Consider the following 56,021-nt stretch of genomic DNA (forward strand, 5'->3'; position numbering starts at 1 on the left):
GGGCCGGAGGCAGGAGCGCGGGCGCGGCCAGAGCCGGGAGCGCGCCCGGCGGAGCGGAGCGCAGCCGGGGGCCTTGATGAGGTAGAGAAACCTGTAACAGCTCTCGGTACCAATCAAGCAGAGGGTGCTTCGGTCGCCAGGAGACGGCTGGTGAATCCGGCTCGGCAAAGTCGCTGGTAGGCCTTGGCCACGTCGGCGGGTACGGGCTGGCGGATCATGAATCCCTGGTCCGGGTAAACCATCAGCCGCTGCAATGCGCCCGTGAGCATGTCGATCACCAGACGTGCGTCACCGATGGAGTCCACGTACTCGTCTAGAGTCATTGGCGTTGAAGCGCTGACGAACTCCACCTCAGACCACAGCTTGCGGGCGGTGGCGTACGCCCGTCGCTCCTCGTACGGCTTGCTGATCAGCAAGACAGAGGCCACCTCGACGCCGGCCCCCTCCAACACTTCCCGCGAGAAGCGGATGTTCTCCCCCGTGTTGCGCGCCCTCGGCTCCACAAGAACGGCCGAGCTGGGGACACCCAATTCGACTGCCCGCTCTCGGTAGTGGACGGCTTCACCGCGGGGCATTCGCTCCCGGGTCGTGGGGCTCGTGGCTCCTGTGAACAGCACTAGAGGCACGTACCCGCGTTGGTACAGGTCTGCGGACGTGTCGGCCACTCCAAGGTCATGACTACCGAGCCCAATGGCAACGGAGCAGCGTTTGAGGCTGTGGCCCATCTGGTGGTAGTCCCAAATGAGCTGGGCATCGGCCCAATCCTGCGTCGAGATCACTTCGAGCCTTCCACGTCCGCTGCCGAGTCAGGCACCTGGAACTCGTATTCCCAGGCGAAACGCGATGCCGCGTGCACCCCAATGGCGAACTCCACTACGGTCCCGTCGGCTGTGTACGTCGTCCGGTGCAGTTCAACTACGGGCTCGCCTGGCGGCAGCTGGAGAAGCTTCAACTCGTCTGCCGTGGCAGCCCGAGCGAAGATTCGCTCTTTCATGTGGTCGATCTCGTACCCGGCGTCGAAGAGCACCCGGAAGCCTCCGCCTCTGCCGGCGGGTCCGGGGGTCGGGTCAACGATGCGGGTTCCCTCGACGTGTTCGGGTCGGTAGTAGCTCGTCAGGGTGTGAGTTGGCTGCTCGCCTTCCTTGACGAGCCGAGCACGCGCGTACACGTCAGCTCCCGCAGGCAAGCCGTGCGCTTCCGAGACGGCGGGGGGAGCCTCTACGCGACTGACGGTCTGCGTCTGCTCATTCCGGCGGTAGGCGCGCCCACTTGCCACACGGTCTGCAATGAAAGCCACTTCGTCGCCATCGCGCCACTTTGCCTTGTCGTACCGAGAGATGCCGAGTCGTTTGAGAGGAACCTGTTCGCGTACGACCGTGCCGTGACCGCGGGATGAAGTGACCAGGCCTTCGGCTTCGAGAGCCTTGAAGGCGGCATGCACGGTGGACTTGGAGCCCCTGCCCTCCTCCACCAGCTTCCGGATGTGCGGAAGTCGCTCCCCGGGGGTGTAGTCACCACGCCTGATCTGTTCGGCCAGCTCGTCTGCCAGCTCTCGCCACTTGGGCGCCATCCCGAACTCCTCTCGTCGGAACCAAGTCAAACACAGTCCCAGGACTGTTGACAGTCCCAGGACTACGAGCCATCATCTTGCTTAGCGGTTCGCAGTCCTAGGACAGCGAGTCGCCGGAGGGGCTCGTTGGGCTGCTCCACGTCAATCTAGGGAGTTTCAGATGCCGTCGTTCAAGATCGATGTTTCGACCGCTGTCGTGTTCGTGGCGACGCCCCCGACGCCGAAGCTCGTGAGCAAGCAGACCGGTGAGATCGCGATGGACCGGGAGACCGGTGCCCCGCTCGCGACGGTGGGCCTGCTGATCTCGGACGAGGGGGAGGGCAACCTGTATCAGGTGACGGTGCCGAGCACGGGGGTCCCGGAGAACCTGATCCCGGGCACGATGGTCACGGTCATCGGCCTCAAGGCCCGGGACTGGGAGAACACGTTCAACGGCCAGACCCGTCACGGCATCAGCTTCCGCGCGGTCGCCATCACGGCGGGTGTCTGATCATGGCGGACGTGTCCACGGTGATCGAAGCGGCCGGAGCTTTATCCGCCGCCGGCGGTCTCGGCTACGCGAAGGTCCGCGCTCCGCGCGTGTATTGGTCGCTGGTCGGTCTGCCGGTCGCCCGGGTCCGGTTCGCCGCCACGTACCACTCGACGATGGACGTGTGCGGGCTGACGGTGCAGCCGTCCCGCCTGCGGGCGTTCATGGTCCGCAACGTGGCCCGCCGCCCTGATGTGCAGCCGGTCCCGCCGAAGGTGCGCAAGGTCCGCGCCTCGTCCACCGGTATGCGCGCCACCCTCCGCCTGCCCGCCGGACTGGAACCCGCCGACGTCGCCGCCGCCTCGGAGCGGCTGCGCCACGCCTGGGGCGTTCACTCCGTGCACGTGGTGGAGACCAAGCCGGGGTTCGTGGAACTGCGGATGACCGGGTACGACGTGCTGTGGCGGGTGAAGATGCCCCGCCGGCTCCCCCGCACGCTGTCGGGTCCACTGGTCGTGCCGGTCGCGGTCCGGGAGGACGGAACCCCGTTCGTCCGCGACTACAAGAAGGTCCCGCACTCCCTGACGTTGGGCGCGAACCAGTCGGGCAAATCGATGTTCCAGCGCAACCTGATAGCCGGTCTCGCCAAACTCCCCGTGGGCCTGGTCGGAATCGACTGCAAGCGCGGCGTCGAACAGCGCGGCTACGCACCCCGCCTCTCCGCCCTCGCGGTCACGCCGGACGAAGCAGCCGAACTCCTGGAAGCCCTGGTCCGGGAGATGGAAGCGCGCTTCGACACCCTGAGCGCGCACGGTGTCTCCGACCTGTGGGACCTGCCCGTCAAGGTCCGGCCAGTGCCGCTGGTCGTCCTCGTGGACGAGGTCGCCGAACTCTTCCTCACCGCGGCAAAGAAGGACGAAGAGCGCCGGGACCGGATGGTCATGCACCTGGTGCGGCTCGCGCAGATGGCCCGTGCGGTCGGCATCTACCTGGAAATCTGCGGGCAGCGCTTTGGCTCCGAGCTCGGCAAGGGCGCCACGATGCTCCGCGCCCAGCTCACCGGCCGCGTGGTCCACCGGGTCAACGACAAGCAGACCGCCGACATGGGCCTTGGCGACATCGCCCCGGACGCGGTGGCCGCGGTGACGATGATCCCGCCGGACCGTCCCGGTGTGGCCGTGGCCGGCGATGCCTCCGGCGGCTGGTCCCGCATCCGCACCCCCGCCATGACCCCCGCCGAAGCGGTTGCCACCTGCCGCGAGTACGCACACCTCACCCCGCTCATCCCCGCGCTCGCCGCGTTCCGCCCGGTCGTCCCCACCGCCCCCGGCGTCCCGGCTCCGCTGGTCGCCCCGGTGCCGGTCACCGAGTAGCACCCCCTCCTCCTGCTTCGCCGGTTGGCGTGACCGTCTTCGCGCCGGGTCCCTACCCCTCCCATGCCTGAACCCGAAAGGCCCCTCGTCATGGCCAAACGGACCACCACCCCGCCGAAGACCACTCCCGCCCCGTGTCAGCCCTGCGGCGGCACCGGAAACGTGCCGATCACGGTGCGCGTCGGCCGCAAGCGCCGCACGGTCGGCCAGCAGGACGGCCTCTGCCTCAACTGCTTCGGCACCGGCACCGACCCCAACGCCTGACCCCCTCGCGCTCCGGGTGCCGGGCGGTGACCACCACATCCCGCCCGGCCCCGGCCCAACCTCCCGAAAGGAGGTGACCCGATGCCCCGCAAACTCCGCCCCGACGCTGTTCTGATCCAGGCGTTCATCGCCGGCGCCTTGTCCTTCTCCCACCTGCACGACCTCGCCTCCGCGGCCGGCCAGGACGGCTGGAAAGCCTGGGCCTACCCGATCAGCGTGGATCTGCTTCTCGTTGCCGCCTGGCGCCGCATGCGGACCACCAGCGACAACCGGCCGGCGTGGGTCTGGTTCGTCATCGCCCTCGCGGCGTCCCTCGGCGCGAACATCGCCACCGCCGGCCTCCTCGACCTCGGCAACGTTCCGGCCTGGCTCCGCATCCTCGTTGCCGGCTGGCCCGCCCTCGCCTTCCTCGGCGGAACCCTCCTCGCCCACACCCCCACCACCCCCGAACCGGCACCCCCGGCCGCTGTACCTCTGGACGCCCCAGAGCCCGCGCCGGTCCCGGACACCCACGAGGTGACGGTGGAACGGGTCCCGGAACCTGCCCCGGAACTTCCCCCGGCCCCCGACCCGCCCCTGTCGCGGCTCCGGTTCCGGTCGCGGTTTCGGTGCCTGCGGTGTCGGTTCCGCCGGCACTGCTCGACCACGCCAAGAAGGTCGCCGACAGCCACCGCGCCTCGACCGGCGACCGCATCGACCTGGCCACGCTCCGCCTGCGCCTCGGCGTCCCCGCACCGCTCGCTGACGCCATCAACGCCCAACTCGCCTGATCAGAAGGGACAAAGCCCATGGCCCTGCTCAACTTCAACCGCCCGGCGGACTACCTCGACGCCGCCCGCGAGATGGCCGACTCCGGCCGTCCCACCCTCGCCCGGCTTCTCGCCGAGGAGGCTGCCGACCGCACCACCGACCCGACCGAAGCCGCCCGCATCCGCGCCGAGTTCACCGGCGACAGCCTCCGCCGGGAGGGCTGACCTATGCCGCGTCCGAACCGCTTCACCGACGTGATCCGCATCGGCCCCGTCCGGGTCGGCACGCACTACGACGGCCGGGGCCGCACCAAGCACACCGCCGCCTGCACCGCCCCCGCCTGCAACTTCTCCGCCGACTACACCAGCCGGCCCGCCGCCGAACTCGCCGCCCGCACCCACCGCTGCACCATCTGAGAGGAGAGAACGACATGTTCACCCCCAAGTACCCGACCCCCGACACCGCACCGACCCCGGACACCACCCTCGTCCGCCCGCTCACCGGCCTCGTCCACCCCCCGGCCCCGGTCTGCGACTGCCACCACACCCCCGCCACCCCGGCCCCGACCTCCACCCCGGCGCCGGCCCCGGTCGGCCGCCCCAGCGTGCAGCTCACCCCCGGCGCCCTCGTCGTCGCCGTTGCCGGCGGCACGGCCGCGGTCCTCGTCGTCGGCGCAGTCCTCGTCTCGATGCTCCTCGCGGTCGCCATCACCGCCGGCTCCCTCGCGCTCCTCGCGGTCGTCCTGCGCCTCATGCTCAACGATTCCCGCAAGGGCCAGTGATTGACATGGACCTGATCAATATGGCGGCGGCGTTACCCGCCTTCGGCTGGGCCTTCCACAGCAGCGTCCTGACCCGCCGACTGTCCGCCGCCCGCCGCGACCCGCTCACCGGACTCCACACCCGGGCCGGCTTCACCGCCCGCGCCGAACGCATCGTCGCCCGCGCACCCCACGCCATGGCCTTCCTGGTGGACCTGAACGACTTCAAGGCCATCAACGACACCCACGGCCACCTCGCCGGCGACGCAGTCATCGCCGCCACCGCCGAACGCCTCGCCCACTGGGCGGCCGACAACGCCCTCACGGCCCGGCTCGGAGGCGACGAATTCGCCGCCCTCGTCCCGGACTCCACCAACCACCCCGGCACCGCCGCACTGGACCACGCGCTCCGACAGCCGGTCATCTACCGCGGCCAAGTCATTCCCGTGTCCGCGTCGGTCGGCTTCTGCTCCGTCGCCGATCTGCCCGTACGGACCTTGACCGACGCTCTCGCCGCCGCCGACACCGCGATGTACGCGGCCAAGGGCCACGGCCGGCGCAACAACACCCCGCGCACTCGCTCTTAACGGCCCCCGGGGCGGCCTCAACCGCCAAGTTTCCGCCGCCCCGGGAGCCCCACCCATCCCTGATCCAAAGGACCCGAAAGGGAAGACCCATCATGCCCGAGAACACCCGGCCCCGGCCCATCTGCGCCCACTGCGACGGCTTCCCCACCGTCGCGGTCACCACCGGCCAGACCACCCCGGACGGCGAGCGCCGCACCATCACCGCCGACTGCCCCGCCTGCCACGGCACCGGCCACACCACCCCCGCCCGCGCCTACACCCGCGTCGGGGCGTGAGCCCCATGGCCCTCCTCGACTGGTCCGACAAGAAGCACTTCGACGCCTCCGGCGACAAGCCCTGCGTGCTGTGCGACAAGCCCACCCCGCTCCGCTCCGACCGCGGCAAGCCCGTCCACAAGGTGTGCGCCGAGGAGTGGATCGACAACCACCCGCCCAAGGAGAACCGGTGACCAACCCCGCCACCGCGGCGGGCCTGGACCCGACCACCCTCGCCGACGTGCTGAGGGTGGCCGGGTCCCCCGGCTTCGACCGCCTCACCGAACAACTCCGCCGCACCGGAGGATGCGCCCAACCCATCCACCTCACCGGCGCCACCAAGACCATCGACCGCACCACCGGCACCCTGCTCCACCACTACACGACCGACAACGAACCCGGCGGGCGGCTCCGGATCGCCTGCGGCAACCGCCGCGCCTCCCGCTGCCCCGCCTGCGCCTGGACCTACGCCGGCGACACCTACCACCTCATCCGCGCCGGCCTCACCGGCGACCCCACCAAGGGCACCCCCCACACGGTCCGCGAACACCCCCGCGTCTTCGCCACCCTCACCGCCCCGTCGTTCGGCCCGGTCCACAACCGCCCCGGGAACCGGCCCTGCCGCTGCGGCACCCGCCACACCGACGACGCCGAGGAGCTCGGGACCCCGCTCGACCGGACCACGTACGACTACGCCGGCGCGGTGCTGTGGAACAACCACGCCTCCGACCTGTGGCGCTACTTCACGATCTACCTCCGCCGCGAAATCGCCCGCCGCGCCGGCCTCACCCAGAAAGCCGCCCGGGAACAGTCCCGGCTCTCCTTCGGGAAGGTCGCCGAGTACCAGAAGCGCGGAGCGGTCCACTTCCACGCCGTGATCCGCTTCGACGGACCCGACGGCCCGGACACACCCCCACCTGCCTGGGCCACCCACACCCTCCTGGACGACGCGATCCGCGCCGCCGCCAACCGGGTCGAACTCACCGTCCCCTCCCACGAGGAAGCCGGCTTCCCCGGCTGGGTCCTGCGCTGGGGCACCCAACTCGACGTCCAGCCCATCGCCGCCTTCGGCAACGGCGAAGACCTCACCGAACAAGCCGTCGCCTCCTACGTCGCCAAGTACGCCACCAAAGCAGCAGAGACGACCGGGACCGTCGACCACCGCATCGGAAACAAGGAAGCCCTCGTCCTCCTCGACGTCCCCGAGCACCCGCGCCGGCTAATCGAAGCGTGCCTTGACCTCCATCACGCCTACCCGGACCGCAAGCTCCGCGACTGGGCCCACATGCTCGGCTTCCGCGGCCACTTCTCCACCAAATCCCGCGCGTACTCCACCACCCTCGGAGCCCTCCGACAGGTCCGCGCCGACTACCGCACCGCCCAACAACGCGAAGCCCTCGGCCTCCCGAACCTGGACGACCACCCGGAAGCCACCACGCTCACCCTCGCCCACTGGGCCTACGCCGGCCACGGCCACACCCCCGGCGAATCCTGGCTCGCCGCCAACATCCACCGCGACATCCAGCACAACCGCGACACCGTCCGCGAACACCGCGCAGAACTCGAAGCGTCCACCGAAGAGGAGTGGTGACCATGGCAGAACGACTGCTGACTGTGGAACAAGTTGCCGATCGGCTGGGGACGACCGTGCGTTTCCCTCGGCGGCTGGTGGCGGAACGGCGCATCGAGTACGTGAAGGTGGGCCGACATGTTCGGATCGCCGAGGGCGTCGTTGAAGCGTTCATCGCCGCGCACACCGTGACGCCTACTCGACGTCTTCGGAGTGTTGTCTGATGGCGGCCAAGAAGCGGCAATTTGGCCGTGTCCGCAGGCTTCCCTCTGGCCGCTATCAGGCTCGGTACCTGGGACCTGACGGCATTGACCGCCCTGCACCTCAGACGTTCCGCACGAAGAGGGATGCGGACGATTGGTTGGCTGAACGGCAGAGCGAAGTCCGGTCCGGATGCTGGCGAGATCCGGATGCTGGCGCGGTGAACTTCGGGGACTTCGCGCTCCGGTGGGTGGAAGAGCGAGGTTTGGCCGCAACCACGGATGAGTTGTACCGGCGGCTGCTCCGGCTCCACATCCTTCCTTCCTTCGGAGGCAGCGACCTCGACGCGATCAGCCCGCCCGCCGTACGGACCTGGCGCAGTGAGCGACTGAAGGCGACGGAAGCCCCCACCACCGTTGCGAAGTCGTACAGGCTGCTCAAGGCCATCATGGAGACGGCCGTTGATGATGAGCTGATCCGCAGGAATCCGTGCCGAATCAAGGGGGCGGGTAAGGAGTCGGCCGAGGAACGGCCCACCGCGAGCGTTGCGCAGGTCGATGCTCTCGCAGACGCGATGGGACCGCGGTGGCGGCTCATGATCTACATCGCCGCGTATGGTCCCGCCCGCCCCGAGGAGCAAGCGGCGATGCGCCGGCCGGATGTGGATCTGGAGAACGTCGGCGTCTGGATTCGCACGGCAGAGCCTGAACTGACCACCGGCCGCCGCGCGCCCGGCGACACCAAGTCGGCAGCCGGCCGCCGCTTCCTAGTTCTGCCGCCCTTCATGGAAAAAGACTTGAGGCGCCACCTCGATTGGTATGCCGAGAAGGGCGCGGACGGTCTGTTGTTCGTGGGGGAGCGGGGCAAGCCGTTCCGCCGATCTACCTTCGGACGGAAGTGGCGACAGGCGCGCTCGTCGGTGGGGCTGCCCGACAATTTCCGCTTCTACGATCTTCGCCACACCGGTCACACGCTCTCAACCCGCTCGGGGGCGACTCTCCGAGACACGATGGTTCGAGCCGGCCAGTCCTCGGAGAAGGCGGCCATGATGTACCAGCACTCCGACACCGAGCGCCAGAAGGAAGTGGCGAGCGGCATTGACGCCCACGTTCAGGCAGAGCGGCTGAAGGCGCGGGCTGAGCCGGCCCAACCGCCATCGGGCACGTAACGGGCACGAGAGCTATTAAGTGGTCTAGACAACAAGGAAGCCCCGGGCTGTTGGCCTGGGGCTTTCTAGTGGAGCGGGTGACGAGAATCGAACTCGCGCTCTGAGCTTGGGAAGCTCATGTTCTACCATTAAACTACACCCGCGTAGCGCGCCGATGATCGGCTGTGCATGCTCGCACACTGTACCTCATGGCAGGGCCCCGGCGAATTCGTCGCGGGCCCTTTCGGTGTTTCGGGGGGCTTGTCGGGGTGTGGGGTGGGTGGTTCCGGGGGTGGGGGTGACGGGGGTGCGGGGGGCGGGAGTTGGGGGCGTAGGTTGGAGCGGAGCCGCGTGTGGAACCGCGGGGAACCGTGTGTGGGCCGCCGTGTGGAGCGGCGGGTGGAGTGGGTCCTGTTCATCCCCTAATGTGTGGGTTTCTCGTTCGAGGCCGGCTGGTTGGGGAAGGGACTTGATGGAGTCGTTGAAGGCAGTGGAGTCACCGGTGCAGGCGGAGCTGTCGCTCAGGGCGGTGGAGTCGGTGGAGGGCACCGTCGTCCGTTGTGCGGAGGGGCATGTGTTCGCCACCTCGTCGTTCCCGATGCAGCAGCTCGGGACGGACCGGATCGGGCCCGGGCGGCTGATCCGGTGCCCGCGGTGTGCGCGGCTGAGGAGCTCGGTGCCGGTAGCGGCGTCGAGACGGTAGCCGGAAGAGGTACCGGTATCCGAAAGGCTTAGCGGAGGGCGGCGGAGGGCGGCGGAGGTCGTCACCGGTGGCCGTCACCGGAGGTGAGGGCAGGCGCGCGGGTGCGGTCCGGTTGGGGCGGGCTCGCGCGTTCTGCGTATCCTCGGATCGTGCTTCTCTCTGACAAAGACCTCCGGAACGAGATCGACAGCGGTCGGGTCCGTATCGACCCGTTCGATCCGTCGATGGTTCAGCCTTCGAGCATCGATGTGCGGCTGGACCGCTACTTCCGGGTGTTCGAGAACCACCGCTACCCCCACATCGACCCCGCCGTCGAGCAGCCCGACCTGACCCGCACGGTCGAGCCGGAGGGGGACGAGCCGTTCATCCTGCACCCCGGTGAGTTCGTGCTCGCGTCGACGTACGAGGTCATCACGCTGCCCGACGACCTGGCCTCGCGGCTGGAGGGCAAGAGCTCGCTCGGGCGGCTCGGGCTGGTGACGCACTCCACCGCCGGGTTCATCGACCCCGGGTTCTCGGGGCACGTGACGCTGGAGCTGTCGAATCTGGCGACGCTCCCGATAAAGCTGTGGCCGGGGATGAAGATCGGGCAGCTGTGCATGTTCCGGCTGACCTCGCCGTCGGAGTTCCCCTACGGTTCGGAGCGGTACGGCTCCCGTTACCAGGGGCAGCGCGGCCCGACGGCTTCGCGTTCGTACCTGAACTTCCACCGGACCCAGGTCTGACACGCACGAAGGACGCCGAGGTGACGGGCATGGCAGCTGCCGAGGACCGGGAGAACCTGACCTACGAGGGGTTCGGGCTCGCCGTGCGCGAGCTCGCTCAGGCGGTCGCCGACGACGGGTTCGAGCCCGACGTGGTGCTGAGCATCGCGCGGGGCGGTGTGTTCGTGGCCGGCGGTCTGGCGTACGCGCTGGACTGCAAGAACATCCACCTGGTGAACGTGGAGTTCTACACCGGCGTGGGCACCACCCTGGAGATGCCGGTCATGCTGGCGCCCGTCCCGAACGTCGTGGACTTCACGCGCAAGAAGGTCCTGATCGCCGACGACGTCGCCGACACCGGGAAGACGCTGAAGCTGGTCCGCGACTTCTGCCTGGACCACGTCGCCGAGGTGCGCAGCGCGGTCATCTACGAGAAGCCGCAGTCGCTCGTGAAGTGCGAGTACGTGTGGAAGAAGACCGACCGGTGGATCAACTTCCCGTGGAGCGTCGAGAAGCCCGTGGTACGGCGTACGGGGCAGGTCCTCGACTCCTGAGGGAGTCGCCACTCCTGAGGAGTCGCCACGCATGACGAAGGGCCCGGACCGCTGAGCAGCGGTCCGGGCCCTTCGTCGTACGCGTGACGCGGCTCAGATGGTGCCGAGCTTGAGGATGGAGAGCAGGCCGATCAGCTGGATCGCCGAGGCGCCCAGGGCCTTGGGCCACGGCAGGTCGTGGGACTTGCTCACCATCGAGGTGAAGAGCGCTCCGGCGGCCAGCAGGGTGATCCAGCCGACGATCTGGACGAACGAGTTCTCGCCGCCCAGGAAGAGGGCGAAGAGCAGCCGCGGGGCGTCGGTGATCGACATGATCAGCATGGAGAGGCCCACGGTGGGCTGCCAGGCTCCGTCGCCGCCCAGCTGGCGGGCCAGGGTGTGGGTCACCGCGCCGAGGACCAGGCCACCGATGACGAAGCCGACGCCGGTGAAGAGGACGTACGGCACGGCGGTGGAGATGGTGGCGTTGATGGCCTCTTCGCGGGCCTGGTCGAAGCCGAACAGCGCCAGCAGCCCGTAGACGAAGGTGACGATCAGGGCAGGGCCCCAGACGGGGTAGTCCCGCATCTGCCAGAACGTCGCGCCGGGCCGCAGCACGATCCCGGAGAGCAGGTCCTTCCATCCCAGGCGGGGGCCGGCCGGCTGGGCCGGGGCGTTGCCCGCCTGGTAGGTGCCGCCGTCGGTGTACGGGTCGTCGCCGACGCTGAACGCCTGCGTGTGCCCGGGGTTGTTGGCGTACGGGTCGTGGCGCGGGGGCTCCTGGTACGGGTCGCCGAAGTACTCCGGCTCACCGTGCCCGCCCGGCTGCTGCCCGCGTCCGTCGTTGCCGCGGGGCGCGGAGGTGTACCCGCCGCTGCCGTTGCCGTACGGGGTCGCGCGTGGCGCGCCGTACTGCGGCGGGGCGGGGTTGCCGCCCGCCTGCGGCCACTGCTGACCGCCGTACGGGGGCTGTGGTGCCTGCCCTCCGTACGACTGCCGCTGCTGCGGGTTTCGCGCTTGCTGCGGTTGTTGCGGGGTGCGGTTGTCCCGGCCGCGTCCGATCCTGAATCCAGCCACGTGATCGAACGTACCTGGTCCGCGGGGCGCCCAGTGAGGGGGCGGGGGGACCGGGACGGCTTTGCGGCTGAGCTGTGACATCCCGTACGGGTTTCCGTATGCCTCCCCGTACGGGTGAAAGTGGATACCGGCACGGGTGAAGCCGGGCACTGGTACGGGTGAAATCGGATGCCCGTACGGGTGGAATCGCGGGGTGGTACGCGAGAAGCGGCCGGTCCTGCCCCCGAGGCAGGTCCGACCGCTTCTCGCCGTGCGGGTGGTGCGGGTGGCGCGTTCCCCTGTGCTGGGTGCCCCCGTGCTGAGTCCCCTGTGCTGAGTCCCCTGTGGCTGAGTCCCCCGTGCTGGGTGCTCCCTGTGCGGGGTGGTTACGCGGCCGGTTCCGGCTCGGGTTCCGGCTGGGGCTCCGGCTCCGGCTCGACGGGCTTCTTCACGGACTCCAGGAGGAGCTGCGAGACGTCGACGACCTGGATCGACTCCTTGGCCTTGCCGTCGTTCTTCTTGCCGTTGACCGAGTCGGTCAGCATGACGAGGCAGAACGGGCAGGCCGTCGAGACGATGTCCGGGTTGAGGGAGAGGGCTTCGTCGACGCGCTCGTTGTTGATGCGCTTGCCGATCCGCTCCTCCATCCACATCCGCGCGCCGCCGGCGCCGCAGCAGAAGCCGCGCTCCTTGTGACGGTGCATCTCCTCGTTCCGCAGGCCCGGAACGCTCTTGATGATCTCGCGCGGCGGTGTGTAGACCTTGTTGTGCCGGCCCAGGTAGCAGGGGTCGTGGTAGGTGATCAGGCCCTCGACCGGGGTCACCGGGACGAGCTTGCCCTCGTCCACCAGGTGCTGGAGCAGCTGGGTGTGGTGGATGACCTCGTACTCGCCGCCGAGCTGCGGGTACTCGTTGGCGATGGTGTTGAAGCAGTGCGGACAGGTGGCGACGATCTTCTTCGTCGCCTTCGCCTTCTTGGTCGAGTCGTCGTCGTCGTCCTCGCCGAACGCCATGTTCAGCATCGCGACGTTCTCCTGGCCGAGCTGCTGGAAGAGCGGCTCGTTGCCGAGGCGGCGGGCGGAGTCACCGGTGCACTTCTCGTCGCCGCCCATGATCGCGAACTTCACGCCCGCGATGTGGAGCAGCTCGGCGAAGGCCTTGGTGGTCTTCTTCGCCCGGTCCTCCAGGGCGCCGGCGCAGCCGACCCAGTAGAGGTAGTCGACCTCGGTGAGGTCCTCGACGTCCTTGCCGACGATCGGGACCTCGAAGTCGACCTCCTTGGTCCACTCGACGCGCTGCTTCTTGGCGAGCCCCCAGGGGTTGCCCTTCTTCTCCAGGTTCTTGAGCATCGTGCCCGCCTCGGACGGGAACGCGGACTCGATCATCACCTGGTAGCGGCGCATGTCGACGATGTGGTCGATGTGCTCGATGTCGACCGGGCACTGCTCGACGCAGGCACCGCAGGTGGTGCAGGACCAGAGGACGTCCGGGTCGATGACGCCGTTCTCCTCGGCGGTGCCGATCAGCGGGCGCTCGGCCTCGGCGAGAGCCGCCGCCGGGACGTCCTTGAGCTGCTCCTCGGTGGCCTTCTCGTTGCCCTCCATGTCCTTGCCGCCGCCGGCCAGCAGGTACGGCGCCTTGGCGTGCGCGTGGTCGCGCAGGGACATGATGAGGAGCTTCGGGGAGAGCGGCTTGCCGGTGTTCCAGGCGGGGCACTGCGACTGGCAGCGGCCGCACTCGGTGCAGGTGGAGAAGTCGAGGATGCCCTTCCAGGAGAACTGCTCGACCTGGGAGACGCCGAAGACGTCGTCCTCGCCCGGGTCCTCGAAGTCGATCTCCTTGCCGCCGCTGGTCATCGGCTTGAGCTCGCCGAGCGCGACGGCTCCGTCCGCGTTCCGCTTGAACCAGATGTTCGGGAAGGCGAGGAAGCGGTGCCAGGCGACACCCATGTTGGTGTTGAGTCCGACGGTGATCGCCCAGCCCATGGTGACGCCGAGCTTGATCATCGCGGTGAGGTAGACGAGGTTCTGCAGCGTGGAGAGGCTCAGCCCCTTGAAGGCGGCGACCAGGGGGTACGAGGCGAAGTACGCGGCCTCGTAGCCGTCCACGTGGTGCAGGGCGCCCTCGAGTCCGCGCAGGGTCATGATCGCGAGGCCGATGACGAGGATGACCGCCTCGACGAAGTACGCCTGGCCCATCTTGGATCCCGCGAAGCGGGACTTGCGGCCCGGACGGCTCGGCAGGTTGAGCTGGCGGATCGCGATGAGGACGAGGATGCCCACCGTGGTCGCGAGCGCGATGAACTCCGTGTACGCCTCGTACGGCAGCCAGCCGCCGAGGACCGGGAGCACCCAGTCGGCCTTGAACAGCTGTCCGTAGGCCGTGACGATGGTCAGACCAAGGGTCAGGAAGCCGACGGCGACGAACCAGTGCGCGACGCCGACGATGCCCCACCGGTTCATCCGGGTGTGGCCGACGAACTCCTTGGCCAGGGTGATCGTGCGGTTCTTGGGGTTGTCGGTGCGGCTGCCCGCGGGGACCGGCTGTCCGAGGCGGACGAACCGGTAGATCTGCGCGACGGCTCGGGAAATGAGCGCAACGCCGACCACGGTCAGCACCAGCGACACGATGATCGCGGCGAGTTGCATGTAGGGGCTCCTCGGGCCTGCGAGGGTGGGATTTTGACACTACTAAGCAGTAACTTAATCAGTCTGTGCTGACCCTATCCACTTATTCCAGTGGGCTGTAGCCGGGCAAGCGGTGATCTGTGTCGCTCAGGCCACCCTTGGCCCGCCGGGTCGTTCCGCGGAGGGTCGCGCGCACAGGAGTGTGCACGGATTCCGCCAGGATTGCCAGGTCGAGCCCGATTCGCTGGATTTCGGTACGGCTCCGGGCCAGGGTCTGGGCGTAGTGCAGGTCGAGCAGGGCCGTCTCGTCCCAGGGCATCCCGGACCGGGCGCGCACCTGCGCGAGCCCGGTCAGCCCGGGGCGCAGCTCCAGCCGCCAGCGGCGCGGCCCGCCGTCCAGGAGCCGGGGGTCGTCCGGCGCGAGCGGCGCCGGACCGACGAGCGACAGCTCTCCGCGTACGACGTGCACCAGCCGGGAGACCGCGTCGAGCCGCAGCCGCCGGGTGCGCAGCGAACGCAGGACGAACGGCCGCCCGCCGAGCCCGGCCCGGGTGCGCCCGTCGACCACCTGGTGCGGGCCGTGCCGTACGGCGAGGGCGAGGGCGGCGGCCAGCAGGACGGGGGCCGCGAGGAGCAGCAGGGCCGAGCCGAGGGTCACGTCCAGGAGTCGTTTGGCCCCTCCGGCGGGGGGCAGGGTCGGGTCCGGCGGTCGTCCCGTGCCGCTCGCCGGGGTGGCTGCGGGCCTCCGCCGCCACGGTGCCGGCCGCCTCGGGGGCCGGACCGGCTGGAGTGACTGCCACCATGCGCCGCCGCTCTGTCTGTAGCGCCGCTGCCTCGCGTTCCGCATCGCGCCCGCCCGGGGTTTCGGAGTTCGGTGGGGTGGTCCGGGGCCGGTGCGTTTTGACCGGCTCACGGCATTTTGTGACAGAACAATCCCACGGTGCGATGGTGGGACGGGGGGAGTGGCGCGCACCGCGTTCTGCGTGTCTCGCCCGGGTCGTGTCCGATGCGGTCGAGGGGCGGGGCCGTGGTGGTGACGAGGGGCGGAGCCGTGCGGCGGCCGGGGCGTGTGGGGTGTTCGCCCGGAGCGCCGGAGGGGTACGTACCCGCGTTGAGCTGCGCATTTACCGTATGGCGTGGGGCATCGGCACTTAAGTTGAGTCTGCATGACTCAGGTCTGTTGACTCTTTGGCGGGTGTCATGCATCCTTGAGTCAGATCCGCTCAAGTAGTTCTTCAGGAGGAATCGAAATGGCACGTGCGGTCGGCATCGACCTGGGCACGACTAACTCCGTCGTCAGCGTTCTCGAAGGCGGCGAGCCCACCGTCATCACCAACGCCGAAGGCGCCAGGACCACGCCGTCCGTCGTCGCCTTCGCGAAGAACGGCGAGGTGCTCGTCGGCGAGGTGGCCAAGCGTCAGGCCGTCACCAACGTCGACAGGACCATCCGCTCGGTCAAGCGCCACATGGGCACTGACTGGAAGATCGACCTCGACGGCAAGTCCTTCAACCCGCAGCAGATGAGCGCCTTCATCCTGCAGAAGCTGAAGCGCGACGCCGAGGCGTACCTGGGCGAGAAGGTGACCGACGCGGTCATCACCGTCCCGGCGTACTTCAACGACTCCGAGCGCCAGGCGACGAAGGAGGCCGGTGAGATCGCGGGCCTCAACGTCCTGCGCATCGTCAACGAGCCGACCGCCGCCGCGCTGGCGTACGGCCTGGACAAGGACGACCAGACGATCCTCGTCTTCGACCTCGGTGGCGGCACCTTCGACGTGTCGCTCCTGGAGATCGGTGACGGCGTCGTCGAGGTGAAGGCCACCAACGGTGACAACCACCTCGGTGGTGACGACTGGGACCAGCGCGTCGTCGACCACCTGGTGAAGCAGTTCGCCAACGGCCACGGCGTGGACCTGTCCAAGGACAAGATGGCTCTCCAGCGTCTCCGCGAAGCCGCGGAGAAGGCGAAGATCGAGCTCTCGTCCTCGACCGAGACCACGATCAACCTGCCCTACATCACGGCGTCCGCCGAGGGTCCGCTGCACCTGGACGAGAAGCTCACGCGCTCGCAGTTCCAGCAGCTGACCGCCGACCTGCTGGACCGGTGCAAGAGCCCGTTCCACAACGTCATCAAGGACGCGGGCATCGCGCTCTCCGAGATCGACCACGTCGTTCTCGTCGGAGGCTCGACCCGTATGCCGGCCGTCGCCGAGCTCGTCAAGGAGCTGACCGGTGGCCAGGACGCCAACAAGGGCGTGAACCCGGACGAGGTCGTCGCCATCGGCGCCTCGCTCCAGGCCGGTGTCCTGAAGGGTGAGGTCAAGGACGTCCTGCTCCTCGACGTCACCCCGCTGTCCCTCGGTATCGAGACCAAGGGCGGCATCATGACCAAGCTCATCGAGCGGAACACGACGATCCCGACCAAGCGGTCCGAGATCTTCACCACCGCCGAGGACAACCAGCCCTCCGTGCAGATCCAGGTCTACCAGGGCGAGCGCGAGATCGCGGCGTACAACAAGAAGCTCGGGATGTTCGAGCTGACGGGCCTGCCGCCGGCCCCGCGCGGGGTGCCGCAGATCGAGGTCACCTTCGACATCGACGCCAACGGCATCATGCACGTCGGAGCCAAGGACCTCGGCACCGGCAAGGAGCAGAAGATGACCGTCACCGGTGGCTCCTCGCTGCCGAAGGACGAGGTCAACCGGATGCGCGAAGAGGCCGAGCAGTACGCCGACGAGGACCACCGTCGCCGTGAGGCCGCCGAGTCGCGCAACCAGGGCGAGCAGCTCGTCTACCAGACGGAGAAGTTCCTCAAGGACAACGAGGACAAGGTCCCCGGCGACGTCAAGACGGAGGTGGAGACCGCGATCGGCGAGCTGAAGGAGAAGCTCAAGGGCGAGGACACCGCCGAGATCCGTACGGCCACCGAGAAGGTCGCCGCCGTCTCCCAGAAGCTGGGCCAGGCGATGTACGCCAACACCCAGGCCGATGGTGCGGCCGCCGGTGAGCCCGGTGCCGAGCAGGCCCGTCCGGCCGACGACGACGTCGTCGACGCCGAGATCGTGGACGACGAGAAGGACAGCAAGGGCGGTGCGGTGTGACGGAGGAGACCCCGGGTTTCGAGGAGAAGCCCGACGTCCCCTCCGGCGCCACCGACGACGACGCCGAGCCGAAGGCCGCCTCCGAGGAGGCGGCCCCGGCCGGGGACGCTGACCAGACCGCAGGTCTGACCGCGCAGCTGGACCAGGTACGCACGGCGCTCGCCGAGCGCACCGCGGACCTCCAGCGCCTTCAGGCCGAGTACCAGAACTACCGTCGCCGCGTCGAGCGGGACCGGGTCACGGTGAAGGAGATCGCCTCGGCGAACCTCCTGACCGAGCTCCTCCCCGTCCTCGACGACGTCGGCCGGGCCCGCGAGCACGGTGAGCTCGTCGGAGGCTTCAAGTCGGTGGCCGACTCCCTGGAGTCGATCGTCACCAAGCTGGGTCTCCAGCAGTTCGGCGAGGAGGGCGAGCCCTTCGACCCGACGATCCACGAAGCCCTGATGCACAGCTACGCGCCGGACGTCACGGAGACGACCTGCGTGGCGATCCTGCAGCCGGGGTACCGCTTCGGGGAGCGCACCATCCGCCCCGCGCGGGTGGCCGTCGCGGAGCCGCAGCCGGGCGCCACGCCCGCCGCGGCGAAGGAAGAGAAGGCAGACGACGAGGAGAGCGGTGGACCTACGGAGGTCTGACACCACGTCGGATCACCCGGTCGCACACCGACCGGCCGGGCGGCCGGCCCCAGGGCCGGCCGCCAGGGCCGTTCACAGGAACCGGCGTGGACCGGGGAGCGACCGCGCTCCCCGTGAGCCGGACCTGTCGTACGCGAGAGGCCCACGGCCGATCGTCCGGAAGGAGGGACGTCGATGAGCACGAAGGACTTCGTCGAGAAGGACTACTACAAGGTCCTCGGCGTCCCGAAGGACGCCACCGACGCCGAGATCAAGAAGGCGTACCGGAAGCTCGCCCGCGAGTTCCACCCGGACGCCAACAAGAGCGACGCCAAGGCCGAGGAGCGCTTCAAGGAGATCTCCGAGGCGAACGACGTCCTCGGGGACGCCAAGCGGCGCAAGGAGTACGACGAGGCGCGCGCCCTCTTCGGCAACGGCGGGTTCCGGCCCGGTCCCGGTGCCGGGGGCGGTTTCCCCGGCGGCTTCGACCTGGGCGACCTCTTCGGAGGTGCCCAGGGCGGTGCGGGCCAGGGCGGCGGCGGCTTCGGCGGCGGGGGCGGCCTCGGCGACGTGTTCGGCGGGCTGTTCAACCGCGGCGGCGGTGGCGCCGGTACCCGGGTGCAGCCGCGCCGGGGCCAGGACATCGAGACCGAGGTGACGCTCAGCTTCACCGAGGCCGTCGACGGGGCCACGGTCCCGCTGCGGATGTCCAGCCAGGCACCCTGCAAGGCGTGCTCCGGCACCGGTGACAAGAACGGCACCCCGCGGGTCTGCCCGACCTGCGTCGGTACGGGACAGGTCTCGCGCGGCAGCGGTGGCGGGTTCTCGCTCACCGACCCGTGCGTGGACTGCAAGGGCCGCGGCCTGATCGCCGAGAACCCCTGCGAGGTCTGCAAGGGCAGCGGACGCGCCAAGTCCGCCCGCACCATGCAGGTCCGCATCCCGGCGGGCGTCTCCGACGGGCAGCGCATCCGGCTGCGCGGCAAGGGCGGCCAGGGCGAGCGCGGCGGTCCGGCCGGCGACCTCTACGTCGCCGTCCACGTCGACGCGCACCCGGTCTTCGGCCGCAAGGGCGACAACCTCACGGTCACCGTGCCCGTCACCTTCCCCGAGGCGGCGCTCGGCGGCGAGGTGAAGGTGCCCACGCTCGGTGGCCCTCCGGTCACCCTCAAGATCCCCGCCGGTACCCCGAACGGGCGTACGATGCGCGCCCGTGGCAAGGGCGCCGTGCGCAAGGACGGCACCCGGGGCGACCTGCTCGTCACCGTGGAGGTCGCGGTCCCCACCGAGCTGGGCGACGAAGCCAGAGAAGCGCTGGAGGCCTACCGCAAGGCGACCGCGGCCCAGGACCCGCGGGCCGACCTGTTCCAGGCCGCGAAGGGAGCTTGAGATGGACGGCCGCCGACGTAATCCGTACGAACTGACCGATGAGACCCCGGTGTACGTGATCTCGATCGCGGCCCAGCTCTCGGGCCTGCACCCGCAGACGCTCCGTCAGTACGACCGCCTCGGCCTGGTCTCCCCGGACCGCACGGCCGGGCGCGGGCGGCGTTACTCGGCCCGTGACATCGAACTGCTGCGCAACGTCCAGCAGTTGTCCCAGGACGAGGGCATCAACCTGGCCGGCATCAAGCGCATCATCGAGCTGGAGAACCAGGTCGCCGCGCTCCAGCAGCGCGTCGTCGAGCTGTCCGACGCGGTGGACGGGGCGGCGGTCGCCATGCGGCAGGCCGAGGCCCAGGTGCACGCCTCGTACCGGCGCGACCTCGTGCCGTACCAGGACGTGCAGCAGACCAGTGCGCTGGTCGTCTGGCGGCCCAAGCGGCCGAAGGACTGACGCCGGACGGGCGCGTGCCGCCCGTCCCGCGCGTGGGGCCCGCCTTCCGGTGATCGCCGGGAGCGGGCCCTTCCTTCGTGCGGGGTGTGCCGTGCGGAGCCGGCCGTCAGTCGTCCTCGTTGAGGATGCCCGACTGGGCGATCAGGAAGCCGAGTTGGGCGCGGCTGCTGCTGCCGAGGGTGGCGGCGAGCTTGGCGATGTGCGCGCGGCAGGTGCGTACGTTCATCCCGAGCCGGCGCGCGATCGAGTCGTCCACGTGCCCCTCGACGAGGAGGTGGGCGATGGAGCGCTGGACGGCGCTGATGCCGTCCGGCGTCGGCTCGTACCGGACCTCCTCCAGCAGCGGGGTGGCGCGGGTCCAGAACTTCTCGAAGACCGACGCGAGATAGGCGACAAGCCCCGGGTGGCGCAGTTCCAGGGCCACTTGGCGGTCGTCCTGGGCCGGGATGAACGCGACGGTGCGGTCGAAGACGATGAGGCGCTCGATGAGTTCTTCGGACGTCCTGATCTCCACGTTCACGTCGGCGATGCGTTCCGCGTAGGCCAGGGTGCTGGGGCTGTAGCGGACCGTGTGCTGGTACAGCGTCCGCATCCGGATGCCGCGGTCCACGACGGAGAGGCCGCGCTCCAGCGCCTTGCCCAGCCGGTCCTCGTTCCGGCCGCCGCCGGGCTGGATGGTGAGGACCTCGGTGCGGCACTCCGCGGTGGCGATGTCCAGGGCGCCGTTGATACGGTTCACGCCCTCCAGCACGGTGATGGCGTGGGTGGCCGGCGGCCCCTGTGCGCTGATCTCCATGAAGGGCTGGAAGGACTGGGCGAGCCGGACCGAGTGCCGTCTGCGCTCCTGTATCTCGCGCTCCAGGGGGTTCACGTGCTGCGCGAGGGCGGTGGACGGCGGTACGGGCCGCAGCCAGTTCGGGTCGTCGGGATCAGCGTGCAGCAGGGCGAACTCCATGAGGCACGGCGCGGGTTCGACCTCGTCGCGCGCGATGCGTCCGGAGCGCAGTGCGCCCGAATAGAGGCGCTTTCCGTCCTCACACAGTTCGGTGATCCCATGAGGATGTGTCTTTTTTGTGTCGCTTGTGATCATTTCTCCACCCCCCAGGTTCCTGAACATGCAAGAACATGATGCATCGACTCTGTGGTGTTCACAGGGTCGCGTGAGACATCGTCTTAGGAGCGGGGGAGATGAATCCACAAGTGAGGACGAAGCCGACTATGGATAAGCGAATGCTTCGCTCGGTGCTTGCCGCCTCGTTCGTCGCGGCCTTGGGTTTTGGGCTGTTGGGCGCGGGCGACATCGGCTGGGACGGTGAGGCGGCTGCTGTCCCGGGGGACATTGGCTGGGACGACGAAGCCCGGGCGACGCCCGGTGACATCGGCTGGGACTCGTTGAACAAGGTCCAGGGCGACATCGGCTGGGACTCGCTCGCAGCGGTCCAGGCGGACATCGGCTGGCCCGTGCCGGGCAAGGGCCAGGGCGACATCGGCTGGGACTCGTTGAACAAGGCTCAGGGCGACATCGGCTGGGACTCGCTCGCCGCAGTCCAGGCCGACATCGGCTGGGACTCGCTGAACAAGGTCCAGGGTGACATCGGCTGGGACTCGCTTCCGGCCTCCGTAGGCGCATGACCACCCCGCCGGACGACCGGATCTTCCGGCGCGAGATGGCCTCCGCCTATCGCTCGGGGTGGCACTTCGTCGATCTGCTCACCGCACTGCCGGGCCCGGGTGACTCGTTGATGGTCACCCTGCTCGGTGAACCTGTAGTCGTCGTGATGGAGGAGGGCGAAGAGATTCGCGCCTACCGCTGTCTGCGCAGGCCACGTGGCGCCCCACAGCCCGTCCGCTGCGCCGTCCGGTACGGCATGATCTTCGTCAATCTGGACCAGCGCGACCATGAACTGTTCGACCCCGAGACCATCTCCGCCACCCCCCGAAGCGCTTGAGCGATTCCCCCGAAGTACAGCATCGCTCAAGTGCTGTCCCCCACACAGCGGCGCCACCGTGACCTGACACGGTGGCGCCGTTGTGCTTGCCCCGGGACGTTTCGCCGGCGCCCGGTCAGGCCCGGCCCAGCGCCCGGTCGAGGGCGATCTCGATGACGACACGGGTCGGGTTGACCCTCGGCTCGCGTCCGTAGCGCTCGGTGTGGCGCCGTTCGGCGTCCTCGACGGCCTCCCGCTCCGTACGGATCGTCGCGCGGCCCTCCAGCGTCGCCCAGCGCGCGCGGTGCATCTGGCAGACCGCGACCCGCGCGCCCTCCGGTCCCGCCGCCCGGATGTGGGCGACCTTGCGGCTCCCGCCGTCGGTGATGATGCGGGCCAGCCCCGCCCCGGGGTCGTACGTCACGCAGACGGGCACCACGTGCGGGGTGCCGTCCGGGCGCAGGGTGGTCAGGGTGCAGAGGTGGTACTCGCGCCAGAAGGCGAGGTACTCGGGGCTGGGGTTGCGTACGTCGACGGCCATGGCCGAAGCGTATGAGCCGTACCGCGATCCGCTTTCCGCGCCCTCGCCGGACCCGGCCCGCTCGAATCCCAGGCTTGAGTGGAATAGACTCAACTTTGTGCACGTTGGTCGAAGCATGGGCCCGGTGCAGAGCCTGGGCAATACGCGATCGTTGAGGAGGAGACAGCGCACGTGGACGCCGAGCTGACGAACAAGAGCAGGGACGCCCTCACCGCGGCCACCAGCAGGGCCGTGAAGGACGGACACCCCGATCTCACCCCCGCGCACCTGCTGCTCGCGCTGCTCGCGGGCGAGGACAACGAGAACATCATCGATCTGCTGGCCGCCGTGGAGGCCGACCAGGCCGCCGTACGCACGGAGACCGAGCGGCTGCTCGGCGCGCTGCCCAGCGTCACCGGTTCCACCGTGGCACCGCCGCAGCCCAACCGCGAGCTGCTCGCCGTCGTCGAGGACGCCGCGCGCCGCGCCAAGGACCTCGGCGACGAGTACGTGTCCACCGAGCACCTTCTGATCGCGGTCGCCGAGAAGGGCGGCCGCGTCGGTGAGATCCTCGGGGCTCAGGGGGCCGGTGCGAAGAAGCTGCTGGCCGCGTTCGAGAAGAGCAGGGGAGGGCGACGGGTGACCACACCCGACCCGGAGGGTCAGTACAAGGCCCTGGAGAAGTTCGGTACGGACTTCACGGCGGCGGCCCGTGAGGGCAAGCTCGACCCGGTCATCGGCCGGGACCAAGAGATCCGCCGCGTCGTACAGGTGCTGTCGCGGCGTACGAAGAACAACCCGGTCCTCATCGGCGAACCCGGCGTCGGCAAGACCGCCGTGGTCGAAGGGCTCGCCCAGCGCATCGTCAAGGGCGACGTGCCCGAGTCGCTGCGCGACAAGCGGCTGGTCTCCCTCGACCTCGGGGCGATGGTCGCGGGCGCGAAGTACCGCGGCGAGTTCGAGGAGCGGCTGAAGACCGTCCTCTCCGAGATCAAGGAGAGCGACGGCAAGGTCATCACCTTCATCGACGAGCTGCACACCGTCGTCGGTGCCGGAGCCGGCGGCGACTCCGCCATGGACGCGGGCAACATGCTCAAGCCCATGCTGGCCCGCGGCGAGCTGCGGATGGTCGGCGCGACCACGCTCGACGAGTACCGCGAGCGGATCGAGAAGGACCCCGCCCTGGAGCGCCGCTTCCAGCAGGTGCTGGTCGCCGAGCCCAGCGTCGAGGACACCATCGCGATCCTGCGCGGCCTCAAGGGGCGTTACGAGGCACACCACAAGGTCTCCATCGCGGACGCCGCGCTGGTGGCCGCCGCGACCCTGTCCGACCGCTACATCACCTCCCGCTTCCTCCCGGACAAGGCGATCGACCTCGTGGACGAGGCCGCCTCCCGGCTGCGCATGGAGATCGACTCCTCGCCCGTCGAGATCGACGAGCTCCAGCGCGCCGTGGACCGCCTCCACATGGAGGAGCTGGCGCTGAAGAACGAGACCGACGCCGCCTCCCGGCAGCGGCTGGAGAAGCTCCGCCGCGACCTCGCCGACAAGGAGGAGGAGCTGCGCGGACTCACCGCCCGCTGGGAGAAGGAGAAGCAGGGCCTCAACCGGGTCGGTGAGCTGAAGGAACGTCTCGACGACCTGCGCGGCCAGGCCGAACGCGCCCAGCGCGACGGCGACTTCGACACCGCGTCCAAGCTCCTCTACGGCGAGATCCCCGGCCTGGAACGCGAGTTGGAGGAGGCGACCGAGGCCGAGCAGGTGGCGGCCGAGGCACCCAAGGAGACCCTGGTCAAGGACGAGGTCGGCTCCGACGACATCGCCGACGTGGTCGGCGCCTGGACGGGCATCCCGGCCGGCCGGCTGCTGGAGGGCGAGACGCAGAAGCTGCTGCGGATGGAGGAGGAGCTCGGCAAGCGCCTGATCGGCCAGAGCGAGGCCGTCCGCGCCGTGTCGGACGCGGTACGCCGCACCCGGGCCGGGATCGCCGACCCCGACCGGCCCACCGGCTCGTTCCTCTTCCTCGGCCCCACCGGCGTCGGCAAGACGGAGCTCGCGAAGGCGCTGGCGGACTTCCTCTTCGACGACGAACGGGCCATGGTCCGCGTCGACATGAGCGAGTACAGCGAGAAGCACAGCGTCGCCCGGCTCGTCGGCGCCCCGCCCGGCTACGTCGGTTACGAGGAGGGCGGCCAGCTCACGGAGGCGGTCCGCCGCCGCCCGTACAGCGTCGTCCTGCTGGACGAGGTGGAGAAGGCGCACCCGGAGGTCTTCGACATCCTGCTCCAGGTGCTGGACGACGGCCGGCTCACGGACGGCCAGGGCCGGACGGTGGACTTCCGCAACACCATCCTGATCCTGACGTCCAACCTCGGCAGCCAGTTCCTGGTCGACCCGCTGCTCAAGCCCGAGGCGAAGAAGGACCGGGTGCTGGAGGTCGTACGGGCCTCGTTCAAGCCGGAGTTCCTGAACCGGCTGGACGACCTGGTCGTCTTCTCCGCGCTCACCGGCGACGAACTCGCCCACATCGCGGGGCTCCAGATCGGCCGCCTCGCCAAGCGGCTCGCCGACCGGCAGCTCACCCTCGACGTCACCCCGGCCGCACTGGCCTGGCTCGCCGAGAAGGGCAACGACCCGGCCTACGGCGCCCGGCCGCTGCGCCGCCTCATCCAGACGGCGATCGGCGACCAGCTCGCCCGGGAGATCCTCGCGGGCGAGATCGCGGACGGCGACACCGTACGCGTGGACGTGTCCGGGGACGCCGAGACCGGCGGGGACACCGGACTGATCGTGGGGGCGGCGCGCTGAGGGCGGCACGGGCTTCGGTCCGGTGCGGCTGAGGGCGGCACGGGCTTCGGTCCGGTGCGGCTGAAGCGTCGGTCAGACGTTGAAGGGGCGGAAGTGTACGAGGACGGTGCCGCCGTCCTCGTACACGACCGTCACGTCTGCGGCCACCGCCCCGTCCGGCGGCGGTTCGCCCAGCTCCAGATATGTGCCGGCGTCGTCGTCGTCGCAGGACTTCGCGCGGAGTCCGGTGTCCGCGACATCGGGGAAGGCCGAATCCAGCCAGGCGGTCAGTTCCCGCGCGGTGGTGCGGAAGCGGACGTCGTACTCGGTGTCCATGACTCCCCGGGTCTCACACCGCCGGTCGTACGCGCCTGCGGGGAGCTCCCTGCGGGCGAACGTCATCGCCTCGTCGCAGGAGACCTTCGTCCCCGAGTCCGCGTCGGGGAAGAGCATGCCGGTCATGGCGGCGAAGACGAACCAGCCGACCGCGCCGAGCATGACCGCGCCGGTGCCGGCCACCAGCGTCAGCGGCAGCGCCCAGACCCAGGGACGCGCCCGCCGCGCAGGCCGGGGAGCCGGAGAGGACGAGGGGTGCTCCTGGGGGCCTTGTGGTCCCTGGTCCCTCGGCGCTTCCCGGACGTGGTGAGACTTCTGGGCTTCGTGAGACTCCTGGGCTTCCTGAGGTCTGTCCACGGTCTGCCTCCCGTGCGCCGGTCCCGGCTCCGGCTCTGGAAGACGCCGGCCGGTGGCGAAGCGTTCCCCGTTCGCGCGGCAGGAGGATCATGTTGTCCGCCGGGAGCGGATCGACCCTGCTGGGGGTTGCCATTCCCCGCCCGCCATGGGGGAGGATGGCGTACAACCGCACGAAGGGAAATAACGGTGAGCATCGATCCGTCCTCGATTCCTAATTTCGGGGGCCAGCCCGAACCGCAGGCGGCAGGACCGGAGGGCCCCGTCGTCCCTGACCAGGACCTCGTCAAGCAGCTCCTGGAGCAGATGGAGCTCAAGTTCGTCGTCGACGACGAGGGCGACCTCGCGGCGCCGTGGGAAGAGTTCCGCACGTACTTCATGTTCCGCGGTGAGGCGGACCAGCAGGTCTTCTCGGTGCGGACTTTCTACGACCGCCCGCACGCCCTCGACCAGCGTGCCGTCCTGCTGGACGCCATCGACGACTGGAACCGCCGCACCCTGTGGCCCAAGGTCTACACGCACTCCCACGAGGGCGAGGAGGGCGAGGCCGGTTCGGTCCGCCTGATCGGTGAGGCGCAGATGCTCATCGGCACCGGCGTCAACCTGGAGCACTTCGTCTCCTCCACGGTGAGCTGGGTCCGCGCCTCCATCGAGTTCGACAAGTGGCTCGTCGAGCGCCTCGGCCTCGCGCCGGCCGAGGACAAGGCCGAGGAGTCCGCGGACGAGACGCCCGAGGGCTGACCCACCGCGCTCCGCGGGCCGCACCCGCACGACGCCCGGCCGGGCGGCGGTCACCACGACCGCCGACCCGGCCGTCGGTGTTTCCGGGGGCGGGGGCGTTCGATTCGCCGTGTTGCCCGCCGGGGGCGGGACTGTAAGGAATGCGCGGGCCGAACCTGGGGCTACGGCACCGCACACTGATCCACCACGGAAGGCGAACAGCCCTCATCCGGCCAGAGTTCCGACAAAGGATTCTGCCTCCGCGATGCCAGGGGGCAGCAAGCGTACGGACTCGTTTTCTTCGTCGAACTCGATCAGTTTTTCCCTGTGTGCCGGACGTAGGACATCCCGTCGAAAACGTGAGCGACTCGGATGTTCCAGCCATGTGATCAGGTCCCGCTCCTCGACTTCCCCAGTTTCAGGGAGGAGGAGAAGGAGCATCTTCTTCTTCCAGGAGATGCCTGTGAGTAGAACACGCTTTCTTCTTCCGTCTGACCAGAGTTGTGGGACCTCGCGCTCGATGAGGCTATCGACAACGGTGGCAGCCTGTTCCGTCGTCAGGGAGTGGAAGAAACGCACCAATTCGGCCATGAGCCACTTGCTTATGTAGAGGACCGCTGTGGCGTCCATCTGGCTTGGGTCGACGTCTCCACCTGCATGCCCGACTCCGCGGTTGTTCCGAATTTCATAGAGCGCGATCAGCATGCGCGGAATCTGAATCCTGATGGATCGCGGGAAGCCTTGCCTGCGTTCCAGAGCCTGGCAGGCGGCCAACATGTTGTTAGGCTTGGACGATCGATCCGCGTACGAATCGTCCATGTGGCCGACAATGGCAGTGTAAATAGCCTCGCAGAGTTTCCCACCATTCAGTTCTGCTGGTTCCCATCGGCGTTCGCGGTAATTCCGGACGATCTGGTTGAATGATCCGATCAGATCTCCGCGTAATCCCTCCGGGAGGCCGGAGAGGGCGCAATCGGGGGTTAGTTTCATTTAGGAAGCAATCATTTCTTGGACACGCACGAGACCTTCGTGCGTAAGCTTGTACGTTTTACGTGCCTGCTTGGCGGCACCGGACTTCCTCAGCTGGATGATCCTGGTGGGTTTCCTTACCTGATTGCTTTCCAAGGCCATCGTCACGTGCTTGACGGCGTGGCCAAGATGCTTCAGCTCCTGGTTGAGGTGAGCCGCTTGGAAGGAAGGCTGGTCGCGAACTGCCTGGAACCAGTAGCCGGCCACCAGGACCCTCTCGACATCCGTCGACGGGTTCGCCCGGTTGTAGAGCTCCGCGAAGTGCTCGAATTTCGGCCTATCGGTCTCCGATTTTTCCTCCGGGGCGCCGTGGAGCGCGCTGTACGGCAGCTCGTGTCCTGCCTCGACGCTTTCCTGCCTCGGGGCGGGGACTGGCAGGGGAACACCGAAACGCTCGGCCGCCCAACGAAGCACTCTCCCCTGGGCGTCCCCCTCCAGAGCGTGAAGCGCTTCCGCCAGGGCGGTCATGGCTTCGATTTCCGGGTCTTTCATCTCTCTCCTCGGCTGTCCGGTCACAACGTTTCCTGCTCGATCTTGCGGTGCTCTTGGCGATGCGGACGGCTTCGCTGCGGTGCGTTCTCATGCAGCCGCGTTAGGCTGCACACGCCTACGAGTAAAGCCTTACAGAATCTCAGAGTGGTTGATTTATTGCAATGCGGAATCGATGTGGAAGTGTGTTCGATGCGCGGTCGGCTCGGTTCGCGAAATGAGTTTCGTGTACACGCTTTTAGTATTATCGGAAAAGAAGAGGGATGGTGGAGTGTCCGCGACGCATACGCGCGCCGTCACGAAACTGCTCCTGTACCCCTGTGGCGCGATCATTTGCTTTGAGTTCTGGGGCGCGAGCCAGCCCCAGACCGGCAGGCCGGCCTGGGGCTGATCATTTTCGGGACTCCGCGTGCTGGTCTCGGTCGCGGACGGGCCTACACGTTGCCTAGAGCGACGCGGCCCGGGTATGCACCGCTGACGGGACCGCGATTTTCTGCCCGCAGCAAGGACACTCCGTCAGGGATGCGAGGTCGACTCGCCAAGGTCCCACCCACACCTTGCGGGCTTCGATCTCTTGTCGTTCCCTTTCGTCACGGAGTTGACCCATCGCGCGCGCCATCCGGGCCAAACAGGAGTGGCGTTCCTGCGTCTGCCGCTGTTCGAAGCCCAGGCGCCACCACGAAACCTCCGAAGCGTCGAAGGACGTCTTGCAGTGCAGATTGACCAGACCGACGACCTCGGCGAGATCGACGGGTACGTGGGGGTTGTGGATACCGTTGATGAATGCTTCCACGACTTCTTCTTTCGTGGGCGGCCGATATCGCGCGCTGTCCACGGGGACCATGACGTCGGAGAATACCTTTTGCACCTGCTGGAGCATCCATGTCTCGGCGGAGGTGGGGTAGATCCTGGGGCCTGCCGTTCGTCCGTTCTTGTAGCGCACCACGCCAACGGAGGAAAGCCTGCTCACGCACTGCTGCGCATTTCGAGTCTCGAAGGAGTAGCCATAGACCCGCTGCGCAACGCCTTCCCACGTCATCCAGACGGGGTACGGCTCCACCGTACGGGCTCGGTTCAGCACCTTGTAGATCTTCGTTCCCACGGGAAATGTCTTCGGCACAGGGAGAGGCTAGGCACGCGACGGGATGAGTGGTGCTCGCGGTCCAAGATCTACACGATCGAGTGATTTTACGAAAAGAGTGCCAGCGGAGGACCGCTCTCGCTCGGGCACGCGGACGGCCGGGGCAGCCCTGGCCCGTCCGTCGCCCAGAGGAGACCTGCGATCACTCGCGTACGAGTCAACCGCTCACTGCTCGTTGACGCTTCGCCACGCGCGGAATCCACCACGGCACCCAGGTGGGGTCACATTCTCCCGAGGCGCTCCACGGCCTGCCGGAGCACTTCCTCGCGCTTGCAGAACGCGAACCGTACCTGGGTGCGGCCCGCCTCCCGGTCGTCGTAGAAGACGGAGTTGGGGACGGCCACGACGCCGGCGCGCTCGGGGAGGGCGCGGCAGAAGGCGACGCCGTCCTTCTCGCCCAGGGGTGCGACGTCGGTGGTGACGAAGTAGGTCCCCTGGGGCCGGTACACCTCGAAGCCGGCGGCGGTGAGGCCGGCCGTGAGCAGGTCGCGCTTGGCGCGCAGGTCGTCGCGGAAGCCGGTGAAGAACGCGTCGGGGAGGGCCAGGGCCTCGGCCACGGCGTACTGGAGCGGGCCGCCGCTCACGAAGGTGAGGTACTGCTTCGCGGTACGGACGGCGGTGACCAGGGCGGCGGAGCCGGTGACCCAGCCGATCTTCCAGCCCGTGTACGAGAACGTCTTGCCGGCCGAGGAGATGGAGACGGTCCGGTCGCGCATCCCGGGCAGGGAGACGAGCGGGATGTGGTCGCCGTCGAAGGCGAGGTGCTCGTAGACCTCGTCGGTGACGACCAGGAGGTCGTGCTCGACGGCGAGTTCGGCGATGGCGGACAGTTCCTCGCGGGTGAGGACCATGCCGGTCGGGTTGTGCGGGCTGTTCAGGAGGAGCAGCCGGGTGCGCGGGGTGATGGCGTCCCGGAGCGCGTCCAGGTCGGGGCGGAAGTCCGGGGCGCGCAGGGTGAGGGGGACGCGGACGCCGCCGGCCATGGCGATGCACGCCGCGTACGAGTCGTAGAAGGGCTCGAAGGCGATGACCTCGTCGCCCGGCTCCAGGAGGGCCAGCATGCTCGCGGCGATGGCCTCGGTGGCGCCCGCGGTGACCAGGACCTCGGTGTCGGGGTCGAAGGCGAGGCCGTAGAACCGGCGCTGGTGGCCGGCGACGGCCGTACGGAGTTCGGGGATGCCCGGGCCCGGCGGGTACTGGTTGCCCTTCCCCTCGCGCAGGGCGCGGACCGCGGCCTCCCGGACCCCCTCGGGGCCGTCGGTGTCGGGAAAGCCCTGCCCCAGGTTGATGGCTCCGGTCGTGAGCGCCAGGGCCGACATCTCCGCGAAGATCGTCGTCCCGTGCCCGTCCAGCCTGCGGTTCAGCAGTGGCCTGCGGCTCATCTCTCCACCGTCCTCGATGCGGGCCGGCGTCTCCGGGACCCATGGTCATCCTGTCGGCAAGCTCTGGAGTTGCTCAAGTCCGCTTTGGCGCGGATACGGGCGGGGCATCCCGCAGACATCCGGATGGGGTTTCGGAGGCGGCGGGGGCCGCCACGGGGGACGGAAGGATGTGAGGGGCGTGACGTACGTCCTGATGGCGCTGATCGCGCTGGCGGTGGCGGGGGTCGTCGTGACGGCCGTGAGGTGGTCGGGGAGGAACCGGCCGGCGTCCGGCGGATCCGGGCCCCGGAGCGGACCGCGCGGGTACACGGTGAGCACGAAGAAGGCGCGCCGCTCCTCGGGGCGCGGGCGGTCGTCCGGGGACAGCTGGTGGGCCGGTGACGGCGGTTCGTCCGGGGACGGTGGTTCCAGCCACTCGAGCGGGCACTCCGGTGGGCACTCGTGCGGGGGCGGGCACTCGTGCGGCGGGGGATCCTCGTGCGGCGGGGGAGGCGGCTGCGGCAGCAGCTGACGCGGTCCGGTGCGCGCCGGTGGGCGCTCGTGGAGAGAAAGTGCGGGGCCCGGCGGGGGTGATCAACTCCGGCCGGGCCCCGTCGTGTTGTGGATCTTCGGCGCGGCCGGGGCCGCACGGGGGCTTTCTGGTTGAACAGTTGAGCTGTATTGCCCCCCAGGGGATGGAAACCACGTCAAGTTGGTCAAAAACGCGGTGAGTACGGCGTAGTTCGTGATTCCCTCGTTTGACAGAACATTTCAGCCCACGGACCCCAGTTGGGCCGGATCTGGTGCCTCCCACCTCCCCACGTCTCTCCTCCGGTGGCGCCCCCTGCTCATGTGTCCCTGCGTTTGCGGAGCCGACCCATGCTCACGTCCCTCCAGACGGCCTATTCCGACACCCGCGCTGCCGACCTGGCGTGGGCGCTCGGCAGGGAGCCGCTGCCCGCCCTCGCCGTGCTGGATCTCCAGCTCGGCGGCGCCACCATGCAGTTGAGGCTGCTCGGTGCCTCACATCAGGTCCTGTTGAAGGAGGGTGGCGACACCTGTTCGGAGACCGTGGCATGCCTCCCGGGTACGCGTACCCCGCTGCCCTTGGGGGTGGCCGAGCGACTGGGCGACCGGGAGTACGAGTTCGCCGCGCGTGTGGAGACCCTCAACGAGGGGCAATTCGCTGCGCGGGCCCAGGAGTTGCTCGCGCTGGTGGCCGAGCACCCGCACGGGCTGGCGGGCACTTTTCCGGGCAGCCCGTACGCCTTCACCGCGATGCTGGCCCAGTGTTCGGAGGGGCAGGTGCGGTGGCGTACGTGGCACGCGTACCCGCAGGAGGGGCAGTTGGTCGCCACGCGGACCCGGGTCGGGGTGCGGATTCCGGCGCAGCCGAGTGGAGTGGCGGTACCCAGGGCGGGGGCGAGTGAGGGCGCGGGAAGTGTTCCGGCGTTCGTTGAGCACTCAACTCCCCTGATGGCTACGGTCTTTCCGGCCGCTTCGGCGGTGTCCGGGGTGCCCGCTGTTTCCGCCGGGGCCGGTGCGCCCGCCCTGGTGCTCTGAGGTGACCGAAAAGCGCGCGGCGTGCGGGTTGTTGGCGTGCGCCGGTGGGCGGTTGGCGCACGCCGGGCGCTCGCTGCGAAGCCTCAGGTGCACCCTTGCGGGTGACAGGGTGCGAAGGAATCGTGACGTAGCGTTTCGGGCATGATCGACCAGCAGGTGCCCCTTCTCGGGGGTGCGGCGCCCCTTCCCGTACGCCCGCGGACCGGCCGCTTCCTCGTGCTGGCCTCCGTGTTCGTCTGCGCCGCCTGCGGTCTGGTGTACGAGCTCGAACTGGTAGCCATGGCCTCGTACTTGATCGGCGACTCCGTGACGCAGGCGTCGGTGGTGCTCTCCGTGATGGTCTTCGCGATGGGCATCGGCTCGCTGCTCGCGAAGCGTCTGCGCTGCCACGCGGCCGTCGGTTTCGCCCTGATCGAAGTGGCGCTCGCACTGGTCGGCGGGTTCTCCGCCCTGGTGCTCTACGCCTCCTTCGCCTGGCTCGGTGAGTCGCGCGTCGCGCTGGTCGGGTTCTCGGTGGCGATCGGCGTCCTGATCGGGGCGGAGATCCCGCTGCTGATGACGCTGATCCAGCGGGTCGACCGGCAGGACGCGGGCGGCACCGTCGCGGATCTCTTCGCGGCGGACTACGTGGGCGCCCTGGTCGGCGGGCTCGCCTTCCCCTTCCTGCTGCTGCCGATGCTGGGGCAGCTGACCGGTGCGCTGTTCACCGGGGCGGTCAACGCGGCGGCGGGCGGGGCCCTGATCCTCTGGCTCTTCCGCCGCGACCTCACCGCCCGGTCCCGCTGGCTCCTCGTCCTCGCCGGGATCTGCGCGATGGCGCTGCTGGCGACCGCCACCGTGCTGGTGGACGACTTCGAGCGGGCCGCCCGCCGGGCGGTGTACGGGGGCGAGGTGCGGGTCGCGGTGCAGACGGGGGTGCAGGAGATCGTCCTCACCGGCTCCGGGCGCGACACCCTGGACCTCTACCTCGACGGCCGGCTGCGGGTCAGCGCCCGCGACGAGTCCCGGTATCACGAGGCCCTCGTCCACCCGGCGATGCGCGGGCCGCACGCCCGGGTGCTGGTACTCGGCGGCGGTGACGGGCTGGCCGCCCGCGAGGTGCTTCGCTACCCCGACGTACGCCGGGTCACGGTGGTCGAGCTCGACCCGGGGGTCACCCGGCTGGCCCGTACCGACCCCGCGCTCTCCGCGCTCAACGGCCGGGCCTACGCGGATCCGCGGCTGACGGCCGTCAACGCGGACGCGTTCACCTGGCTGCGGACCGCCCACGACCGCTACGACGTGGTCATCTCCGATCTGCCCGATCCGGGGATCACCGCGAGCACCAAGCTGTACTCCGCCGAGTTCTACGGCCTGGTCAGGCGGGTGGTCGCCCCGGGCGGCCGGTTCGTGGTGCACGCGGGGCCGCCGGGGAAGCGCCCGCGCACCTACTGGACGGTGGACGCCACCGTGCGCGCGGCGGGCATGGCCACCCGGCCCTACCGGGTGCTCGGGCGGCGTACCGGCTTCGGCGCGAGTCCGGACCGGGTGCAGGGCGACGCGGGCGCCGAGGAGGACTGGGGCTTCGTGCTGGCGGCCCCGGGCGGTGCGTCGCCGGTGCTCGGGCTCGGCCCGGGGACCCCCGTCCTGAGGACCCTCGGCGCGGAGGGGCTGGCGGCGGCAGGCCGGACCGCGGAGGCGATGCGGCTGCCGGGGCAGCCGCCGTCCACGCTGCTGCATCCGCGCTACGCCTCGGAGACCTGACGCGGAGGGCGGAGCGTGAGTAGGCTCGGATTCATGGAGCATGAGGTGTTCGTTCCGGTTCCGGTCGCGTCCCTGCGGAGCGCGCTCGGCGATCCCGTCAGGGTGGCGCGCTGCGTCCCGTCCCTCCAGCAGGACGCGGCCGCGTCCGAGGCGCTCGCCGGCCGGCTGAGGTTCCGGGTGGACGGCCACACGATCACCTACCGGGGCGCCCTGGAGCTCACCGCGACGGGCGAGGACACCGTCTCCGTCACCGGAGAAGGCACCGCCGCCCGGGGCGCCGGCGCGGTGAAGCTGGCCCTGACGATCGCCCTGGAGGACTCCGGGAGCGAAGAGGGCGCGTCCGGTACGACGATCCGCTACACGGGCACCGCCGGCGGCGACGGCCGCCTCGCCGAGCTCGACGCCGAGGCCGTACGCGTCGCCGCCCGCCGGCTGCTCGACCGCTTCACCCAGCAGCTCGTCACGGAGAGCCTGGCCGTCCACGGGGCGCAGGAGACGCCGGGAGGGCCAGGGGGCCACGGGACGCCGGGGGCCGGTGAGGCGGGCGAGGCGCCTGAAACCTCCGCCGGTACGCCCCCCGCCGGCACACCCTCCGCCGACACGCCTCCCGCCGGCGGTCCGTACGAGGACGCCGACAGCAGCACCGGCATCGAGGCGCAGGCGGACGCGGAGACGCGTCCCGACGGTGGCGACACGGACTCCCCGGCCGGTGCGGGCACCGGGTCCCTCTTCGACGCCCCGGTGCCGCCCTCCTCGCTCGACGCGAGCGCCGGCATCGAGTTCGCCGTCCCGGACGAGCCGCCGGCCGAGGCCGCGCACGCCCGGCGCACCATGATCGGGAGGAGCGCCGAGGAGGTGGACCACGCGCCGCCGCGCGGCCGGTACGCGCCGGTGCCCTCGCCGGAGACCACCACCGCCTCCTCCACCCTGCGGTGGGTGGCCCCGGCGGCGGCCCTCGCCATCGCCTCCGCCGTCGTCGTGGGGCGGGCGCTGCGGCGCCGGGGGTGAGCGCGCCAGTAGGGGCTGTCCCGCGGACAACCCTTAGGGTCGTTCCGTGAGTAGCGAGAAGAGCATCCGGCTGACCGCCGGCGACGCCGAGTTGACCATCGACCCCGTCCGGGGGTGCCGTATCACCAGCCTGCGGATCGGGGGCACCGAACTGCTGCGCCAGGGCGAGCGGTACGGCTGCTTCCCCATGGTGCCGTGGGTCGGGAGGACGGCGTACGGCGAGTTCCGCAACGGCGACACGGTGCACACCCTGCCGCTCAATTCGCCGCCGCACGCCATCCACGGCACCGGCCGCGACACCTCCTGGACCACCGCGCGGGAGCTGGAGGGCGAGGCCGCCTTCTACTACGACCTCGCCGAACCGTGGCCGTACCGGGGGCGGGTGACGCAGACCTTCGGACTCTCCGAGGACGCCCTGACGATCCGCATGTCCGTGGAGACGTACGGCGATTCCTTCCCGGCCCAGGCCGGCTGGCACCCCTGGTTCCTGCGCAACATCGGCGGCCAGGACGCCCAGCTCTCCTTCGACGCCGCCTGGCAGGAGGAGCGCGGTGCGGACCACATGCCGACCGGCCGCAGGATCGACCCGCTCCCCGGGCCCTGGGACGACTGTTTCGGGATGCCGGACGGCGTCAAGGCCACGGTCACCTGGCCGGAGCAGCTGGAGCTGACCGTGACCAGCCGCGACGAGTGGGTCGTGATCTACGACGAGCAGGACGAGGCGCTCTGCGTGGAGCCGCAGTCCGGCCCGCCCAACGGGCTGAATTCGACTCCGCGCCTGGTCACGCCGATCGAGCCGCTGGAGATGGAGACCACCTGGAGCTGGGCTCGGCTCTGAGGATGCCTGCCCCGCCACGTACTCTCGACGGTATGACTGACGTACGCGCTGACCTGCTCCAGCAGATCAAGGACAAGGCCGTGGTGCACGGCAAGGTGACCCTCTCCTCGGGTCTGGAAGCCGACTGGTACATCGACCTGCGCCGGATCACGTTGGACGGCAAGGCCGCGCCGCTGGTCGGCCAGGTCATGCTCGACGCCACCGCCGAACTGGACTACGACTGCGTCGGCGGTCTGACCCTGGGCGCCGACCCGGTCGCCACCTCGATGCTGCACGCCTCCGCCGCGCGCGGTGAGTCGCTGGACGCGTTCGTCGTCCGCAAGGCGCAGAAGGCGCACGGGATGCAGCGCCGTATCGAGGGCACCGACGTCAAGGGCCGCCGCTGCCTGGTGGTCGAGGACACCTCGACCACGGGCGGGTCGCCGCTGACCGCCGTCGAGGCCGTCCGTGAGGCCGGTGGCGAGGTCGTCGCCGTCGCCGTGATCGTGGAGCGGGGCGCCGCCCCGGCCATCGCCGAGGCGGGACTGCCGTATCTGCACGTCTACTCGGTCGCCGATCTCGACCTGGCCTGAGCCGAGCAGCGGGAGTTCCGGGAGTTTCCCCTCTGACCTGCGGTTTTCTCCGGGGCGCACTGTTTCACGTGAAACAGTGCGCCCCGGACCCGTTTCTACGGGGGTCCTCCGGGTGGAGTCCCCGCAGGAGTCTGGGAAGATGGGCACGACGATGACGTCGCCCCCAGGTCAGGGACCAGCACTGCACACCCGCACATCCCAAGGAGCGGACAGATGCCCATCGCAACCCCCGAGGTCTACGCCGAGATGCTCGACCGGGCGAAGGCAGGCAAGTTCGCCTACCCGGCCATCAACGTGACCTCGACCCAGACGCTCCACGCGGCTCTGCGCGGTTTCGCCGAGGCCGAGAGCGACGGCATCGTCCAGATCTCCACCGGCGGTGCGGAGTTCCTGGGCGGTCAGTACAACAAGGACATGGTGACGGGCGCCGTGGCCCTCGCCGAGTTCGCGCACATCGTCGCCGCCAAGTACGACATCACCGTGGCGCTGCACACCGACCACTGCCCCAAGGACAAGCTGGACGGCTACGTCCGTCCGCTGCTGGACATCTCCGCCGAGCGCGTCGCCAAGGGCCTCAACCCGCTGTTCCAGTCCCACATGTGGGATGGCTCGGCCGAGACCCTCGCGGACAACCTGGCCATCGGTCAGGAGCTGCTCGCCAAGGCCGCCGCTGCCAAGATCATCCTTGAGGTCGAGATCACCCCGACCGGTGGCGAGGAGGACGGTGTCACGCACGAGATCAACGACGAGCTGTACACCACCGTCGACGACGCGCTGCGCACCGCCGAGGCGCTCGGCCTGGGCGAGAAGGGCCGCTACCTGCTGGCCGCTTCCTTCGGCAATGTGCACGGCGTCTACAAGCCGGGCAACGTCGTGCTCCGCCCCGAGCTCCTGAAGGACCTCCAGGAGGGCGTCGGCGCCAAGTACGGCAAGACCTCCCCGTTCGACTTCGTCTTCCACGGCGGCTCCGGCTCCACCGCGCAGGAGATCGCCACCGCGCTGGAGAACGGCGTCGTGAAGATGAACCTCGACACCGACACCCAGTACGCCTTCACCCGCCCGATCGCGGACCACATGTTCCGCAACTACGACGGCGTGCTGAAGGTCGACGGCGAGGTCGGCAACAAGAAGACGTACGACCCCCGCACCTGGGGCAAGTCCGCCGAGGCGGGCATGGCCGTGCGTGTCACCGAGGCCTGCGCCAACCTGCGCTCCACGGGCACGAAGCTGAAGTAGGCGCGTTCGGGGCCCTTCGGCCCCGTCCTGCGTGTGTCGCGGGCCCGACACTCCTGGGTGATCCCCGGTGAGGTCGGGCCCGTGGCATGTGCGGCCCAGGGGCAGCACCCGGCGCGACACCGGGCGTCACCCCGCGCCGCACACGACCTGTGAACGACCGAACCATGTGAGGTACCGCTGTGAGTCCGTCCTACGATTTCGACGCCGTCGTCGACCGCCGGGGTACCTGGAGCGTGCAGTGGGACGGGGTCGCCGACCGGTTCGGGGTGGACGGGCTGCTGCCGTTCACCATCTCCGACATGGACTTCCGGACCGCGCCCGAGGTGCTGGACGCGCTGCGGGCCCGGATCGACCACGGGGTGTTCGGGTACACCGACTGGCAGCAGGACGACTTCCGTTCGGCGATCGCCCACTGGTACGCCACCCGTTACGCCACCGCCATCGACACCGGGCAGCTCGTCTACGGCCCCTCGGTGCTCAACCAGCTCTCCCAGCTGCTGCGGATGTGGACCGGACCCGGCGACGCGGTGGTCACCCACACCCCGACGTACGACGGTTTCCGTAAGGCGGTCCTCGGCCTGGGGCGCGAGATGCGCGGGGTGCCGGTCGGTGACGACGCGGCCCTGGAACGGGAACTCGCCCGCCCCGACGCGAAGGTGCTGCTGCTCTGCTCGCCGCAGAACCCCACGGGACGGGTGTGGACGGAGGCCGAGCTGACGCGGATGGCGGAGCTGGCCGCGCTCCACGACGTGCGGGTGATCAGCGACGAGATCCACTCGGACTTCGCGCACGAGGGGTACCACCACGTGCCGTGGACCCGGGTGGCGGACCGGGGCCCCGCGGGCTGGGCGCTCATCACCTCCGGCTCGAAGTCCTTCAACTTCCCCGGGCTGAGCGGTTCGTACGGGCTGATCGGCGACCCGGCGGACCGGGCCGAGTACCTGCGGCGGATGGCCACGGCCGAGGGTCTGGAGTCCCCGGCGGTGCTCGCGCTGACCGCCCACATCACCGCGTACCGGGAGGGCGGGCCGTGGCTCGACGAGCTGCGCACGTACATCGCCGGGAACCTCGCCCTGGTCGAGGAGCGGCTGCGGGCCGCCTTCCCGGAGCTGGACTGGCGCCCGCCGCAGGCCGGTTACCTCGCCTGGATCGACCTCAGGCCGCTCGGCCTGGACGACGACGCCCTCCAGCGGGTGCTGATCGAGCGGGAGAAGGTCGCCATCATGCCGGGCGGGGTCTACGGCTCGGACGGCTTCGTACGGCTCAACGTCGGCTGCCCGCGCGCCAAGGCGGAGGCGGGCGTCGACGCGCTGGTCCGGGCGATCCGCTCGCTGCGGTAGCCGCGGGCGGGGTACGGGGGCGTGCCCGGCGCCCACTGGACGCCCCGGCGGGCAGCGGCGATGCTGCCCCCATGGGTGAAACCCCCGAGAAACCTCCGACGCCCCGGGACCGCACGCCCGCGCGGACGGACGGAGCGGCGGACGCCGGTGCGCCGAAGACCGCCGGGGAGATCCGGGCCGCCTCGGCGCCCGGACGGTGGATCGTCCTGACCACCGTCCTCGGCTCCGGCATGGCGATGCTGGACTCCACCGTCATCAACGTGGCGCTGCCCCGGATCGGCGAGGACCTCGGCACCGACCTCGCGGCGCTCCAGTGGACCGTCAACGCCTACATGCTGACGCTCGCCGGGCTGATCCTGCTGGGCGGTTCGCTCGGCGACCGGTACGGGCGGCGGCGGGTCTTCGTCGTCGGCGTCATCTGGTTCGCCCTCGCCTCGCTGGTCTGCGCCGTCGCGCCGAACGCCGCCGTGCTCGTCGCGGCGCGCGCGTTCCAGGGCATCGGCGGGGCGCTGCTCACCCCGGGGTCGCTGGCGCTCATCCAGGCGAGCTTCCACCCGGACGACCGGGCCCGGGCGGTCGGGCTCTGGTCCGGCTTCGGCGGGGTCGGCGCGGCCATCGGGCCGTTCGTGGGCGGCTGGCTCGTCGACGGGCCGGGCTGGCGGTGGGTCTTCCTGCTCAACCTGCCGGTCGCCGCGCTCTGCGTACCGGTCGCGCTGCGCCATGTGCCGGAGTCCAGGGACCCGCGCGCCCACGGGCGCTTCGACGTCCTCGGGGCGGTGCTCGGGGCGGTGGCACTGGCCCTGGTGACGTACGCGCTGATCGAGGCCCCGGGGAGCGGCGCCTCGCCCGCGGTGATCGGGGCGGCGGTGGGCGGAGTGGTGGCCGGGGCGGCGTTCGTGCAGGTGGAGCGGCGGCGGCCGGACCCCATGGTGCCTCCGGCGATCTTCCGCTCGCGGCTGTTCACCGTCGTCAACCTGGTGACGTTCTGCGTGTACGCGGCGCTGGGCGGGTTCTTCTTCCTCTCCGCGATCCAGCTCCAGGTCGTCGCCGGGTACTCGGCGCTCGGCGCGGGCACCGCGTTGCTCCCGACGACCGTGCTGATGCTGTTCTTCTCGGCCGCCTCCGGCGAACTGGGGCACCGGATCGGCCCCCGCATCCCGCTCACCGTCGGCCCGTTGCTGGCCGCCGGGGGCATGCTGCTGATGTTGCGGGTCGGACCCGGGAGCGCCTCGCTCACCGGGTACCTGAGCGAGGTACTGCCCGCCGTGGTGGTGCTGGGCCTGGGACTCGTCACCCTGGTCGCGCCGCTCACCGCGACCGTGCTGGCGGCGGTGGACACCGGGCAGGCGGGGCTGGCCAGCGGCATCAACAACGCCGCCGCCCGCGCGGCCGGCCTGATCGCGGTCGCCGCGCTGCCGCTGCTGGCGGGGATGGGCCCGGAAGCGTACCGGGACGCGGGCGAGTTCGCCGCGACCTTCCGGCGGGCGATGCCGATGTGCGCGGGGCTCCTGGTGGCGGGTGCGGTGCTCGCCTTCTGCACGGTACGGACGCCCGCCCCGGGCCCGGCCCCGTCCATGGACGGCGACCGTGAGCGGGTGGACGGCGGTGGCGTGGAGGGCGGCGGCGCCCATCCGGCCGGGGCGCCCTGCCGGCCCGAGTGCACCGTGCACTGCGGGATCGTCGCGCCGCCCCTGGAGCCCGCCCGGCGGCGCCCCGAGGAGTGACCGGCCGGCGCCGCGCGAAGGGGACCGGCGGTGCGGCTGCGGGGGCCCGGTGGCGGGCCGGGGCGGTGTCCCCGGCAGCGGGCCGGGCGGTGTCCCGGAACACCCGGGTGCCAGGCACACTGGGACCCATGTCCATCCACGAGAACCTGCTCGGGGGCCCCGCCCCGACCCACCTGCCCGACGACCCGGAGCCGCGTGGGCTGCTCGCCGGCGGCACCCCGCCCGCCGAGGTCGCGGCGAAGTACCCCACCTCCTCGCTCGCCTGGGCGCAGCTGGCCGACGACGCCTTCGAGGGCGGCCGGGTCATCGAGTCGTACGCCTACGCCCGCACCGGCTACCACCGCGGGCTCGACGCCCTGCGCCGGGCCGGCTGGAAGGGCCACGGGCCCGTCCCGTTCGAGCACGAGCCGAACCGCGGCTTCCTCCGCGCCCTGCACGCCCTCGCGCGCGCCGCCGGAGCCATCGGCGAGCAGGAGGAGTACGAGCGCTGCTCGACCTTCCTCCGCGACTCCTCGCCGACCGCAGCCGACATCCTGGGCTGATCCACCTTGAGCTGATCCACCCCGAGCTGATCCGCCAGGAAGCGCCGGACGGCCCGGAGCCGCCCGTCGTGCCTGGTCAACCGGCCCGCAGCCGCTTTGTCGGCTGCGGGCCGGTATGCGTTGCGGCGGGCGCGGGCCGGGCGCCGAACCGGGCGGATCAAGTTCCTCGCGGCCGAGCACCTCGCGGGTCTCCGGTCATAGGATGCGCCGCAGGGGACCGGAGCCCACCCAGCTAGGACGGGGCGGACCGCTACCCGGAAGCTCGTGTCGAGGAGACAGCGATGTCGGCGAAACACCCCGATTCCGAAGAGACCGGTGCGGAGACCCCGTACCTCGATTTCGCGGGAACGACTCCCTACGAGGACTACGTCCAGGCGGACGTTCTCACCCATTTGCAGCAGTTGCGCTCCGACGATCCCGGCGAGATGGTCTTCCTCGTCACCACCCAGGTCATGGAGTTGTGGTTCACCGTCCTGGTCCACGAGTGGGAGACGGCGGCGCTGGCCCTGCGCGAGGACCGGCTGCCGGTCGCGCGGGACGCCCTGAAGCGCTCGCTGCGCCAGCTGGAGGCACTGAACGCGTCCTGGCGCCCGCTGGCCCAGCTCACCCCCGCCCAGTTCAACTCCTACCGGAGCTCGCTCGGCGAGGGCTCCGGCTTCCAGTCGGCGATGTACCGGCGGATGGAGTTCCTCCTCGGTGACAAGTCCGCCTCGATGCTCGTACCGCACCGGGGTTCCCCGCGCGTGTACGCCGAGCTGGAGAAGGCGCTGAGCCAGCCGAGCCTCTACGACGAGACGCTGGCGCTGCTCGCGCGGCGCGGGCACCCGGTGCCGCAGTCCGTCCTCGGCCGCGACCTGCGGCAGAAGTACGAACCCTCCCCGGTGATCGAGGCCATCTGGGCCCGGATATACGCCGAACCGGAGAAGTACGACGAGCTGGTGCGCCTCGGCGAACTGCTCACGGACGTCGGCGAGCTGGTCTGGCGCTGGCGCAACGACCACCTGGTGGCGACCCGGCGGGCCATGGGCTCGAAGACCGGAACGGGCGGTTCCGCCGGAGTGGCGTGGCTGGAGAAGCGCGCATCGAAGAACGTGTTCCCCGAACTCTGGACGGCCCGCAGTCATGTCTGAGACCAACCACCGCCTGCTGGCGGACCGTGCGGCCAAGCTCGACGCCGCCGACGAACTCGCCGCCATGCGCGAGCTGTTCACCCTCGACGAGGGCGTCTACCTGGACGGCAACTCGCTCGGCGCGCTCCCCGTCCACGTGCCCGACCGGCTGCACGACGTCCTCACCCGCGAATGGGGTGAGCTGCGCATCCGGTCCTGGGACGAGAGCGGCTGGTGGACCGCGCCCGAGCGGGTCGGCGACCGCATCGCGCCCATCGTCGGCGCGGCGCCGGGCCGGATCGTGGCCGGCGACTCCACCAGCGTCAACATCTTCAAGGCGCTGGTCGCCGCGACCCGGCTCGCACCGGGCGGCCGGGACGAGATCATGGTCGACGCCTCGACGTTCCCGACCGACGGCTACATCGCCGGTTCGGTCGCCCGGATGACCGGCCACCGGATCGTACCGGTCGACCCCGCCGACGTCGCCGACCGCGTCAACTCCCGTACTGCCGCAGTGCTGTTGAACCATGTCGACTACCGCACCGGGCGGCTGCACGATCTGCCCACGCTCACCGCCGCCGTGCAGCGCGCGGGGGCCGTCGTGGTCTGGGACCTCTGCCACAGCGCCGGTGCGCTGCCGGTCGGCCTGGACGAGCACGGCGTGGACCTTGCGGTCGGCTGCACCTACAAGTACCTGAACGGCGGCCCGGGTTCACCCGCGTACCTGTACGTCGCGGAGCGCCACCAGGACGTCTTCGACTCCCCGCTGCCGGGGTGGAACTCGCACGCCGACCCGTTCGGCATGACCCCCGGGTACGAGCCCGCCGAGGGCTCCGTCCGGGGCCGGGTCGGCACGCCGGACATCCTCTCCATGCTGGCGCTGGAGTCCGCGCTCGACGTGTGGGACGACGTCCCGATCGAGGCCGTGCGCGCCAAGTCCCTTGCCCTGACGGACTTCTTCCTGGAGTGCGTCGAGGCGTACGCCCCCGAGGGCCGGGTCGTCTCCGTGACCCCGGCCGCGCACGCCGAGCGCGGCAGCCAGGTCGCGCTGCGGTGCGCCGAGGCCGAACCGGTGATGCGCGAACTGGTCGCCCGGGGCGTCGTCGGCGACCTGCGCCGCCCCGACGTGCTCCGGTTCGGATTCACCCCGCTGTACGTCGGCTTCGCCGATGCGGAGCGGGCCGCACGGGTGCTGGCCGGGGTGCTGGCGGACGTGCCGGCGGGGGCCGCCACGCAGGGCCGGTAGCTCCCGGGTGGTCGCGGACGGGTCCGGTGGTGAACCGGCTCCGTCCGGCGGCCGCTCCGGGGACTGGTACGGTCCCCGCAGGTCGGACAAGTGGGGCGGCCCCGAGGATGGTTGGAGCAAGAATGTCGGATTCCGCCGCGCGTGATCGTGACGCCGCGCGTGATCGTGACGCCGTCGAGGAGAAGTCGGCGTTCGCGCATCCGGAGGTCGCCCCCGACCGGACCGCCGCCTACGGGGACCACCCCGACCAGGTCGTCGACCTCTACGCCCCGCGCGACGGGCGGACCGGGGTGCCGCTCGTCGTACTGCTCCACGGAGGCGCCTGGCGCGCCCCGTACGACCGCCGCCATGTGTCGCCGCTCGCCGGGTTCCTGGCCCGCCGGGGCTTCGCCGTAGCCAACGTCGAGTACCGGCGCGGCCCCGCCTCCCCGGCGGAGGAGGGCAACGCCGCCGGGCGCTGGCCCGAGACCTTCGACGACGTGGCCGCGGCGATGGACGCCCTCCCGGTGCTGGTGGCGCGGGAGTTGCCCGAGGCCGACCTGCGGCGGACCGTCGTCACCGGCCACTCGGCGGGCGGCCACCTCGCGCTCTGGGCGGCGGCCCGGCATGTGCTGCCCGCGGGCTCGCCGTGGCGGCTGCCCGAACCTCCGCCGCTGCGCGGGGTGGTGGCGCTGGCCCCGGTCGCCGATCTGATGACCGCCGCGAAGCTCGGCATCTGCTCGGGTGCGGTCCACGAACTCCTGGGCGGCGAGGAGGGGTTCGCCGAGCGGCGCCCGCACGTCGATCCGGCCGCTCTGCTGCCCACCGGCATCGCGACCGTCGTGGTGCAGGGGTGCGCGGACGTCGTCGTGCCGCAGCCGGTCGCGGAGGCGTTCGTCGCCGCGGCGGCGACGGCGGGGGAGACGGTCGGGCTGACCCTGCTGGACGAGGTCGGCCACTTCCCGCTCATCGACCCCTCGGCGGACGCCTGCGCGGTGGTCGCGGAGGAGCTGGAGCAACTCGCCTGGTGAGCGGGGCGTGTCCGGCGCTGTCCGGTGGCTCAGCGCTCCGGGCGCAGGTGGGTGCGCCGGCCGTCGCGGTCGAAGATGGCGAGGATCTCCGCCGGGCCGCCGCGTGAGCCGAAGGCGTGCGGGACCATCGTGGAGAACTCCGCGGCCTCGCCGGTCTCGACCGTGATGGTCCGCTCCCCCAGCAGCAGCACGACCGTGCCGGAGAGCACGGTGAACCAGTCCTTGCCGCCCGGGTGGACCTTCAGCTCGTCCCGCCCGTGCCGGGGCTCGGGCGCGGTGATGCCCATCCGGACCACGGTGACGCCCGGCTGCCCGCCCTCCCGGTTCAGCAGCCAGGTGGTCGTCCCGCACTCCGCGTCGTGCTGCGGGCGGATCACCACGTCCTCGTCGGACACGGACTCCACCAGCGCGTCCAGGGTGGTTCCGAGGGCACGCGCGATCGAACCGAGCTGATCGAGACTGATCCGCCGGTGTCCGGTCTCGATACGGCTCAGGGTGGACGGGCTGAGGAAGCACCGCGCGGCCAGATCGTCGAGCGACCAGCCCTGAGCGGTGCGGAGGCCGCGTATCCGTTTGCGGACCAGGGAGTCGAGTTCACCGTCTTGCGTCATACGCAAGATGCTATGTCTTCGGCGCAAGGCGTGCGTAGGCTCGAAGCATGAGCGCACACGAGGAGCACCAGCACGGGCACGGCGAGCACGAGGGGCACGGTCACGGGCATCGGCACGGCGGCGGTCACGGCCACCGGCACGGTCACGGCCACGGGGCGCAGGACGCCGGCGACTTCTCCGTACTGACCGAGATGCTGGATCTCGACGCCGAGGTGCTCCACGAGCACCTGGACGAGCTGACCGGCTGGATCCAGGAGCTGTCCGGCGGGACGGCGGGAGGTGCGGAAGCGGCGGAGAGGGCTCCTGGAGCGGCGGACGCGGCCGAAGCGCCGCAGGAGCCCGGCGGGCGGCGCCCGCGCGTGCTCGACCTGGGCAGCGGCACCGGCGCGGGCACCTTCGCCCTGCTCCAGCGGTTCCCGGACGCCGAGGTCACCGCCGTGGACGCCTCGCCGGAGATGGCCGCCCGTCTGGCGGAGAAGGCCGCCGCGCGCGGGGTCGCCGACCGTGTCCGTACCGTCGTCGCCGACCTCGACACCGAGGCCCTGCCCGCCGGGCCCTACGACCTGGTGTGGGCCTCCGCCTCGCTCCACCACATGGCCGACCCGGGCCGCGTCCTCGCCCAGGTCCGCGAGGTGCTGCGGCCCGGCGGACTCATGGTCGCGGTCGAGCTCGAAGGCTTCCCGCGCTTCCTCCCCGACGACCTCGGCATCGGCCGCCCCGGGCTGGAGGAGCGCGTCCACGCGGCGCAGGCCGAGGGGCGGACGGCGGCCGGGATGCACATGGCCGAGGACTGGGGGGCGCGGCTGCGCGAGGCCGGGCTCGACGTGGTGGCCGAACGGGTCGTCGCCATCGACCTGACCGCCCCGCTGCCCGCCGCCACCGGCCGCTACGTCCAGGCGTCCCTCACCCGCGTCCGTTCCGCGCTCGACGGCGTACTCGACGCCGAGGACCTCGCCACCCTGGACGCGCTCACCGAAGCGGACGGCCCGCACGGCGTGCTGCACCGCGACGACCTCACCGTCCGTACCGAACGGAGCGTCTGGGTGGCCGGCCGCGGGTGAGGCGCGCGGTCCCTGGGCTTCGTAGTCCCTGAGACGGAGGCCCCGGTATCCGCTTGGGTGGGGACGACCCCGGCCGGTGCTCCGCCCTACCGTGGTGCCCGTGACCGAGACCCTTGTGCAAGCGAAGACGAAGGCACCCGAACTCCGTTGGGCGCGGGGCGCGGTGGAGAGCCTGCGGGAGGACCTCCGCCAGGACGCGCTGGCCTACCGCCCGCTGCCCCCGCTCAGCGGCGAGGGGCCGCTGCTGCGCCGACTGCCCGTGAGCGCACGGGAGAAGCTCGTCTGGACCCCACACGCCCTGGTGCTGGTGGCTGCGGTGATCTGCCTTCTCCTCGGACTGAACGCGCCGAGCGAGCAGTTCGTCCTCGGGGTGGTCCCGGCGATCCCGGTGGTGCTGACGCTCGTCCGGCCGGTGGCCGCCTTCTGGGGGTCGATGGCGGCCACGGTGGTCGTCGCCCTCGCCGGTACGGCCTGGCCCTGGGGTCCGAGCAGCTTCTGGGGCCACCTGGTGGTGCTGGTGGTGTGCGCGGCCCGTACCCGGCCGCGTGCCGCCGCCGGGATGTGGCTGCTCACCCTGGTGCTGGGCACGCTGCTGGGGACCGTCGCGCCGTACCGGCTGGGCGGTTCCACCGCCGCACCGATGTTCGTGGTGTCGGCGCTGGCCCTGCTCGTGGTGACCGTGGTCCAGGTCCGGCGGGAGGCCGAGCGCGAGGTGAGCGAGGCCGAGCGGGAGGTGACGGTCCAGCGCACCGTCACGGCCGTCGAGCGCGACCGGCGCACGCTCCTCGAGGAGCGCACCACCATCGCCCGCGAGCTCCACGACGTGGTCGCCCACCACATGTCGGTGGTGGCGATCCAGGCCGAGGCCGCCCCGTACCGGGTGGAGAACCCGCCGCCCGAGCTGGCGCAGGCGTTCGTCACCATCCGCGAGAACGCGGTCGCCGCGCTCACCGAACTGCGGCGCGTGCTCGGTGTCGTACGGGCGGAGGACCAGGAGGCACCGGACGCCCCGCAGCCCACCCTCGCCCGGCTCGACCGGCTGCTGGACAACGTCCGCGAGGCGGGCCTGGAGACGGAGAAGACGGTCACCGGGGCGGTGCGCGAACTGCCGCAGGGCGTCGAGCTGTCGGCGTACCGGATCGTCCAGGAGGCGCTGAGCAACACCCTGCGCCACGCTCCGGGGGCCACCGCCGCCGTAGAGATCGCCTACGTCCTCGGCGGGCTCGGCGTACGGGTCGTCAACGGGCCGCCGACCGGGCCGGTCGACGCGTCACCGGGCGCCGGGCACGGCATCACCGGGATGCGCGAGCGGGTCGCGATGCTGGAGGGCGAGATGACCGCGGGGGAGACCGAGGAGGGCGGTTACGAGGTCGCCGTCTTCATCCCCGTCCCCCGGGCGGTGAAGGACGCCGACACCGCGACCGGTACCGGTGACGCCGACGCCGACGCCGACGCCGACGCCGACGCCGACGCCGCGACCGGCACCGGTACGGAAGAGGAGGCCGCCGCGTGAGCGACATCGGGGTTCTGATCGTCGACGACCAGATGATGGTCCGCGAGGGTTTCTCGGTGCTGCTCAACGCCATGCCCGGGATCGAGGTCGTCGGCGAGGCGGTCGACGGACGGCAGGCGGTCGAGCGGGTCGCCGCGCTCGCCCCGGACGTGGTGCTGATGGACATCCGGATGCCGGAGATGAACGGCATCGAGGCCACCCGCGAGATCGTCGCCGCCGACGCGGAGGCGAAGGTGCTCGTGCTCACCACGTTCGACCTGGACGAGTACGTCTACCAGGCCCTGCGCGCCGGGGCCTCGGGCTTCCTCCTCAAGGACGCCTCCGCCCGTCAACTCGCCGATGCCGTACGGGTGGTGGCCTCCGGCGAGGCGCTCCTCGCGCCGACCGTGACGCGCCGGCTGATCGCCGAGTTCTCCAGACTCTCCCAGGCGCCGAAGCCCCCGGCCCTGGCCCGGATCGGGGACCTCACCGAACGCGAGACGGAGGTGCTGGTGCTGGTCGCGCAGGGGCTCTCCAACGCGGAGATCGCCGCGCACCTGGTGGTCGCCGAATCCACCGTCAAGACCCATGTGAGCCGGGTCCTGGTGAAGCTCGGACTGCGCGACCGCACCCAGGCGGCGGTCTTCGCCTACGAAGCGCGGCTGGTCACGCCGGGGTAGGGCGTGCCGGACCGGCGGACGGCGGCCGGTAGCGTCGGGTCATGCACGTGTCCTTCGACCCCTGGTCGCCCTCGTTCGTCGCCGATCCGTACCCCGCCTACACCGCGCTGCGCGCCGCCGGCCGCGTCCACTGGTTCGAGCCGACCCGGCAGTGGCTGATCCCGCACTACGCCGACGTGTCGGGTCTGCTCCGCGACCGCCGGCTCGGCCGGACGTATCTGCACCGCTTCACCCACGAGGAGTTCGGCCGCACCGCACCGCCCGCCGCGCACGAGCCGTTCACCACCCTCAACGGCGAGGGCCTCCTCGACCTGGAGGCGCCCGACCACACCCGCATCCGGCGTCTCGTCTCGAAGGCGTTCACGCCGCGCACGGTCGAGCGGCTCGCACCCACCGTGCGGCGTCTGGCGGCCGAGCTGGTCGACACGTTCGTCGCCGAGGGCGGCGGCGACCTGCTCACGGCGGTCGCCGAACCCCTGCCGGTCGCCGTGATCGCCGAGATGCTGGGCGTACCGGAGTCCGACCGGGCGCTGCTGCGCCCCTGGTCGGCCGCGATCTGCGGAATGTTCGAGCTGAACCCTTCGGAGGAGACCGCACGGGCGGCGGTTTCGGCGTCCACCGAGTTCTCCGCCTACTTGCGCGAACTCATCGCCGTGCGGCGGGAGAAGCCCGGCGAGGACCTGATCTCCGGTCTCATCGCCGCCCACGACGAGGACGAGCGGCTCACCGAGCAGGAGATGATCTCCACCTGCGTGCTGCTGCTGAACGCGGGCCACGAGGCGACCGTCAACACCACCGTGAACGGCTGGCGCACCCTCTTCCACCACCCCGAACAGCTCGCCGCGCTCCGCGCCGACCACGGCCTGCTGTCCACGGCCGTGGAAGAACTCCTGCGCTACGACACACCGTTGCAGATGTTCGAGCGCTGGGTACTGGACGACATCGAGATCGCCGGTACGGTCGTCCCGCGCGGCTCCGAGGTGGCGCTGCTCTTCGGCTCCGCCAACCGCGACCCCGAGCGCTTCGCCGACCCGGACACCCTTGACCTGTCCCGCCCGGACAACCCGCACATCACCTTCGGCGCGGGCATCCACTACTGCCTGGGCGCCCCGCTGGCCCGTATCGAACTCGGCTCATCCTTCGGTGAGTTGCTGCGCAAGGCGCCCGGGATGCAGCTGGTCGACGAGCCGGAGTGGCACCCGGGGTACGTCATCCGGGGGCTGAAGGAGCTCCACGTGGAGGTGTGATTCCCGTGGACCCGCGAGGTTGACTCACCCTCGCAGGTCCCGGCGGCGCAGGGCGGTGAGGCCCGCCGCGACCAGGGCCGCCGCCACCGCCGTCAGCGCGGTCAGGGCCGCTGCCCGCAGGTCGCCGCCGGGGAGCTTCGGCAGGTGGGTGAAGGGCGACACGTCCAGCACCGCCTGGGGCAGGTCCACCGCCGGGCCGATCCAGCCGAGCGCCAGGCAGAGCCCGGCCGCGCCCCAGGAAGCGGCGGCGGCGATCCGGGCCGCCGCCCCGTACAGCAGCACGGCCACGCCGCCCAGCAGCCAGATCGCGGGGAGCTGGACCAGGGCGGCGCCGAGCACGGCCGGGAGGCGGTGGCCGTAACCGGCGGCGAGACCGAGGCCGCCGGCGCCCATCACGAGGGCCGAACCGCCGAACGCGATCAGCAGGTGCCCACCGGCCCAGGCGGTCCGTCCGGCGCCCGCCACGAGGACGGGTTCGGCCCGTCCGCCGGTCTCCTCGGAGAGCGGCCTCAGCGCCGAGGAGACGACGTACAGAGCCGCAACCATGCCGAGCATCCCGGCCATCGCGGCGAGGAACGCGTCGGTCAGTCCGGCCGCGCCGCCCATCCGCGCGATGATCTCGCGGGTCTGCTCGTTGTCGCCGACGAGGTCGGCCGCACCGTCCGCCAGCCGGCCGAAGACGAGCCCGGCGACCGCGAACGACCCCGTCCACCCGACCAGCGAACCGCGCTGGAGCCGTAGGGCCAGCCCGTACGGCGTGGCGATCCGGCCGCGCGTGGCCCCCGGGCGGGTGGCGAAGAGGCCGCTGCCCAGGTCCCGCCGGCCGGCGAGCACGACGGCCAGGGCGAGGAGCGCGGCGGCAGCGGCCACGAAGAGCAGCAGCACCCACCAGCGCTCGGTGGCGTAGGCGCGGGTGTTCTCCACCCAGCCGAACGGGGAGAGCCGGGTCAGCACGGAGGAGGCGCCGGTGCCCGCCGCGTCGCCGGCGGCCTTCACCACGAACGCGGCGCCGAGGGCGGCGGCCGTCACCCCTTTCGCGGCGCGGGCGCCCCCGGTGAGCTGGGCGGCGACGGCGGCGGTGGCGGCGAAGACCAGGCCCGTACCGGCGACCGCGAGGCCCAGTGCGTACGCCCCGGGGCCGCCGCACCCGGCGGCCGTCAGGAGGAGCACCACGAGCGCGGCGAGCGCCAGATCGGCCACGGCTGCGGCGAGCAGGGCGGCGGTCAGCGGGGCCCGGCGGCCGACCGGCGCGGCGGAGAGCATCTCCTGGCGGCCGGTCTCCTCCTCCTCGCGGGTGTGGCGCACGACGACGACCAGCGACATCACGGCGGCCAGTCCCGCGCCGAAACCGCCCGTCCGCCAGCTGACGAGCGCACCGGCGGAGTCGCCGAGGACGGGTCCGTACAGCGCGCGGAGGCTGCCGTTGGCGTTCGTCGTGGCGGCGAGACGGGCACGGTCGGCGACGGCCGGGTAGAGGGAGGCGAAGGAACCGGCCACCGAGGCGAACGAGCCGCCGATCGCCAGCAGCCAGACAGGGATCAGCACCCGGTCGCGGCGGAGTGCGAGGCGCAGCAGGGCGAGGGTGCCGGTGAAGGGGCCCGAGCCGGCGGCGGTGGCGTCGTCCGGACCGGTGCGGGGCAGCGCGCCCGAGGCGGCGTAGGTCATCGCGGGGCCGCCTCGTCCTCGTCGCGGCCGCGCGCGTTCTTTGGGGCGCCGTCCGCGTCCGCCGTGTAGTGGCGCAGGAAGAGTTCCTCCAGCGTCGGTGGGGCGCAGCTCAGTGCGCGTACCCCGGCGGCGGCCAGCGCCGCGAGGACCGCGTCGAGCTTGTCGGTGTCCACCTGGCAGCTGATCCTGGTGGAGCGTACGTCGAGGCCGTGCACTCCGGGCAGTGCGGCCAGCCCGTCGGGTACGGAGCCGAGTTCGGCGGTGATGCCGGTGCGCGTCAGATGCCGCATCCCGGCCAGCGAACCGGTCTCCACCGTGCGGCCCCGGCGGATGATGCTCACCCGGTCGCAGAGGGTCTCGACCTCGCTGAGGAGGTGGCTGGAGAGCAGCACCGTGCGACCCCGGTCGCGCGCCTCGGTGACGCAGTCGCGGAACACCGACTCCATCAACGGGTCGAGCCCGCTGGTCGGTTCGTCCAGGATCAGCAGTTCGGCGTCGGAGGCGAACGCGGCGACCAGGGCGACCTTCTGGCGGTTGCCCTTGGAGTACGTACGCCCCTTCTTCGCCGGGTCCAGCTCGAACCGCCGGATCAGCGCGTCGCGCTGGGCCCGGTCAAGTCCGCCGCGCAACTTCCCGTACAGGTCGATGACTTCGCCGCCGGTGAGGTTCCGCCAGAGCGTCACGTCGCCCGGGACATACGCGAGCCGGCGGTGCAGGGCGACCGCGTCCTGCCAGGGATCCCGGCCGAGCAGCCGCGCGGTGCCGGAGTCGGCGCGCAGCAGGCCGAGCAGGACCCGGATGGCGGTGGACTTCCCGGCGCCGTTGGGACCGAGGAAGCCGTGCACCTCCCCGTGGTCCACGGTGAGTTCGAGACCGTCGAGTGCGGTGGTCCGGCCGAACGACTTGTGCAGTCCCGACATGGAGATGGCCGTCGTCATGGTTCTGAACGTACGCTGGTTTCACAATTTTCTGAAGATAAAGAACCGTATAAAGTCAGGGAGTTGGGCGGCGTGCGGAGCCGGGGCGTGGGGGCGTCCGGGGGAGGGCGTCCGGAAAGCCGGACGGGTCGGACGGGTCGGACGGGTCGGATCGGGAGGATGGAACGGCGATGGGCGAGGGTGCGGACGGTACGGACGGGGGCGTGCGGGGCGGGGAGGCGCGCGACGGCGAGGTGCGGGACGGCGAGGCCGTCTCGCGGTTCGTCGAGCGGTTCGCGGCCGACATGACGGAGGCGGGCATGCAGCGCATGGCCTCCCGGGTCTTCGCCGCGCTCCTCGCCGACGACGACGCCACCATGACCTCGGCCGAACTCGCCGCCGATCTGCGCATCAGCCCGGCAGCGGTCTCCGGAGCGATCGGCTACCTCACCCAGGTCGGCATGGTCGGCCGCGAACGCGAACCGGGCTCCCGCCGCGACCGCTACCGTCTGCACCACGAGATCTGGTACACCACCTTCGCCGGACGCGACCGGGTGATGACCCGCTGGGAGCAGACCCTCCGCGAGGGCGCCCGCTCGCTCGGCGAGAACACCCCGGCGGGCGCCCGGCTCGCGGAGACGGCGGAGTTCTTCGATTTCGTGCAGTCCGAGATCGTCACGATGATGGAGCGGTGGAAGGCCCGCCAGGACGCCCGACAGTGATCCGAGGGGCCGGAGACGGCGGCGACACCGACCGCCGACCCGTGTACGAGCGCCATGGAGGCACCGCATGAAGGCACGGCCCGTACGGCGCCGCACCGTCGTCCTGGCGGGCGGCGCCGTCCTCGTCGGGCTGGTGGCCCTGACCGGGGGCGCGGAGGCCGTCGCCCGGCACGTGGTGGACGGGCGGGTGGAGAAGCTGGCCGGTGAGCGGCTGGGTTCCGAGGTGACGGCCGACACCGACGGCTGGGGCCTCGTGGCGCTCACCCGCGGCGAGCTGGGCACCCTCACCCTGCACGCGGAGGACGCCGCACTCGACGGGTTCGACGGGGTCACGGTCGACGCGGAACTCCGGGACCTCGTCGCCCCCCGCGGAGACGGCCGGGCCTCGGTCACCGCCAGCAGCGCCCGGGCCGAGGTGCCGGCCGGTGCCCTGCGCGACCGGGTCACGGCGGCCGGCGGCGCGTTCGCGGCGATGGTCGGTGACGTCGAACCCCGGCCCGGGGACGGAACGCTGCGGATCAAGCTGGGCCCGGGCGGCCTCGGGCAGGCCGACATACGGCCCGAGCTGCGTGACGGCACCGTCCGCTTCACCCTGACCGGCGCGAAGATGCTCGGCGTGGACGCCCCGAAGTCGCTGACCGACCGCATCGAGTCCGCCCTCACGGACCTGTCCCCTGTCGGTACGGGCGGTACGGGCGGTACGGGCGGTACGGCGGGTACGGGCGGTACGGGCGGTGTGGGTGGTGCGGGCGGTGCGGCGGGTACGGGCGGTGGCGCGGCCGGTCCGGACGCGGCGGCGGACGCGCTGGGCCTTCGCCCCACCGCCGTCACGGTCACCGAGGACGGGCTGCGGGTGGATCTGAAGGGCGGACCGGCCACCTTCGACCAGGACGTCGGGGCGCGGGGCGGGGGCCGCTGAGCCCCGCGCGCGAGCCCCGGGCGGTGCCGGAGCCGCGGCCGGCGGGTCTCACGCCGGGATCGCGGGTGGGTCTCAGGCCGCCGCCTCCGCCGCCGGGACCATCAGTCCCCAGGCGTCCGCCAGCACCGTCCACGTCCGCCGCCGTACCGGGCCGTGGAGCTGTATGTCGGCGCGGTAGCGGAAATCGGGGCCGGAGACCGTCACCGCCTTGGCCTCCGCCGTCACGGTCTCGCCGCTCGACGTGCGTACCACCACCTCCGCCAGGCCGCCGCCGCTCCGCGAGGTCACGGTGACGCCCTCGACGGGCCTGTCCAGGTCGTTGAGGAGGACACCGTCCGCCTCCACACGGAGGCGGTAGCCGGGTGCCCCGGAGGGGGTGGCAGCCGGGGCGGGGCGGACGAGGGTGCGGACCAGGGAGAGGCAGGTGTCCCAGACGGCCGTGACGCCGGTGTGCGGCGCCTGCCCCGGGCCGTCCGCGGTCTGGCCGGGGGCGGGCGGGGGCGCCGGGACGTCCACGCCGCCCAGGACCACGCCGTCGCTGTCGTCGACGAGCAGGTCGAGACGGTGCACCGCCCCGTCCAGCGCCGTCCGCGCCGCCGCCACCGCGCCGCGCGGCACGCCGAGGGCGTGGGCGAGCCGGAGGGAGGGCGGGGAGCCGACGGGGACGAGCGCCAGGGCGCTGTCGGCCAGCTCCCGGTCGCGGTGCAGCTGGGCCACCGCCCGGAGCAGAGCGTGGTCGTCGCCGATGACCACCGGCCGCCTGCTGCCCCGCCGGGACAGGGCGCGGGCGAACTCCTCCGGGGTGTCCGGAAGGGAGATCTTGGCGTGCGCTCCGGCGTTCAGCACGTCCTTCGCGATACGGACGGACTCGCCGTCGGTCCGGCGGGCAACCGGGTCGATGACCACCAGCAGCTGGTGGCCGTCGTCGCCGGGGGGCTCTGCAGCCGACACCTCGGTCCTTCCTCGGGTAGCATCTTGGTGCAAGAGCCCCTTGCGCTATTGCGCCAGGGGCTTCGTCTATTCCGGGGCACCCGGTTCGACGGCTCAGGCTTTGTCGTACATCGTCGTATGGCAAGTACGACCTTTACGTACGCCCCTGACCTTGGACATGCCCCGCCCGGAAGGGGTGTACGCCTGTGCCCGCACTTGTGCTGCTCGGTGCTCAGTGGGGTGACGAGGGCAAGGGGAAGGCCACCGATCTCCTCGGTGGATCCGTCGACTATGTGGTGCGATACCAGGGCGGCAACAACGCCGGTCACACGGTTGTCGTAGGCGACCAGAAGTACGCACTGCATCTCCTCCCCTCCGGAATCCTGTCACCGGGCTGTACCCCGGTGATCGGTAACGGTGTCGTGGTCGACCCGGCGGTGCTGCTCTCCGAGCTGAGCGGTCTGAACGAGCGAGGCGTCGACACGTCCAAGCTTCTGATCAGCGGCAACGCTCATTTGATCACTCCGTACAACGTCACGCTCGACAAGGTGACGGAACGCTTCCTCGGTAAGCGGAAGATCGGCACGACCGGCCGTGGAATCGGCCCGACGTATGCCGACAAGATCAACCGTGTCGGTATTCGCGTCCAGGACCTCTACGACGAGTCGATCCTCGTCCAGAAGGTCGAGGCGGCCCTGGAGCAGAAGAACCAGCTTCTGGCCAAGGTCTTCAACCGCCGCGCGATCGAGGCCGAGGGCATCGTCGAGGAGATGCTCCAGTACGCGGAGCAGATCAAGCCGTTCGTCGCCGACACGACGCTGATCCTCAACAACGCCATCGACGACGGCAAGGTTGTCCTGTTCGAGGGCGGCCAGGGCACCCTGCTCGACGTCGACCACGGCACGTACCCCTTCGTCACCTCGTCGAACCCGACCGCGGGCGGCGCCTGCACCGGCGCCGGCGTCGGTCCGACGAAGATCACGCGGGTCATCGGCATCCTGAAGGCGTACACCACGCGCGTCGGCTCCGGCCCGTTCCCGACGGAGCTGCTGGACGCGGAC

At 70.8% G+C, this 56,021-nt stretch carries 56 protein-coding genes, 1 tRNA gene and 2 pseudogenes (1 of these 59 running past the window's edge); 42 read left to right on the top strand and 17 right to left on the bottom strand.

Features of this window, described 5'->3' with window-relative positions; all coding sequences use genetic code 11:
• Positions 1-113: 113 nt before the first annotated feature.
• Together ACWCSV_RS24445 and ACWCSV_RS24450 are read right to left on the bottom strand one after the other, a co-directional pair.
• Positions 114-779: a YdcF family protein gene (locus ACWCSV_RS24445; RefSeq protein WP_451145558.1), complete on the bottom strand. Its 666-nt coding sequence runs from the start codon at positions 777-779 to the stop codon at positions 114-116.
• Positions 776-1,570 carry a GntR family transcriptional regulator gene (locus ACWCSV_RS24450; protein WP_451145560.1) on the bottom strand — a complete coding sequence of 265 codons (795 nt, stop codon included), beginning with the start codon at positions 1,568-1,570 and terminating at the stop codon, positions 776-778. Before ACWCSV_RS24450 ends, ACWCSV_RS24445 begins: the two co-directional genes overlap by 4 nt.
• Positions 1,571-1,730: 160 nt before the next feature.
• Between ACWCSV_RS24450 and ACWCSV_RS24455 the strand changes: the two genes are divergently transcribed.
• The 13 genes and pseudogenes from ACWCSV_RS24455 to ACWCSV_RS24515 all read left to right on the top strand — a co-directional run bounded on the left by ACWCSV_RS24455 (position 1,731) and on the right by ACWCSV_RS24515 (position 8,966).
• A complete protein-coding gene (locus tag ACWCSV_RS24455) occupies positions 1,731-2,060 on the top strand; it encodes an SCO3933 family regulatory protein (protein WP_451145562.1) in 330 nt (109 codons plus the stop codon).
• A gap of 2 nt (positions 2,061-2,062) precedes the next feature.
• Positions 2,063-3,412, top strand: coding sequence for an FtsK/SpoIIIE domain-containing protein (locus tag ACWCSV_RS24460; RefSeq protein ID WP_451145564.1), 1,350 nt, complete (start codon positions 2,063-2,065; stop codon positions 3,410-3,412).
• Positions 3,413-3,502: 90 nt separating this feature from the next.
• A complete protein-coding gene (locus ACWCSV_RS24465; RefSeq protein WP_451145566.1) occupies positions 3,503-3,676 on the top strand; it encodes a hypothetical protein in 174 nt (57 codons plus the stop codon).
• A gap of 81 nt (positions 3,677-3,757) precedes the next feature.
• A pseudogene (locus ACWCSV_RS24470) lies at positions 3,758-4,446 on the top strand (DUF2637 domain-containing protein).
• Positions 4,447-4,464: 18 nt separating this feature from the next.
• Positions 4,465-4,650, top strand: coding sequence for a hypothetical protein (locus ACWCSV_RS24475; protein WP_451145568.1), 186 nt, complete (start codon positions 4,465-4,467; stop codon positions 4,648-4,650).
• Positions 4,651-4,653: 3 nt separating this feature from the next.
• Positions 4,654-4,842: a mobile element transfer protein gene (locus ACWCSV_RS24480; protein ID WP_451145570.1), complete on the top strand. Its 189-nt coding sequence runs from the start codon at positions 4,654-4,656 to the stop codon at positions 4,840-4,842.
• A gap of 14 nt (positions 4,843-4,856) precedes the next feature.
• Positions 4,857-5,207, top strand: a complete 351-nt coding sequence (locus tag ACWCSV_RS24485) for a SpdD protein (protein ID WP_451145572.1) — start codon at positions 4,857-4,859, stop codon at positions 5,205-5,207.
• Between the two features lie 5 nt (positions 5,208-5,212).
• Entirely contained in the window at positions 5,213-5,773 is a 561-nt protein-coding gene (locus ACWCSV_RS24490) for a GGDEF domain-containing protein (RefSeq protein ID WP_451145574.1), read from the top strand.
• 92 nt (positions 5,774-5,865) lie between these two features.
• A complete protein-coding gene (locus ACWCSV_RS24495) occupies positions 5,866-6,048 on the top strand; it encodes a hypothetical protein (RefSeq protein WP_451145576.1) in 183 nt (60 codons plus the stop codon).
• Positions 6,045-6,221 carry a hypothetical protein gene (locus ACWCSV_RS24500; protein WP_451145735.1) on the top strand — a complete coding sequence of 59 codons (177 nt, stop codon included), beginning with the start codon at positions 6,045-6,047 and terminating at the stop codon, positions 6,219-6,221. The genes ACWCSV_RS24495 and ACWCSV_RS24500 overlap by 4 nt, the downstream gene beginning before the upstream one ends.
• The gene (repSA, locus tag ACWCSV_RS24505; RefSeq protein WP_451145578.1) at positions 6,218-7,618 is read left to right on the top strand and encodes a replication initiator protein RepSA; all 1,401 of its coding nucleotides are present in this window, start codon (positions 6,218-6,220) and stop codon (positions 7,616-7,618) included. Before ACWCSV_RS24500 ends, repSA begins: the two co-directional genes overlap by 4 nt.
• Positions 7,619-7,620: 2 nt before the next feature.
• Positions 7,621-7,821: an excisionase family DNA-binding protein gene (locus tag ACWCSV_RS24510; protein ID WP_451145580.1), complete on the top strand. Its 201-nt coding sequence runs from the start codon at positions 7,621-7,623 to the stop codon at positions 7,819-7,821.
• A complete protein-coding gene (locus ACWCSV_RS24515; RefSeq protein WP_451145582.1) occupies positions 7,821-8,966 on the top strand; it encodes a tyrosine-type recombinase/integrase in 1,146 nt (381 codons plus the stop codon). Before ACWCSV_RS24510 ends, ACWCSV_RS24515 begins: the two co-directional genes overlap by 1 nt.
• Before the next feature lie 69 nt (positions 8,967-9,035).
• Here the strand turns inward: ACWCSV_RS24515 and ACWCSV_RS24520 are convergent.
• Positions 9,036-9,109: transfer RNA gene (locus ACWCSV_RS24520), tRNA-Gly, on the bottom strand.
• Between the two features lie 688 nt (positions 9,110-9,797).
• Here ACWCSV_RS24520 and dcd point away from each other — a divergent pair.
• Together dcd and ACWCSV_RS24530 are read left to right on the top strand one after the other, a co-directional pair.
• Complete coding sequence (dcd, locus tag ACWCSV_RS24525; protein ID WP_266706996.1) at positions 9,798-10,373, top strand: dCTP deaminase; 576 nt, start codon at positions 9,798-9,800, stop codon at positions 10,371-10,373.
• 29 nt (positions 10,374-10,402) lie between these two features.
• Complete coding sequence (locus ACWCSV_RS24530; protein WP_387365824.1) at positions 10,403-10,906, top strand: phosphoribosyltransferase; 504 nt, start codon at positions 10,403-10,405, stop codon at positions 10,904-10,906.
• A gap of 93 nt (positions 10,907-10,999) precedes the next feature.
• Here ACWCSV_RS24530 and ACWCSV_RS24535 read toward each other — a convergent pair whose 3' ends face one another.
• The 3 genes from ACWCSV_RS24535 to ACWCSV_RS24545 all read right to left on the bottom strand — a co-directional run bounded on the left by ACWCSV_RS24535 (position 11,000) and on the right by ACWCSV_RS24545 (position 15,226).
• The gene (locus ACWCSV_RS24535) at positions 11,000-11,962 is read right to left on the bottom strand and encodes a YIP1 family protein (RefSeq protein WP_451145585.1); all 963 of its coding nucleotides are present in this window, start codon (positions 11,960-11,962) and stop codon (positions 11,000-11,002) included.
• 365 nt (positions 11,963-12,327) lie between these two features.
• The gene (locus ACWCSV_RS24540; protein ID WP_451145587.1) at positions 12,328-14,589 is read right to left on the bottom strand and encodes a (Fe-S)-binding protein; all 2,262 of its coding nucleotides are present in this window, start codon (positions 14,587-14,589) and stop codon (positions 12,328-12,330) included.
• An 82-nt stretch (positions 14,590-14,671) separates the two neighbouring features.
• On the bottom strand, positions 14,672-15,226 hold the full coding sequence (locus ACWCSV_RS24545) for a sugar transferase (RefSeq protein ID WP_451145589.1): 555 nt from the start codon (positions 15,224-15,226) through the stop codon (positions 14,672-14,674).
• A gap of 592 nt (positions 15,227-15,818) precedes the next feature.
• On the opposite strand from ACWCSV_RS24545, the gene dnaK reads away from it, so the two are divergent.
• The 4 genes from dnaK to ACWCSV_RS24565 all read left to right on the top strand — a co-directional run bounded on the left by dnaK (position 15,819) and on the right by ACWCSV_RS24565 (position 20,120).
• Entirely contained in the window at positions 15,819-17,669 is a 1,851-nt protein-coding gene (gene dnaK, locus ACWCSV_RS24550; protein ID WP_451145591.1) for a molecular chaperone DnaK, read from the top strand.
• Positions 17,666-18,304, top strand: coding sequence for a nucleotide exchange factor GrpE (gene grpE / locus ACWCSV_RS24555; RefSeq protein ID WP_327176989.1), 639 nt, complete (start codon positions 17,666-17,668; stop codon positions 18,302-18,304). Before dnaK ends, grpE begins: the two co-directional genes overlap by 4 nt.
• Positions 18,305-18,478: 174 nt before the next feature.
• Positions 18,479-19,672, top strand: a complete 1,194-nt coding sequence (dnaJ, locus tag ACWCSV_RS24560) for a molecular chaperone DnaJ (protein ID WP_451145593.1) — start codon at positions 18,479-18,481, stop codon at positions 19,670-19,672.
• Between the two features lies 1 nt (position 19,673).
• Positions 19,674-20,120, top strand: coding sequence for a heat shock protein transcriptional repressor HspR (locus ACWCSV_RS24565; protein WP_451145595.1), 447 nt, complete (start codon positions 19,674-19,676; stop codon positions 20,118-20,120).
• A 106-nt stretch (positions 20,121-20,226) separates the two neighbouring features.
• Here ACWCSV_RS24565 and ACWCSV_RS24570 read toward each other — a convergent pair whose 3' ends face one another.
• Positions 20,227-21,210 (bottom strand): helix-turn-helix transcriptional regulator, encoded by a 984-nt coding sequence (locus ACWCSV_RS24570; protein WP_451145597.1) that lies wholly within the window; start codon positions 21,208-21,210, stop codon positions 20,227-20,229.
• A 140-nt stretch (positions 21,211-21,350) separates the two neighbouring features.
• Here ACWCSV_RS24570 and ACWCSV_RS24575 point away from each other — a divergent pair, with 140 nt between their 5' ends.
• Both ACWCSV_RS24575 and ACWCSV_RS24580 read left to right on the top strand, forming a co-directional pair.
• Positions 21,351-21,752, top strand: a complete 402-nt coding sequence (locus ACWCSV_RS24575) for a hypothetical protein (RefSeq protein ID WP_451145599.1) — start codon at positions 21,351-21,353, stop codon at positions 21,750-21,752.
• The gene (locus ACWCSV_RS24580) at positions 21,749-22,069 is read left to right on the top strand and encodes a (2Fe-2S)-binding protein (RefSeq protein WP_275492963.1); all 321 of its coding nucleotides are present in this window, start codon (positions 21,749-21,751) and stop codon (positions 22,067-22,069) included. The genes ACWCSV_RS24575 and ACWCSV_RS24580 overlap by 4 nt, the downstream gene beginning before the upstream one ends.
• 115 nt (positions 22,070-22,184) lie before the next feature.
• Here ACWCSV_RS24580 and ACWCSV_RS24585 read toward each other — a convergent pair whose 3' ends face one another.
• Positions 22,185-22,589, bottom strand: a complete 405-nt coding sequence (locus ACWCSV_RS24585; RefSeq protein ID WP_451011491.1) for a pyridoxamine 5'-phosphate oxidase family protein — start codon at positions 22,587-22,589, stop codon at positions 22,185-22,187.
• Between the two features lie 171 nt (positions 22,590-22,760).
• Between ACWCSV_RS24585 and clpB the strand changes: the two genes are divergently transcribed.
• A complete protein-coding gene (gene clpB, locus ACWCSV_RS24590; RefSeq protein ID WP_451145601.1) occupies positions 22,761-25,376 on the top strand; it encodes an ATP-dependent chaperone ClpB in 2,616 nt (871 codons plus the stop codon).
• A 72-nt stretch (positions 25,377-25,448) separates the two neighbouring features.
• Here the strand turns inward: clpB and ACWCSV_RS24595 are convergent, their stop codons facing one another.
• Positions 25,449-25,874: a hypothetical protein gene (locus tag ACWCSV_RS24595; protein WP_451145603.1), complete on the bottom strand. Its 426-nt coding sequence runs from the start codon at positions 25,872-25,874 to the stop codon at positions 25,449-25,451.
• A gap of 360 nt (positions 25,875-26,234) precedes the next feature.
• Here ACWCSV_RS24595 and ACWCSV_RS24600 point away from each other — a divergent pair, with 360 nt between their 5' ends.
• Positions 26,235-26,786 carry a YbjN domain-containing protein gene (locus ACWCSV_RS24600; protein ID WP_451145605.1) on the top strand — a complete coding sequence of 184 codons (552 nt, stop codon included), beginning with the start codon at positions 26,235-26,237 and terminating at the stop codon, positions 26,784-26,786.
• 204 nt (positions 26,787-26,990) lie between these two features.
• On the opposite strand, the gene ACWCSV_RS24605 is transcribed toward ACWCSV_RS24600, so the two are convergent.
• The 4 genes from ACWCSV_RS24605 to ACWCSV_RS24620 form a co-directional block, all read right to left on the bottom strand.
• A complete protein-coding gene (locus ACWCSV_RS24605) occupies positions 26,991-27,755 on the bottom strand; it encodes a hypothetical protein (RefSeq protein ID WP_451145607.1) in 765 nt (254 codons plus the stop codon).
• The gene (locus ACWCSV_RS24610) at positions 27,756-28,310 is read right to left on the bottom strand and encodes a hypothetical protein (protein ID WP_451145609.1); all 555 of its coding nucleotides are present in this window, start codon (positions 28,308-28,310) and stop codon (positions 27,756-27,758) included.
• 418 nt (positions 28,311-28,728) lie between these two features.
• Positions 28,729-29,385, bottom strand: coding sequence for a hypothetical protein (locus ACWCSV_RS24615; protein WP_451145611.1), 657 nt, complete (start codon positions 29,383-29,385; stop codon positions 28,729-28,731).
• A 260-nt stretch (positions 29,386-29,645) separates the two neighbouring features.
• Positions 29,646-30,806 (bottom strand): pyridoxal phosphate-dependent aminotransferase, encoded by a 1,161-nt coding sequence (locus ACWCSV_RS24620; RefSeq protein ID WP_451145613.1) that lies wholly within the window; start codon positions 30,804-30,806, stop codon positions 29,646-29,648.
• Between the two features lie 858 nt (positions 30,807-31,664).
• Between ACWCSV_RS24620 and ACWCSV_RS24625 the strand changes: the two are divergent.
• The 12 genes and pseudogenes from ACWCSV_RS24625 to ACWCSV_RS24680 form a co-directional block, all read left to right on the top strand.
• A pseudogene (locus ACWCSV_RS24625) lies at positions 31,665-32,174 on the top strand (DUF2617 family protein); the annotation flags it as partial.
• Positions 32,175-32,489: 315 nt separating this feature from the next.
• Positions 32,490-34,091: a polyamine aminopropyltransferase gene (locus ACWCSV_RS24630; protein WP_451145615.1), complete on the top strand. Its 1,602-nt coding sequence runs from the start codon at positions 32,490-32,492 to the stop codon at positions 34,089-34,091.
• A 33-nt stretch (positions 34,092-34,124) separates the two neighbouring features.
• Entirely contained in the window at positions 34,125-35,099 is a 975-nt protein-coding gene (locus ACWCSV_RS24635; RefSeq protein WP_451145617.1) for an SRPBCC domain-containing protein, read from the top strand.
• Positions 35,100-35,145: 46 nt separating this feature from the next.
• Entirely contained in the window at positions 35,146-35,937 is a 792-nt protein-coding gene (locus ACWCSV_RS24640) for an aldose epimerase family protein (RefSeq protein WP_451145619.1), read from the top strand.
• Between the two features lie 32 nt (positions 35,938-35,969).
• Entirely contained in the window at positions 35,970-36,509 is a 540-nt protein-coding gene (gene pyrE, locus ACWCSV_RS24645) for an orotate phosphoribosyltransferase (protein ID WP_390958805.1), read from the top strand.
• Between the two features lie 213 nt (positions 36,510-36,722).
• On the top strand, positions 36,723-37,745 hold the full coding sequence (gene fbaA / locus ACWCSV_RS24650) for a class II fructose-bisphosphate aldolase (protein ID WP_327177002.1): 1,023 nt from the start codon (positions 36,723-36,725) through the stop codon (positions 37,743-37,745).
• Between the two features lie 179 nt (positions 37,746-37,924).
• On the top strand, positions 37,925-39,085 hold the full coding sequence (locus tag ACWCSV_RS24655) for a MalY/PatB family protein (RefSeq protein WP_451145621.1): 1,161 nt from the start codon (positions 37,925-37,927) through the stop codon (positions 39,083-39,085).
• Between the two features lie 71 nt (positions 39,086-39,156).
• Entirely contained in the window at positions 39,157-40,809 is a 1,653-nt protein-coding gene (locus tag ACWCSV_RS24660; RefSeq protein WP_451145623.1) for an MFS transporter, read from the top strand.
• 128 nt (positions 40,810-40,937) lie between these two features.
• The gene (locus ACWCSV_RS24665) at positions 40,938-41,351 is read left to right on the top strand and encodes a DUF3151 domain-containing protein (protein WP_328720367.1); all 414 of its coding nucleotides are present in this window, start codon (positions 40,938-40,940) and stop codon (positions 41,349-41,351) included.
• Between the two features lie 281 nt (positions 41,352-41,632).
• Positions 41,633-42,481, top strand: coding sequence for a tryptophan 2,3-dioxygenase family protein (locus ACWCSV_RS24670; protein WP_451145625.1), 849 nt, complete (start codon positions 41,633-41,635; stop codon positions 42,479-42,481).
• A complete protein-coding gene (gene kynU / locus ACWCSV_RS24675) occupies positions 42,474-43,706 on the top strand; it encodes a kynureninase (RefSeq protein ID WP_451145627.1) in 1,233 nt (410 codons plus the stop codon). Before ACWCSV_RS24670 ends, kynU begins: the two co-directional genes overlap by 8 nt.
• Before the next feature lie 122 nt (positions 43,707-43,828).
• Complete coding sequence (locus ACWCSV_RS24680; RefSeq protein WP_451145629.1) at positions 43,829-44,716, top strand: alpha/beta hydrolase; 888 nt, start codon at positions 43,829-43,831, stop codon at positions 44,714-44,716.
• Positions 44,717-44,745: 29 nt separating this feature from the next.
• On the opposite strand, the gene ACWCSV_RS24685 is transcribed toward ACWCSV_RS24680, so the two are convergent.
• The gene (locus tag ACWCSV_RS24685) at positions 44,746-45,327 is read right to left on the bottom strand and encodes an XRE family transcriptional regulator (protein WP_451145631.1); all 582 of its coding nucleotides are present in this window, start codon (positions 45,325-45,327) and stop codon (positions 44,746-44,748) included.
• 47 nt (positions 45,328-45,374) lie between these two features.
• Here ACWCSV_RS24685 and ACWCSV_RS24690 point away from each other — a divergent pair, with 47 nt between their 5' ends.
• The 4 genes from ACWCSV_RS24690 (at position 45,375) to ACWCSV_RS24705 (ending at position 49,807) form a co-directional block, all read left to right on the top strand.
• Positions 45,375-46,388: a class I SAM-dependent methyltransferase gene (locus ACWCSV_RS24690; protein ID WP_451145633.1), complete on the top strand. Its 1,014-nt coding sequence runs from the start codon at positions 45,375-45,377 to the stop codon at positions 46,386-46,388.
• Positions 46,389-46,488: 100 nt separating this feature from the next.
• Positions 46,489-47,901, top strand: coding sequence for a sensor histidine kinase (locus tag ACWCSV_RS24695; RefSeq protein ID WP_451145635.1), 1,413 nt, complete (start codon positions 46,489-46,491; stop codon positions 47,899-47,901).
• Entirely contained in the window at positions 47,898-48,560 is a 663-nt protein-coding gene (locus ACWCSV_RS24700; RefSeq protein ID WP_451145637.1) for a response regulator, read from the top strand. Before ACWCSV_RS24695 ends, ACWCSV_RS24700 begins: the two co-directional genes overlap by 4 nt.
• Before the next feature lie 41 nt (positions 48,561-48,601).
• Positions 48,602-49,807 (top strand): cytochrome P450, encoded by a 1,206-nt coding sequence (locus tag ACWCSV_RS24705; protein ID WP_451145639.1) that lies wholly within the window; start codon positions 48,602-48,604, stop codon positions 49,805-49,807.
• A 24-nt stretch (positions 49,808-49,831) separates the two neighbouring features.
• Here ACWCSV_RS24705 and ACWCSV_RS24710 read toward each other — a convergent pair whose 3' ends face one another.
• Positions 49,832-51,472, bottom strand: a complete 1,641-nt coding sequence (locus tag ACWCSV_RS24710) for an ABC transporter permease (protein WP_451145641.1) — start codon at positions 51,470-51,472, stop codon at positions 49,832-49,834.
• Positions 51,469-52,410: an ABC transporter ATP-binding protein gene (locus ACWCSV_RS24715; RefSeq protein ID WP_451145643.1), complete on the bottom strand. Its 942-nt coding sequence runs from the start codon at positions 52,408-52,410 to the stop codon at positions 51,469-51,471. Before ACWCSV_RS24715 ends, ACWCSV_RS24710 begins: the two co-directional genes overlap by 4 nt.
• 170 nt (positions 52,411-52,580) lie before the next feature.
• Here ACWCSV_RS24715 and ACWCSV_RS24720 point away from each other — a divergent pair, with 170 nt between their 5' ends.
• Positions 52,581-53,111 (top strand): GbsR/MarR family transcriptional regulator, encoded by a 531-nt coding sequence (locus ACWCSV_RS24720; protein ID WP_451145645.1) that lies wholly within the window; start codon positions 52,581-52,583, stop codon positions 53,109-53,111.
• 67 nt (positions 53,112-53,178) lie between these two features.
• On the top strand, positions 53,179-54,030 hold the full coding sequence (locus ACWCSV_RS24725) for a hypothetical protein (protein WP_451145647.1): 852 nt from the start codon (positions 53,179-53,181) through the stop codon (positions 54,028-54,030).
• A gap of 72 nt (positions 54,031-54,102) precedes the next feature.
• On the opposite strand, the gene ACWCSV_RS24730 is transcribed toward ACWCSV_RS24725, so the two are convergent.
• Positions 54,103-54,981, bottom strand: a complete 879-nt coding sequence (locus tag ACWCSV_RS24730) for a diacylglycerol kinase (protein ID WP_451145649.1) — start codon at positions 54,979-54,981, stop codon at positions 54,103-54,105.
• Positions 54,982-55,166: 185 nt separating this feature from the next.
• Here ACWCSV_RS24730 and ACWCSV_RS24735 point away from each other — a divergent pair, with 185 nt between their 5' ends.
• On the top strand, positions 55,167-56,021 hold the 5' portion of the coding sequence (locus tag ACWCSV_RS24735; RefSeq protein WP_327177018.1) for an adenylosuccinate synthase. It continues 429 nt past the right edge of the window; only the first 855 of its 1,284 coding nucleotides appear in the window; its start codon is at positions 55,167-55,169; its stop codon lies beyond the right edge, outside the window.

It is taken from the genome of Streptomyces sp. NPDC001770 (genome assembly GCF_053596135.1).

Bases quoted from the DNA above. Each gene is read 5' to 3' on its own strand.
- ACWCSV_RS24725 (WP_451145647.1), top strand. From the start codon at position 53,179: ATGAAGGCACGGCCCGTACGGCGCCGCACCGTCGTCCTGGCGGGCGGC.
- ACWCSV_RS24485 (WP_451145572.1), top strand. From the start codon at position 4,857: ATGTTCACCCCCAAGTACCCGACCCCCGACACCGCACCGACCCCGGAC.
- fbaA (WP_327177002.1), top strand. From the start codon at position 36,723: ATGCCCATCGCAACCCCCGAGGTCTACGCCGAGATGCTCGACCGGGCG.
- ACWCSV_RS24690 (WP_451145633.1), top strand. From the start codon at position 45,375: ATGAGCGCACACGAGGAGCACCAGCACGGGCACGGCGAGCACGAGGGG.
- ACWCSV_RS24490 (WP_451145574.1), top strand. From the start codon at position 5,213: ATGGACCTGATCAATATGGCGGCGGCGTTACCCGCCTTCGGCTGGGCC.
- kynU (WP_451145627.1), top strand. From the start codon at position 42,474: ATGTCTGAGACCAACCACCGCCTGCTGGCGGACCGTGCGGCCAAGCTC.
- ACWCSV_RS24455 (WP_451145562.1), top strand. From the start codon at position 1,731: ATGCCGTCGTTCAAGATCGATGTTTCGACCGCTGTCGTGTTCGTGGCG.
- ACWCSV_RS24540 (WP_451145587.1), bottom strand. From the start codon at position 14,589: ATGCAACTCGCCGCGATCATCGTGTCGCTGGTGCTGACCGTGGTCGGC.
- ACWCSV_RS24450 (WP_451145560.1), bottom strand. From the start codon at position 1,570: ATGGCGCCCAAGTGGCGAGAGCTGGCAGACGAGCTGGCCGAACAGATC.
- ACWCSV_RS24635 (WP_451145617.1), top strand. From the start codon at position 34,125: ATGGAGCATGAGGTGTTCGTTCCGGTTCCGGTCGCGTCCCTGCGGAGC.
- dnaK (WP_451145591.1), top strand. From the start codon at position 15,819: ATGGCACGTGCGGTCGGCATCGACCTGGGCACGACTAACTCCGTCGTC.
- ACWCSV_RS24460 (WP_451145564.1), top strand. From the start codon at position 2,063: ATGGCGGACGTGTCCACGGTGATCGAAGCGGCCGGAGCTTTATCCGCC.
- ACWCSV_RS24630 (WP_451145615.1), top strand. From the start codon at position 32,490: ATGATCGACCAGCAGGTGCCCCTTCTCGGGGGTGCGGCGCCCCTTCCC.
- ACWCSV_RS24480 (WP_451145570.1), top strand. From the start codon at position 4,654: ATGCCGCGTCCGAACCGCTTCACCGACGTGATCCGCATCGGCCCCGTC.
- ACWCSV_RS24685 (WP_451145631.1), bottom strand. From the start codon at position 45,327: ATGACGCAAGACGGTGAACTCGACTCCCTGGTCCGCAAACGGATACGC.
- ACWCSV_RS24565 (WP_451145595.1), top strand. From the start codon at position 19,674: ATGGACGGCCGCCGACGTAATCCGTACGAACTGACCGATGAGACCCCG.
- pyrE (WP_390958805.1), top strand. From the start codon at position 35,970: ATGACTGACGTACGCGCTGACCTGCTCCAGCAGATCAAGGACAAGGCC.
- ACWCSV_RS24680 (WP_451145629.1), top strand. From the start codon at position 43,829: ATGTCGGATTCCGCCGCGCGTGATCGTGACGCCGCGCGTGATCGTGAC.
- ACWCSV_RS24530 (WP_387365824.1), top strand. From the start codon at position 10,403: ATGGCAGCTGCCGAGGACCGGGAGAACCTGACCTACGAGGGGTTCGGG.
- ACWCSV_RS24475 (WP_451145568.1), top strand. From the start codon at position 4,465: ATGGCCCTGCTCAACTTCAACCGCCCGGCGGACTACCTCGACGCCGCC.
- ACWCSV_RS24515 (WP_451145582.1), top strand. From the start codon at position 7,821: ATGGCGGCCAAGAAGCGGCAATTTGGCCGTGTCCGCAGGCTTCCCTCT.
- ACWCSV_RS24660 (WP_451145623.1), top strand. From the start codon at position 39,157: ATGGGTGAAACCCCCGAGAAACCTCCGACGCCCCGGGACCGCACGCCC.
- ACWCSV_RS24670 (WP_451145625.1), top strand. From the start codon at position 41,633: ATGTCGGCGAAACACCCCGATTCCGAAGAGACCGGTGCGGAGACCCCG.
- ACWCSV_RS24710 (WP_451145641.1), bottom strand. From the start codon at position 51,472: ATGACCTACGCCGCCTCGGGCGCGCTGCCCCGCACCGGTCCGGACGAC.
- ACWCSV_RS24510 (WP_451145580.1), top strand. From the start codon at position 7,621: ATGGCAGAACGACTGCTGACTGTGGAACAAGTTGCCGATCGGCTGGGG.
- ACWCSV_RS24665 (WP_328720367.1), top strand. From the start codon at position 40,938: ATGTCCATCCACGAGAACCTGCTCGGGGGCCCCGCCCCGACCCACCTG.
- ACWCSV_RS24620 (WP_451145613.1), bottom strand. From the start codon at position 30,806: ATGAGCCGCAGGCCACTGCTGAACCGCAGGCTGGACGGGCACGGGACG.
- ACWCSV_RS24585 (WP_451011491.1), bottom strand. From the start codon at position 22,589: ATGGCCGTCGACGTACGCAACCCCAGCCCCGAGTACCTCGCCTTCTGG.
- dnaJ (WP_451145593.1), top strand. From the start codon at position 18,479: ATGAGCACGAAGGACTTCGTCGAGAAGGACTACTACAAGGTCCTCGGC.
- ACWCSV_RS24570 (WP_451145597.1), bottom strand. From the start codon at position 21,210: ATGATCACAAGCGACACAAAAAAGACACATCCTCATGGGATCACCGAA.
- ACWCSV_RS24495 (WP_451145576.1), top strand. From the start codon at position 5,866: ATGCCCGAGAACACCCGGCCCCGGCCCATCTGCGCCCACTGCGACGGC.
- ACWCSV_RS24715 (WP_451145643.1), bottom strand. From the start codon at position 52,410: ATGACGACGGCCATCTCCATGTCGGGACTGCACAAGTCGTTCGGCCGG.
- ACWCSV_RS24575 (WP_451145599.1), top strand. From the start codon at position 21,351: ATGCTTCGCTCGGTGCTTGCCGCCTCGTTCGTCGCGGCCTTGGGTTTT.
- ACWCSV_RS24580 (WP_275492963.1), top strand. From the start codon at position 21,749: ATGACCACCCCGCCGGACGACCGGATCTTCCGGCGCGAGATGGCCTCC.
- ACWCSV_RS24720 (WP_451145645.1), top strand. From the start codon at position 52,581: ATGGGCGAGGGTGCGGACGGTACGGACGGGGGCGTGCGGGGCGGGGAG.
- ACWCSV_RS24465 (WP_451145566.1), top strand. From the start codon at position 3,503: ATGGCCAAACGGACCACCACCCCGCCGAAGACCACTCCCGCCCCGTGT.
- ACWCSV_RS24605 (WP_451145607.1), bottom strand. From the start codon at position 27,755: ATGAAACTAACCCCCGATTGCGCCCTCTCCGGCCTCCCGGAGGGATTA.
- ACWCSV_RS24705 (WP_451145639.1), top strand. From the start codon at position 48,602: ATGCACGTGTCCTTCGACCCCTGGTCGCCCTCGTTCGTCGCCGATCCG.